Genomic DNA, 57,375 nt, shown 5'->3' with positions numbered 1-57,375 from the left:
TCGACTCCGACGCGACCGGCGGCGTCACCGTGCTGGAGACCAGCCTGATCGTCCGCGAGTCAACGGGAGAGACCCACTCATGATCTTCGGAACGCTGCCGTCGGGAGAGCCCGTCGAGCGCCACGAGCTGTCGTCGGGGCGCCTGCGCGCGGCGGTGCTCAGCTACGGCGCGATCCTGCAAACGCTTGAGGTGTCGGGCGTCAACGTGGTGCTCGGCCTCCCGACGCTCGACGACTACCTGACCCGCAGCCGCTACTTCGGCGCCGTCGTCGGCCGCTACGGCAACCGCATCGCCCGCGGCCGGTTCACCCTCGACGGCACCGAGCACACGCTGCCCGTCAACAACGGCCCCAACAGCCTGCACGGCGGCGTCGACGGCTTCGACCGCCGGGCCTGGACCGTCGCCGACGTCACCGGCTCGTCCATCACGCTCACGCTGACCAGCCCCGACGGCGACCAGGGCTACCCCGGCACGCTGACCGCCTCGGTCACCTACACGCTCGACGGCGACGCGCTCCGCCTCGACTACGCGGCCGAGACCGACGCCCCCACGGTGCTCAACCTGACCAACCACTCCTACTTCAACCTCGCGGGCGGCGGCGACGTGCTCGGCCACGTGGTGCGCATCGCCGCCGACCACTACCTGCCGGTCGACGACAGCAAGATCCCCACCGGCGAGCGGGCCCCGGTCAAGGGCACCGTCTTCGACTTCACCACGCCCCACGCGGTGGGGGAGCGGTTCGGCGGCGCGTACGACCACTGCTACGTCCTCGACGGCGGCATCACCGTGGTCGAGCCGGTCACCGGGCGCACGATGGAGGTCACGACCACCGAGCCGGGCGTGCAGTTCTACGCGGGCGGCATGCTCGACGGCGTCGCCACCCCGTTCGGCCCGCACGCCGGGCTGTGCCTGGAGACCCAGCACTTCCCCGACTCACCCAACCAGCCGGGCTTCCCCTCGACCGTGCTCCGGCCGGGCGAGCGCCACGCCTCCTCCACCACCTACGCCTTCCCCGCCTGACGCGCGGGCAGCGCCCGCAGCACGAGCAGCGCCACGTCGTCGCGCGACGGGTGGTCGGCGAAGGACTCGACCGCCTGCCGCACCCGGTCGGCCACCGCGTGCGCGCTCAGCCCCGCGCAGCCCGCCAGCAGCCGCGCCAGCCCGTCGTCGTCGTCCAGCAGCCGCAGGCCGCTGCGCCGCTCGGTCACGCCGTCGGTGACGCACAGCAGCACCTCGCCGGGCGCCAGCTCGAACGACTCCACGCTGAACCGGGCGCCGTCCTCGACGCCCAGCAGGAGCTGCGGCGTCGCCACCGTCTCGACCCGGCCGTCGGCGCGCAGCAGCAGCGGCGGCACGTGCCCGGCCGAGGCGACCGTGCACAGCGCGCCGCCGCCCGGCAGCGGCGTCAGCTCGCCACACAGCAGGCTGAGGAAGCGGCCGTCCTCGCCCTCCTCCAGCACCCGCTGGTTGAGCCGGTCGAGGATGTCGGCCACCGTGTAGTTCTCCTTGGCCAGCAGCCGCACCGCGTGCCGGGCCAGCCCCGTCACCGCGGCGGCCTCCGGCCCGCTGCCGCACACGTCGCCCAGCGCGAAGCACCAGTGGCCGGCCACCGTGAACAGGTCGTAGAAGTCGCCGCCGACGTCCGCGCCCTCCCCGGCGGGCTCGTAGACGATGGCCGACTCCAGGCCCGGCATCGGCGCCACCCGCATCGGCAGCAGGCTGCGCTGCAGCACCCGCGACGTGGTCGCCTGCCGGGTGTAGAGCATGGCCGTGTGCAGGTTGAGCGCGATCAGCCGGCACAGGTCGGCCAGCAGGTCGGCCAGCTCCAGCGGCAGCGTCGGCTCCTGGCGCCCGATCACCAGCGCACCGTGCGCGTTGCCCTGCGTCATCAGCGGGAACGACAGCACCGCCTCCTGCCCGACCGGCCAGGCCACCTCGTCCAGCGGCGTGCCGGGGATGGCCGGCAGCGACTTGCGCAGGCCGGCGTTGTGCCGTTCCTCGCTGTGCCACACGTGGGCCAGCCGCGTCATCCCGGCCAGGTCCGTCAGGTAGACCGCCGCCCAGGTGGCGATCTTCGGCACCACGAGCTGCGCGGACAGCGCCGCGATCACCTCCTCGTCGTGCACGCCCGCCAGCAGCTCGCCCGCCTCGGCCAGGAAGGCGAGCCGGCCCCGGTGCGCCCGGTCCTGCTCGGCCAGCCGCTCGCGCTGCACGGTGACCGCCACCTGGTCGGCGATGTGGCGCAGGCTGACGGTGAGGTCATGGTCGAAGCGGCCGGGCGCGGCCGAGGTCACCGCCAGGTGCCCGATCACCTCGCCCCCCGCCACCAGCGGCGCGCACGCCAGCGACCTGGCCCGCAACTGCTGGGCCAGCTCCACGTCGACCGCCAGCAGGTCCTCCAGCACCGCCGGGGCCGTGCGGTCGGGCGCGAACACGCCCGCCGCCGGCACGCCCACCACCCCCGCCGTGTCGCCCACGCCCGCCGCGACCCCCAACCGGTTGCCGCTCTCGGCGCGCAGCAGCACGTACGTGGCCTCGCCGCCGCTCGACAGGTGCACGATCTGCGCGATCGTGTCGAGCAGCTCGGCCAGCGGCCGGTCGCGGTCCAGCAGGTCCTTGATCCGCCTGCCCGCCTCCCGGCGCACCGGCGCGGGCGGCGCGGCCAGCACGAACCCGTGCTCCCAGCCCGTCACCATCCAGATCGACCGCCGGTCCTCGGCGCGCCCGCCCGTGCGCAGGTGCGACACGTACACCCGGACCGTGCGGCCGTCGCGGTGCCGCATCCGCGCCTCGCCCCGCCAGCGGCCCAGCGCCAGCGTGTCGGCCAGCGGCAGCGCGTACGGGCCGGAGCCGCGCCAGGCGACCAGGTCGGCCAGGCGCCTGCCGACGGCCTGCTCGGCGGTCCAGCCGAGCAGCGTGCGGGCGTCGGAGTTCCACGCGATGACGCGGCCGGCGGCGTCGGCGACGAGCACGGCGACGCGCAGCCGGTCGAGCCCGGCCCCCGGCGGCGGGGGAGCGGGCGCCGGGCTGTCGGACGCGCCCGCGAACTCCATGCGCACCCACACGCGCTTGGCCGTGCGGGTGTAGGTGACGCCCCAGGCGTCGGCCAGCATGCCCGCCAGCGCGAGCCCGCGGCCGTGCGTGGACATCGGCTCCGACGGCGGACGCTCGGCCAGGATCGCCCGCCCGGGGTCGTGGTCGTCGACCTCGATCTCCAGCTTGGCCGGCGCGGCGTCGGCGTCGAGCCGGCAGGTGAGCTCGATGCCGGTGCCCGCGTGCACCACGGCGTTCGTGACGAGCTCGCTGGTCAGCAGCACGGCGTCCTCGGTCAGATGGGTCAGGCGCCACTCGCCGAGCACCTGGCGAACGAACCGCCGCGCGGCTGCCGGGGCATGGGGAGTGCCGTCGAAGGAAGTGCTCGACACCTGCGTCGCGTCCACTGTGCGTCCTAGAACATCACTCGATGTGGCAGTTCGGTCACTCTCAGAGTGGCAGACTGAACGGCTCGGGAACGGCGAGTTACGAAGAAGGGTTTCGCGGGGACACCGGCGAGTCACGGTGATTTCGCCGGGGCTCCGACGTACCTTTGGCATCATGGCCACCCGTACGCCGAAAAGCGCATCGAAGGGACCGGCGAAGCGGTCGGCCCCGTCTCGCTCGACCCCCGCCAAGCGGAGCGCAGGTTCGGCGGGACGGTCCCGGGCCAAGGCTTCGACGCCGGCCCGCAAGGGCTCGATGACCCACCAGGACCCGATCAGCTGGGTCTTCACCATGATCGGCAAGCTCGTGGTCGGGCTGTGGATGCTGCTGGCCAACGGCATCGGCAGCACCGCGCGGGCGCTCGGCAAGAACGCCCGCGAGCTCGACCCGGCGCACCGGCGCGACGGCGTGGGCCTGGCCGTGCTGGCGGGCGCGATCGTGCTGGCCGCGATGACCTGGCGCGACACCGGCAGCGGCGTCTCCCAGGCGGTCAACACCGTGGTCCACGCGGTGTTCGGGTCGCTGGCGTGGGCCATGCCGCTGCTGCTCGGCCTGCTGGCCTGGCGCTACCTGCGCCACCCCGACCAGAACGCCGACACCGGCCGCATGGTGATCGGGTGGAGCGCGCTGCTCGTCGGCATCCTCGGCGTCATCCACGTCGCCAACGGCACCCCGTACCCGGCGGGCGACGCGAACAACACGATGGACAAGGTGTCGCAGGCGGGCGGCATGGTCGGCTTCATCGTGTCGGCGCCGCCGATGAGCATCCTGCCGTCGTGGATCACGATCCCGCTGCTGCTGCTCCTGTCGGGGTTCGGCGTGCTGGTGATCACGGCGACGCCGGTGCACCGCATCCCGGAGCGGCTGGCCGAGCTGCGGCACATGCTGTTCGAGCGGCAGGGCGGCGAGGGCGCCCCCGCCACGGCGCCGAAGAAGCGCGTCAAGAAGCCCGCCGCCAACCCGGAAGACCTCGTCAAGCCGTACGACACGCCCGTCATCGCGGAGAAGGACAAGCGGGGCGAGCACTCGCCGGAGATCGTGCCCGGCCTCACGGAGGAGGACGAGGAGCCGCCGGCCCCGGCCAGGAAGCAGCCCGAGCCGCCGGAGCCGACGCCCGCGCCGCGCAAGGTCGAGCAGCTCGTCCTCTCCCCGCAGGCGGGCCCCTACCACCTGCCCGACCTCAAGTTCCTCAAGCCGGGCAGCGCGCCCAAGCCGCAGACCAAGGCCAACACCGTCGTCGTCAACGCGCTGACCAGCGTGCTGGAGCAGTTCGCCATCGACGCCCAGGTGATCGGCTTCACCCGCGGCCCGACCGTGACCCGCTACGAGATCGAGCTGGGTCCGGCGGTCAAGGTCGAGAAGGTCACCGCGCTCACCAAGAACATCGCCTACGCCGTCAAGTCCGCCGACGTGCGCATCCTGTCGCCGATCCCCGGCAAGTCGGCGATCGGCGTGGAGATCCCCAACGCCGACAAGGACCTGGTGGCCCTGGGCGACGTGCTGCGCTCGCAGGTGGCGCAGGCCGACCACCACCCGATGATCGTCGGGCTCGGCAAGGACGTCGAGGGCCGCACGATCGTCGCCAACCTGGCCAAGATGCCCCACCTGCTCATCGCGGGCGCCACCGGCGCGGGCAAGTCCGTCTGCGTCAACGGCCTCATCACGTCGATCCTGATGCGGGCCACCCCGGACGAGGTGCGCATGGTGCTCGTCGACCCCAAGCGGGTCGAGCTCAGCGTGTACGAGGGCATCCCCCACCTGATCACGCCCATCATCACCAACCCGAAGAAGGCCGCCGAGGCCCTCGAATGGGTCGTGGGCGAGATGGACCGGCGCTACGACGACCTGGCCGCCAGCGGGTTCCGGCACGTCAACGAGTTCAACGAGGCCGTGCGGGCCGGCAAGCTGCAGCCGCCGCCCGGCAGCGAGCGCGTCTACCAGCCGTACCCGTACCTGCTGGTGATCGTGGACGAGCTGGCCGACCTCATGATGGTCGCGCCGCGCGACGTCGAGGACTCGATCGTGCGCATCACCCAGCTCGCCCGCGCCGCCGGCATCCACCTGGTGATCGCCACCCAGCGGCCCTCGGTCGACGTGGTCACCGGGCTCATCAAGGCCAACGTGCCGTCGCGGCTGGCGTTCGCGGTGTCGTCGCTGACCGACTCCCGCGTCATCCTCGACCAGCCGGGCGCCGACAAGCTGGTCGGCCAGGGTGACGCGCTGTTCCTGCCGATGGGGGCCAGCAAGCCGATCCGCATCCAGAACGCGTTCGTCTCGGAGAAGGAGATCGCCGAGATCGTCACGCACTGCAAGACGCAGATGCAGGTCGAATACCGCGACGACGTGGCCGCCGCGCCGGTCAAGCGGGAGATCGACGAGGAGATCGGCGACGACCTCGACCTGCTGATCCAGGCGGCCGAGCTGATCGTGACCACGCAGTTCGGCTCCACGTCGATGCTCCAGCGCAAGCTGCGCGTCGGCTTCGCCAAGGCCGGGCGGCTGATGGACCTGCTCGAAAGCCGCAACGTGGTCGGCCCGAGCGAGGGGTCGAAGGCCCGCGAGGTGCTGGTGAAACCGGATGATCTGCCCGGATTGCTAGCCGACCTGCGTGGCGAATGACCCCAATGCACGTTTCCCGGAGCGTAGCTGGTTGAATATATCTGACTACGCTCCGTTGTGGTCGGGAGGCGTTTGCGATGCAGGAACAGAGCACGGGTGCCATGTTGGCGGCCGCCAGGGAGGCGGCGGGCCTGACGGTCGCGCAGCTGAGCGCGAACACGCGCATCCGCGAAGTGATCATTCAGGCGATCGAACGGGACGACCCCGCGGAGAACGACTTCTACACCCGGGGGCACGTCAAGGCGATCGCCAAGGCGGTGGGCCTGGACCCGGAGGCGGTCGTCCACCTCTACGACCAGCAGCACGGCGGTGCGCCGCCGCCGGTCCGGGCCTCTGACGTCTTCCGGGCCGACCGCGGCGTCCGGCTGGGCGAGCGGCGCGGCCCGAGCTGGACGACCGCGCTGGGCGTGGCGCTGGCCGTGGTCGTGGTGTTCGGCGTGGTGCGGGTGATGGGCGGCGAGTCCGACCGGGTCCGCTCGGCCGGGGTCCAGCACGCCACGTCGGCGCCGAGCGTGCCGCCCAACCGGCCCTTCACCGAGGCGCCCGCCAGGCCGCCGCGCCAGGCGATGGCCATCGCCAAGGGCGACCTGGTCGTGGTCAAGGTCAAGGCCAAGCGCTCGTCCTACCTCAACGTGCACGACGCGCAGGGCCGCAAGCTCTTCTCCGGCACGCTCAAGGCGGGCGCGAGCTCGACCTGGCGGGCCGCCTCGAAGGTCAATCTGCTGCTGGCCGACGCGGGCGCGGTGTCACTGCAGGTCAACGGCAAGGAGCTGGGCCGGATCGGCGACCGGGGGGAGGTCGTGCGCCGCTCGTTCGGGCCTGGGAAGCCGCGAGCCAGGTAGCCCCTGCATCGGGTGGTGGCCAACTCCCGATACCGTAGTGTTCACCATGTCATCCCGCCGAACCGCATCGCTGATCACCCTGGGCTGCGCGCGCAACGAGGTCGACTCCGAGGAGCTCGCCGCGCGACTTGAGGCTGCCGGTTGGCAGCTCGGCGACGACGACCCCGATGTCGTCGTCGTCAACACGTGCGGCTTCATCGACTCGGCGAAGAAGGACTCCATCGACACACTGCTGGCCGCCGCGGACTCGGGGGCCAAAGTGGTCGCCGCGGGCTGCATGGCCGAGCGCTACGGCAACGAGCTCGCCGAGGCGCTGCCCGAGGCCAGTGCGGTCATCTCCTTCGACGACTACGCCGACATCGGTGGCCGCCTCGACGACGTCATCGCAGGCAGGCGGCTCGTTCCGCACTCGCCGCGCGACCGCCGCACCCTGTTGCCCATCTCACCCGTCGAGCGCGCCGGGTCCCGATCCTCCATCCCCGGCCACGGCGACCTGCCCTCCGGGGTGGCTCCCGCCAGCGGCCCCCGCGTGCTGCGCAAGCGGCTCGACGAGAGCCCGGTGGCCTCGCTCAAGCTCGCCTCCGGCTGCGACCGGCGCTGCACGTTCTGCGCCATCCCGGCCTTCCGGGGGGCGTACGTGTCCCGCGACCCCGAAGAGCTGGTGGCCGAGGCCGACTGGCTCGCCCATCGCGGCGTCCGCGAGCTCGTCCTCGTGAGCGAGAACTCCACCTCCTACGGCAAGGACCTCGGCGACCTGCGGGCGCTGGAGAAGCTGCTGCCGCGCCTGGCCGCGGTCGAGGGCGTCGACCGGGTGCGGGCGAGCTACCTGCAGCCGGCCGAGCTCCGGCCGGGGCTCATCGACGTGCTCGCCGGCACCGAGGGCGTCGCCGCCTACTTCGACCTGTCCTTCCAGCACGCCAGCGGGCCGGTGCTGCGCCGGATGCGCCGCTTCGGCGACCCCGAGCGCTTCCTCGGGCTGCTGGAGACGATCCGCGAGCGGGCCCCCGAGGCCGGTGTGCGCTCCAACTTCATCGTCGGCTTCCCCGGCGAGACGGAGGAGGAGTTCGGCGAGCTGGTCTCCTTCCTGGAGCAGGCCAGGCTCGACGTGATCGGCGTGTTCGGCTACTCCGACGAGGACGGCACCGAGGCGGCCGGCTTCGACGGCAAGCTCGACCAGGAGGTCATCGACGAGCGCGTGCGCGTGCTCACCGAGCTGGCCGAGGAGCTCACCTCCCAGCGGGCCGAGGAGCGCATCGGCACCGAGGTCGACGTGCTCATCGACGAGGACCTGGGCGACGGCGGCTATGAGGGACGGGCCGCCCACCAGGGGCCCGAGGTCGACGGTTCGGTCACGGTTCAGGGCATCGGTCTGGTCAAGGGGCAGATCGTCCGCGCGGTCGTGGTCGACGCCGAGGGCGTCGATCTCATCGCGCGGATCAAGGCCGGTCCATGACCAGGGACGAGCGCCGCGTGGTGAGCCCGTGGAACATCGCCAACGTCCTCACGGTCCTCCGGTTGGCGCTCGTCCCCTTTTTTGTGGTGTGTCTCTTCGTGCCGGGCACGGGCTGGCGGCTGGCCGCGCTGGCCGTGTTCGCGGTGGCCTCGCTCACCGACCATCTCGACGGTGAGCTGGCCCGGCGATACGGGCTCATCACCGACTTCGGCAAGATCGCCGATCCGATCGCGGACAAGGCGCTGACCGGCGCTGCGCTGGTCTGCCTGTCGATCCTGGGCGAGCTGCCGTGGTGGGTGACGATCCTGATCCTGGGCCGCGAGCTCGGCATCACGCTGCTCAGGCTGCTGCTGATCCGGCACGCGGTGATCCCGGCCAGCTATGGCGGCAAGGTCAAGACGGTCCTGCAGATCGCCGCGATCGTCCTGTACATCCTGCCGGGCGTGCCCGACCCGCTGCGCTGGGCGGTGATGGGCGCCGCCCTGGTCGTCACCGTGGGCACCGGCGCCGATTACGTGATCAGGGCGGTCAAGCTGCGCAAGGTGGCCAGGCAGGCACGCGGGGAGTGAGAGCATGGCGGACGTCGCCGAGGTCGTGGCGGAGCTGGTGCGGCAGGGGGCCACGCTGGCGGTGGCCGAGTCGCTGACCGGCGGGCTCATCGGGGCGGCGGTCACGTCCGTCCCGGGGGCGTCGCGGGTGTTCAGGGGCGGGGTGATCTCGTACGCGACCGAGCTGAAGCAGGAGCTGCTGGGGGTGCCGGCGGAGCTGCTGCGGCGGGAGGGCGCGGTGCATCCGGACGTGGCGGCGGCGATGGCGGCCGGGGCGGCCCGGGTGTGCGGGGCCCGCTACGGGCTGGCGGTGACCGGGGTGGCCGGGCCCGAGCCGCAGGACCGGCAGCCGGTCGGCACGGTCCACGTCGCGGTCAGCGGCCCCGACGGTGAAGTGTGGGGGCGCCGGTTGAGCCTTTCGGGGGAGCGGGCGCGTATCAGAGAGGGGACGGTGGACGAGGCCATCGATCTTCTGGCAAGTGTGCTGAGGGCCAATAAAGGGGAACATTCCGGATGATTACCGTGTTACGTCCCGAGCGAACATGCGAGGCACGGTCTGACGCGGTGTCGGTTGATACGGGTACGGTGGAGCTGTGAGTGATGAGCCACGAGCGGCGGCCCAGGGGCGGAGACGCCCGATGATGACGGCGAGGAGTATGTACGAAGCGAAGAAGAACAATGGGCGGCACGATCCGATCGCGCGGGGCGTGGTGAAGACATCCACGCCGGGGAGGGAGCGACAGATGATTCTGCTGCGTCAGCTGCTCGGTGATGTGCTGAGGCGGCTGCGCGTGCGGCAGGGACGCACACTTCGCGAGGTTTCCACGCTGGCGCGTGTCTCGCTCGGCTATCTGTCCGAGGTCGAGCGTGGCCAGAAAGAGGCATCCTCCGAGCTGCTCGCGTCCATCTGCGGGGCACTGGGAGTGCCGTTGTCGCAGGTGCTGCGTGAGGTTTCCGACCAGTTCGCGCTGGCGGAGCTCCAGGCTGCCCCTGTGCTCGCCGAAGCCCCCGAGCACGAGCGCATCCCCCTTGCCGATTCGGTCCCCGGGTCGATCTCCGATTCCGTCTTCCCCGAAGTCAAGGACATGGTGGCGGCCTAGCCCGGCTGGCAGCCGCCGCACCACAGGATCAGCCGCTCCTGTGACTGCGCCCCCATCTCCCCGCGGCTGATGCGGGTGCCGCATCGACGACAGGGCCTGCCCGCCCTGCCGTAGACCCAGGTCTGGTTCGCCGGACGGCGGTCACCTGTGGTCACCGTGCCCGCATGGAGTTTGTTCGCGTCGAGCAGCCGCCGCGCGAGCGTGACGACCCCCTCCAGATCCTCGACGTCCCCGACCCGGCGCCACGGCCAGATGCCGCGCAGGAAGAGCGTCTCGGCCCGATAGATGGTGCCGATGCCCGCGAGGTTGCGCTGGTCCAGCAGCGCCTCGCCGATGGTCGCGTCCGGGGTGCGGCGCAGCCGCCGCACGGCCTCGGCCGGATCCCAGTCGTCGCCCAGCAGGTCGGGCCCCAGATGGCCCACCACCCGGCTCTCCTCCGCCGTCTTCAGCAGGTCCACCATCCCCAGCCGCACGCCCACGGCCTGCCACCGGCTGTTGGCCAGCACCAGCCGCACCTGGTCGCCGCCCGCGACCCGCCGGCCCGCGGGCGCGATCTGCCAGCTTCCGTCCATCCGCAGGTGGGTGTGGACCGTCAGGCCGCCCTCCACCCGGGTCAGCAGGTGCTTGCCGCGCGAGACGGTCTCCAGCACCGTCCGGCCCGTCAGGTCGGCGGTGGCGTGGCGGGGCACCCGGAAGTCGGAGCGGGTCAGCACCTGCCCGTCGAGCGCTCCCCGCAGCCGCGCGGCCGTGCGGTAGACGGCATCTCCTTCCGGCATGCCCCCAGTCTAGTCCTTGGGATGATCTTGGACGGCTTCGGCGACCCACCCGTCCACCAGGCCGACGAGCTGGTCGAGCGCCTGCTCCACGCGCTCCCGCTCGCCCGTCGTGAGCAGGTCGGCCTGCAGTCCCGCGTAGGCGGCGTTGGCCAGCGTCGAGATGCGCACGGCGTCGGCCTCCGGCACGCCGCGCTCGCGCAGCAGGCCCGTCACGAACTCCGACCGGTCCGCCAGCAGCCTCGGCACCTGCCCCGCCAGCCGGCCGCCCGCCGCCAGGCCCTCGATCTCGTGGACCAGGCGGGCGATCGGCAGGTTCTCCTCGCGCAGCTGCCAGTCCCAGGTGGCGCGGATGATCGTGCCCACGCTGTCGGCCCCGGTCCGGCCGGGCTGGGCGCGCAGCCAGGCGCGGTGGCGCTCGTCCAGGCGTTCCATCGTGGCCGACAGCAGGGCCTCCTTGTCGGCGAAGTGGTGGGTGAGCACCCGCGTGGTCTTGCCCAGGTGCTCGGCCAGCGGGCGCATGGACAGCGTGGACAGGCCGTGGCCCGCCAGGTAGTCCACGATCTGGTCGAGCAGCTCGGCGCGGCGGGCCGGGTCGGCGGTCCTGGCCATCGGCGAATCCCCTTTGACGGCGATGGGGTGACGACTGTTACCTTATCTTGGGTAACGACTGTTACCTTTATTGAGGGGGTCTCCTCGTGTTCCGTGCGCCCGGGTGGCTGCTCGCGCTGACGTTCACCGCGTTCGCGTTCGCCACCGACGACTACGTGATCGCCGGCGTGCTGCCCGCCATCTCCGGCGGGCTCGGCGTCAGCGAGGCGGCGGGCGGGCAGCTCGTCACCGCGTTCTCGCTCGCCTTCGCGCTCACCGCGCCGGTCGCCTCCGTGGTCACCGCCTCCTGGCCGCGGCGGCGGCTCATCACCGGGGCGCTGCTGCTGTTCGTCGCCGCCAACTGGGCGTCCGCGCTGGTCAGCAGCTATCCCGTGCTCATGGGGCTGCGCGTGCTCGCCGCCGTGGCCGCCGCCGCCGTCGTGCCCGCCGCGTACGCCATCGCCGCCTCCCTCGCGCCCGAAGGCCACCAAGGGCGCTATCTGGCACTGGTCATGGGCGGGCTCACCGGGTCCCTCGTGCTCGGCGTGCCCATCGGCACCTGGGTGGGCGGGGCGTTCGGGTGGCAGGCCACATTCGTCCTCGGCGGGCTGCTCGGGCTTGCCTCCCTCGTCGCCGTCCACCGCACCCTCCCCGACGTACGCGACCTCGTACCGGCAGAAACCCACCCGACCACCGAACCCGAGCCCAAAACCCCGACCGGTCCGGACCCCGGGCCCGCCCCGGGCGATGCGACCGCCGTGGGCGACGCGACCGTCCCGGACCCCGCAGCCTCCGCGTCCGCGCCCGCGTCCGCCTTGGCGTCTGCAGGCGCCGCTGGTGCCGCGCTGGTGTCCGGGGACGCGTCCGAGTCCGGGGACGCGCCCCCTTTTGGGCCCGCGCCTGTGCCCGCCTCCGCCTCCGCCTCCGCCTCGGCATCGGCTCCCGCCTTGGGGGGCGCGTCCGCCTCCGGCTCTCCGTCCGGGTCGGCCGCTGCCCTCGCGTCTGCGGGTGTGCGGGATTCTGGGTCTGAGGGTGCGGAGGCGCCTGCGGGTGTGCGGGGTTCTTGGGGAGGGGTGTGGGGGCGGGTGCGGGCGTTGGGGCGGCCGCGGGTGCTGCTCGGGTTGCTGGGGATGGTGGCGATCGTGACCGGCAGCATGATGCTGCTGACCTACCTTGCGCCGTTCCTGCGGGATCTGGCCGGGGCGGGGCCCAGGGAGCTGGGGTGGGTGTTCGCGCTGGCGGGGGTGGCGGGGCTGGCCGGGGGGATGCTCGGCGGGCGGGCGGCAGACCGGTGGGGGCCGGAGCGGGCGCTGCTGGCGGGGATCGGCGGGTTCGCGGCGGTGATGGCGGTGTTCGTGGGGAGCTGGTTCCTGCGGCCGGTGCCACTGCTGTGGCTGCTGCCGGTGCTGCTGGTGTGGGCGGGCCTGTCGTGGTGGATCCCGCCGCCCGCGCAGACGCGCCTGCTCGCCCTGGCGGGCACGGCGGGCCCGCAGGCGCTGGCGCTGAACAGCAGTGCCGTCTACGTCGGCGTGTCGGCCGGTGGCGCGCTCGGCGGCCTGGTCCTGGAGACGTACGGCAGCGGCGTGCTGCCGGTTGTGGCCGCCGTCGTCGAGCTGGCCGCGCTGGCGCTGTTCTGGGCGGCCGCCAGGCTGGGCCGCTGACGGGGTGCCGCCGGGCGGGTCAGTCCCAGGCGGCGGGGTCGGAGGCGAGCTGGCGGACGCGGTCGGGCAGCGCCCCGGTGGCGACCTGCTCCAGCGTGACCTCCTCCAGGATGGCCCGCTCGGTGGCGCGCAGGGCGATCCACACCTGCTGGAGGGATTCGGCGGGCCCCCGGTAGCCGACGTGCTCCGGGCGTTCGCCGCGAACGTTGGCGAGCGGGCCGTCGACGGCCCTGATGACGTCGGCCAGGGAGATCTCGGCGGCGGGCCGGGCCAGGACGTAGCCGCCCTCGGGGCCGCGCTGACCACGGACGAGACCGGCGCGGCGCATCTGCAGCAGGATGTTCTCCAGGTACTTGGGCGGCATGTCCTGCTCCTTGGCGAGCTCGCCCACTGTGGTCGGGCCGGCACCGGCAGCGGCGAGTTCGGCGGCGGCGCGGAGGGCGTAGTCGACACGAGCGGAAAGGCGCATGTTCTCGATTATCCCTCCTGGTCAACACTGGTTCGCCGCAAGGTCGCCGAAAACCGGCAGTCGGACGTATCCGGGCGAGCCGGACATGCCTAGTGGCATAGGGGAGCGCGGGAGCGGGGAATGAGATCCAAGACCGCTCCTGACCACTGGAGAGGAGTGGTGAGAGCGCTAAACTTCCAGCAACCCTTTTCTATGTGACGGTGGGATTAAGCGTGGAGCGACGGCCTGGTGTGCCCAGACTTCTTCGGGAGATCAACGATCGGGCCGCGCTTGAGCTCTTGCTGGCCACCGGTCCGATGACCCGTGGCCAGATCGGCGAGCTGACCGGGCTGTCCAAGGTGACCGCCTCGCAGACGCTCGCCAGGCTGGAGGAGCGCGGGCTGGTCGAGGTGGTCGGCACCCAGGGCGGCGGGCGCGGCCCCAACGCGGCCCTCTACTCCGTGATCCCCTCCAGCGCGTACGTGGCCGGGCTGGAGATCGGCCCCGAGCTGATCTCCGCGGCCATCGCCGACATCAACGGCCGCACGGTCGCGCAGGCCGCCGTCGACCCCAACGGGCACGACGACCCGGTCGCCGCCGTGCACGAGGCCGTGATGAAGGCGTGCCGCAGCGCCAAGGTGAGCGTCGCCAAGCTGCGCGGCGTGGTCATCGGCACCCCGGGCGTGGTCGACCCGCGCAGCGGCGACGTGCGGTTCTCCTTCGACCTGCCCGGCTGGCACGAGGGCATCCACGAGGCGCTCGCGGGCGACCTCAAGCGCGAGGTGACGATCGAGAACGACGTCAACCTCGCCGCCATCGCCGAGCGTTCCGACGGCGCGGCCAAGGGGCTCGACGACTTCGTGCTGCTGTGGTCCAGCCGGGGGCTCGGCATGGCGGTCATGCTCGGCGGCAAGCTCCACCGGGGCCGCTCGGGCAGCGCGGGCGAGATCGGCTACCTGCCCGTGCCCGGCGTGCCGCTGCCCGAGGACATCCGCACCTCGCCGGGCAGGCTCCCGTCGCTGGCCGGCGGCCTGCAGTCGCTCGTCAGCGCCGAGGCGGTGACCGAGCTCGCGCGCAGCCACGGCTTCGATGCCGCCAACGCCGGCGAGTGCGTCGAGGTCGCCATCGCGGCGGGCACCGAGGGCGAGCCGCTGCTCGACGAGATCGCCCACCGGCTCGCGCTGGGCGTGGCGGCCGTGTGCGTGATCCTCGACCCGGGGCTCGTCGTCCTCGGTGGCGAGGTCGGCCACGCGGGCGGGCGCACGCTCACCTCCCGGGTGGAGGAGGCGGTCGCCAGGATCTGCCCGGTGCGGCCCCAGGTGGCCACCAGCACGGTCGAGGGCAACCAGGTGTTGCGCGGCGCCGTCCTGGCGGCCCTCGATCAGGCCCGCGAGGAGCTGTTCACGTCCTGATCAGGTGCGCGATGGCGGTGGCCGCCGCCTCGCTGCACGGGTTGGTCGCGCCGTGGGTGGCGATGTGGACGGCGCCGGGGCGTTCGTGGCCCGGGGTGCCCAGTTCGACGACGACGCTGCCCGGGCGGCGGGCGAGGATGGCGTCCACCGTCGCGGTCACCCAGGTGTGGCGGTAGGCGGTGCGGATGACGACCACCAGGAGGCGGTCCTCGGCCGCGTCCACCGCCTTGGCCAGGTCTTCGGGCTCCGGGTCGGCCAGGCGGGCGCTCGTCGTGCCGGGGAAGAGGCGGGTCAGCGGGGTGACCAGGCCCCACGGGGTGGCGCGGTCCACGGCGAGGTTGACGGGGGAGTCGAGCTCGACCACGTGGGGCGGGCCGTCGCCGGTGGGGCGCTCGTGCACGGTCACCCGCAGCGCGCGGCGGGCGGCGAGCAGGGCCGCGTTGCGCGGGGCGGACTCGGGGTAGCCCACGGCCAGCGGGAGCGCGGCGGGGAGGTGCGGCGTGACCGGCGGCTGCGGAGAGGAGGCGCCGGCGGCCGTAGGGGCGTCGGCGGGCTCGACCGGCGCTCCCGGGCCGGCGGGCGCTGCGGAGGGCTGGACGGTGGACTCCGGGGCGCTGGGCGCTGTGAGGGGCGTCTGGGGGCTCGTGAGCGGGGGCGGGGTGAGGTGGACCGCTTGGGCGTGCGGGCGCATCGGGAGGTGCGTGGCCGTCCAGTGGGTGAGGGCGCGGACGCGGGCGGCGGCCTCGGCCAGGCGCTCCTCGGGCAGGGTGCCGTCGGCGACGGCGGCCATGATGGCGTTGCGCAGCAGCCCGACGACGCCGGGCGTGGCGTTCTCGCCGCCGACGCAGATGGCGTCGGCCCCGGCCGCGAGGGCACGGACGGTGGCGCCGCCGAGGCCGTACGGGGCGGAGACGGCGGGCATCTCGATGCCGTCGGTCACGATGAGCCCGTCGAAGCCGAGCTCCTCGCGCAGCAGCTGGACCATGAGGCGGCGGCTGGTGGTGGCGGGCTCGGACTCGTCGTACGCGCGGACGAGCAGGTGGCCGGTCATGACGGCGCGCACCCCGGCGGCGATGGCGGCGCGGTAGGGGAGCAGGGCGGTGGCGGCGAGCTCCTCGCGGGAGAGGCGGACCACGGGCAGGGCGTCGTGGGAGTCGACGGAGGTGGCGCCGTGGCCGGGGAAGTGCTTGGCGCAGGCCGCGACGCCCGCTGACTGGAGGCCGGTCACCCAGGCGGTGGTGTGGCGGGCGACGAGCTCGGGGTCGGAGCCGAAGGCGCGGGTGCCGACGACGGGGTTGTCCTCGACGTCGATGTCGACGACGGGCGCGTAGTTGAGGCTGATGCCGGCGGCGGCGAGGTCGTGGCCGATGCCCTGGGCGACGGCGCGGGTGAGCGCGGGGTCGCCGGCGGCGCCGAGGGCGAGGTTGCCGGGGCGGGAGCTGCCGGTGAAGGCCTCCAGCCGGGTGACGTCGCCGCCTTCCTCGTCGAGGGCGATGACCACTTCCGGATTCTCTGCCCGAATTGCGGCGGTTAGGTCACGTATTTGACTGCTTGTCACGAGGTTGCGCGAGTACAGGGCGATGCCGCCGAGCCCCGTCGAGAGGCGTTTGCGCACCCAGTCCGGCAGGGTCGTGCCCTTGAACCCCGGCTGCAGCACGGTGTCGGCGAGCCCGGCCAGTACGGGACTCCTGACGATCGACGCGCCCATCGTGCCTCCCCTTGCGCCCGGCTCGGATCTTCGCCGGGTGGTCCTTGTCTGTGGTCGCCCCATGTGTATAGCATCAACCCCAGTCAATAAATAGGAAACTTTCCTAAGAGTTATTGAGTCAAACCTCCCAGTCAGACATCCGCGGTTAGGGGACTCGTCACCATGCAGCTGGCAGGCCGTGCCGCGGTCATGTCGAGGGGCCAGGAACGCCTGTGGTTCCTCGACCGGCTCTCCGGCGGCGACGCCTCGTACAACATCGCCGTCGCCGAGAGGCTCACGGGCGAGCTGGACGTGGCGGCGCTGGAGCGGGCGCTCACCGAGCTGACCGCCAGGCACGAGGCGCTGCGCACCGTCTTCCCCGAGGTGGACGGCGTGCCGACGGCCGTCGTACGCCCCTGCGAGCCGGTCGTCGCCGAGCGCGTCGAGGCCGCCGGGGAGAGCCTGCCCGGGCTGCTGGCCGAGCGCTCCAACCGGCCCTTCGACCTGGCCGCCGGGCCGCTGTTCCGGGTGAGCCTGCTGCGCGCCGGGCCGCGCGAGCACGTGCTGCTGATGGTGCTGCACCACATCGTGAGCGACGCCTGGTCGCTGGAGCGCATCCTGTACCCGGAGCTGTCGGCGCTCTACGCCGCGTTCGCCGCGGGCCTGCCCGCGCCGCCGCTGGAGCCGGCCGTGCCCTATTCGGAGTACGCCCGCCGCCAGCGCGAACAGGACCACGGCGCCCACCTGGAGTTCTGGCGCACCGAGCTGGCCGGGGTCCCGGCCCTGGAGCTGCCCGCCGACCGGCCCAGGCCCGCCACCCCGAGCGGCCACGGCGACCTGGTCATCCAGCGGATGCCGGTCGAGCTGTGGACCCGGGTGCGGGAGCTGGCCAGGGCGCAGCGGTGCACGCCGTTCATCGTGCTGATGGCCGCCTACCAGGCGATGCTGTCGCGGCACTCGGGCCAGGACGACTTCTGCGTGGCCACGGCCGTCGCCGGGCGCGACGAGGAGGAGTTCGAGCGGGTCTTCGGGCTGTTCATCAACACGCTGGCCGTCCGCGCCGACCTCGGCGGCGACCCGACCGTGCAGGAGCTGATCAAGCGGACGCGGCGCCGCCTGCTGAAGTCGTTCACGCACGCCGCGGTGCCGTTCGACGAGGTGGTGTCCGAGCTGCGACCGTCCCGGGGGCAGGCGCCGCTCGTCCAGACGCTGCTCAACCTGGACAACCCCGGCGAAGGGCTGAAGGAGGGCCCCGATCCGCTGCACCTGGCCGGGCTGGAGCGCACGCCGGTCGTGTCGGGGCTGGCCCCGGCCAAGTTCGACCTGGCCGTGGACGTGGTGGTGTTCGAGGAGCACTTGCAGTTCATGCTCACCTACAGCACCGACCTGTTCGAGCGCCCCACCGTGGAGCGGATGGGCGGGCACCTGCGGCGGCTGCTGGAGGAGATGACGGCGCGGCCCGAGGCCCGGCTGTCCGAGCTGCGCATGCTGCCGCCGGAGGAGCTGGCGCTGGTGCTGCCCGACCGGCTGGACGGGCTGATCGCCCGGCAGGTCGCCAGGACGCCCGCCGCCCCCGCCGTCGTCACGCCCGGCGGCGTCCTCACCTACGGCGAGCTGGCCGCACGCGCCCTCGTGCTGGCCGGTGAGCTGCGCGAGGCCGGGGTGCGGGCGGGCAACCTGGTCGCGGTCCGGCTCAAGGCGGGGCCCGACGCCATGGTGGCCGTGCTCGCCGTGCTGATGTGCGAGGCCGCGTACGTGCCCGTGGACCCCGCGCAGCCGGAGCACCGCACGCGCGCCATGCTGGCGGGCTGCGCGGCGGTGATCGGCGAGGACGGCGTGGCGCCGGTCCCGGGCGAGGTGCACGAGCCCGTCCCCGGGGACGTCCTGGACGTCACCGGCGGGGGCGCGGGCGAGCTGGTGTCCGGGCGGGTCACCGCCGACGGCGCCGCGTACGTGATCTACACGTCCGGCTCGACGGGGACGCCGAAAGGGGTGGTCGTCAGCCACCGCAGCGCCGCCCGGCTGGCCGTCTCGTTCCGCGACGCGCACGGGTTCGGGCCGGGGCAGCGGGTGCTGATGGTGCCGCCGCTGAGCTTCGACGCCTCGGTGGGCGACATCTTCCCGGCGCTGATCAGCGGGGCCGCGCTGGTGCTGCACCCCGACCCGGTCTCGCTCAGCGGGCCCGAGCTGATGCGCCTGTGCTCCGAGCTGGGCATCACCATGGTCGACACGGCCTCGGCGCTGTGGCAGCAGTGGGTGGAGGACCTGGCGGAGGCCGGGCCGGTCGACCCCGGGCCGCTGACGACGATGATGGTCGGCGGCGAGAGCGTCCCCCTCGAACGGCTGCGCACCTGGGCCCGGCTCACCGGCGGCAAGGTCGCCTTCTACAACCACTACGGCCCCACCGAGGCCACCGTCTGCGCGACCGTATGCCGCACCGTCGACGGCGGCGAGCTGGGGGAGCGCACGCACCTGCCGATCGGCGTCCCGCTGCCCCACGTGCGCGCGTACGTGCTGGACCGGCACGGCAGGCCCGCGCCCGCGGGCGTGCCCGGCGAGCTGCACCTGGGCGGCGAGTGCGTCGCCGAGGGCTACCTGGGGCGGCCCGACCTGACCGCCGAGCGCTTCCGCGACGACCCGTTCCTGCCGGGCGGCCGCATGTACGCGACCGGCGACCTGGTGCGGATGCGCGCAGACGGGACGCTGGACTTCCTCGGCCGCACCGACAGGCAGCTCAAGGTCAACGGGGTGCGGATCGAGCCCGGCGAGGTGGAGGCCGCCTGCCTGGCCCACCCGGCCGTCAGGGAGGCCGTGGTCACCGCCGTGGGCGGGCGGCTGGTCGCCTACCTGACCGGCGAACCGGTCGATCTGGCCGGGCTGCGCGGCTTCCTGGCGGGCCGGCTGCCGTCGTCGATGATCCCGGCGGCCGTGGTCACGCTGGACGCGCTGCCGCTGACGCCGCACGGCAAGGTCGACTTCCGGGCGCTGCCCGAGCCCGCCGCCGCGGCGACGCCGTACGAGAGCCCGCGCACCGGAACCGAGCGCGTGGTCGCGGCGGTGTGGGAGGAGATCCTCGGGGTGCGGGCCGGACGCCGCGACGGCTTCTTCGAGCTGGGCGGCCACTCGCTGCTCACGCCCCGGGCGGTGGCCAGGCTGGCGGAGGAGACCGGGGTCCGGGTGTCGCTGCCGGTCTTCTTCGCCTGCGCCGACCTGGCCGAGCTCGCCGCCGCCCTCGACGGGCACGCCCCGGAGGGGCCGCCCGACCTGCACGCCGAGGCGACGCTGCCGGCGGACTTCACGGTGGCGCCGGGCGGCGGCCGGGGCGAGCCGCGCCGGGTGCTGCTCACCGGGGCGACCGGGTTCCTCGGCGCGCACCTGCTCGCCGACCTGCTCAGGCACTCCGACGCCACCGTGCTCTGCCTCGTCAGGGGTGATCAGCCGCAGGAGCGGGTGCGGCGCAACCTCGCCGCGCACGGGCTGTGGCGCGACGACTTCGCCGGCCGCATCGCCTGCGAGCCAGGGGACCTCGCCGGGCCGCTGCCCGACGTCGACTGCGACCTGATCGTGCACAGCGGCGGGCAGGTCGACTTCACCCGCGCGTACCGCGCGCTCAAGGCCGCCAACGTGGACGGCACGCTCGCCCTGCTCAGGCTCGCCGCCCGCCGCGGCACGCCCGTGCACCTGATCTCGACGCTCGGCGTCCACCTGACCCCGGGCGAGCGGGTGGTGCGCGAGGGCGACCCGCTGCCCGACCCCGCCGGCCTGCACCTCGGCTACGACCAGAGCAAGTGGGTGGGCGACCGGCTCGCCACGGCGGCCCGCGAGGCCGGGCTGCCCGTGACCGTGCACCGCCCGGCGCGCATCTCCGGCGACAGCCGCACCGGGGCCGGACCCTCCGACGACTTCCTGCGCCGCCTGGTCGCCACCTGCGCGCTGCTCGGCACGGTCCCCGACGGCGAGGAGCTCGACCTGGCCCCCGTCGACCACGTCGCCGCCGCCATCGGGCACCTGGCCAGGACCGGCGCCACCGGCGACTTCCACTACCGCAACCCGCGCACGCTCGGCGCCGCCGACCTGGCGGCCGGCCTGGCCGCGCACGGCGTCCCGGTGCGGCTCGCGCCCGCCGCCGAGTGGCGCGCCGAGGTGCGGCGCAGGCTCGACGGCGGCGAGAGCCTGCCGCTCGCGCCCTTCCCCGCGTTCTTCGCCGAGTACGGCGACGACAGCACCGGCCCCACATTCGACTGCACGGCGACCGAGCGGCTGCTGGCCGAGGCGGGGCTCGTCTGCCCGCCCGCCGCCGACCTGCTCGGCGTGTACCTGCCCCACCTGATCGGAGACCGCGATGCCTAGGACGTTCCTGGCCATCTGGTCGTCCCAGCTCCTGTCGATCATCACCTCCAGCGTCACCGGGTTCGTCCTGGGCGTGTGGGTGTTCCAGAAGACCGGCTCGGCGACCCAGTTCGTCACCATCACGCTCTGCGCGGTGCTGCCCGAGGTGCTGTTCGCGCCGCTCGCCGGGTCGCTGGCCGACCGGTGGGACCGGCGGCGGATGATGCTGGCCGCCGACCTGGGGGCCGCGCTGGCCACCGGCGCGCTGGCCCTGCTGCTGACCACGGGCGAGCTCCAGGTGTGGCACATCTACGTGGTCACCGCCGTGAGCGCCGTCTTCGGCACCGCCCAGATGGCCGCCTACCACTCGATGCTGCCCAGCCTGGTGCCCAAGGAGCAGCTCGGCCGGGCCAACGGCCTCATGCAGGTGGCCGACGCCGTCCGCGTCGCCGCGCCGCTGCTCGCCGGGGCGCTGCTCGTCGGCGTCGGCCTCACCGGGGTCGTGGTGATCGACCTGGTGACGTTCCTGGCCTCGCGGATCGTGCTCCACCTGGTGCCGCTGCCGCGCGAGGCGACCCGGCCGGGGGAGGGGCGGCCCGCCGAGCCGTGGCTGCGCGACCTGGCCTTCGGGCTGCGCCACCTGCGGACCCGGCGCGGGCTCGGCTGGCTGGTCGGGCTGCTTGCCGCCTACAACCTGTTCTTCGGCATGGCCGGGGTGCTGGTGCAGCCGCTCATCCTGTCGTTCGGGTCGGCGGCGCTGCTCGGCGCGCTCATGGCCGCGGGCGGCGCGGGCCTGTTCGTCGGCGGGCTGGTGCTGAGCGCGTGGGGCGGGCCCAAGCGGCGGGTGCGCGGGCTGCTCGCCTTCGTCGCCGCCGGCGGCGTGCTGCTCATGCTGCACAGCCTGAGCCCGTCGGCGCTGCTCATCGGCCTGGTCGCGCCCGCGTTCCTGTTCACGATCCCGTTCGTGCAGGGCACCGGCATCACGCTGATCCAGCTCAAGACCGCACCGGCCGAGCTGGGCCGGGTGCTCGGCGCCGTCCGCATGCTCACCCAGGCCGCGACCGTGCTCACCTACCTGGCGGCCGGGCCGCTCGCCGACCAGGTGTTCGAGCCGATGCTCGCGCCGGGCGGCGCGCTGGCCGGCAGCCTCGGCCAGCTCATCGGCACCGGGCCCGGCCGCGGCATCGCCACGATCTTCCTGCTCACCGGGGCCGCGCTGGTCGTGCTGGCGCCCCTGGCCTACCTCCAGCCGCGCCTTCGCCGGGTGGAGACGGAACTGCCCGACGCTGAGGAGTCATCCGATGCCGCTCTATCTCGATCCTGAAGAGTTACGCATATTTCGTGACCTGAACCAAGCGCCCGGAGGGTTCATCGACCTCGTGGGCGCGATGGCGTTCCGCGCGGCGGGAACCGCGCAACGGCTCGGCGTCTTCGACGCGCTCGCCGCCGGAGCGCGCACCCCGGCGGAGCTCGCCACGAAGCTGGACGTCGCCGAGGGGCCGCTCACCGTGCTCCTCGACGCGCTCGCCGGCTTCGGGTACGTGCTCCGCGACGACGACGGTTACGCCCTGGGCCCGGCCGCCGACCCCTGGCTGGCGAACGGGCCACGCGACTGGTTCGCGCCGACGCTGGCACTGTGGCACGAGCTGATCGGCGAGTTGTGGACCGGCCTGGAGGAGTCGGTGCGCACCGGCCGGCCGCCCGAGCCGTACTACGCCTGGCTGGAACGCCGGCCCGGCACGTTGCGCACCTTCCAGGGGATGCTGGCCGGGATGGCGCGGGGCCTGGCCCCGGCCGTCGTCGCGGCGGTGCCCGGCCCGTACGGGAAGCTGCTGGACGTCGGCGGCGGCCACGCGATCTACAGCGCCGCCTTCTGCGAGGCCGCGCCCGGGACGACCGCGACCGTCGTGGACCTGCCCGGAGCCCTGGACGAGGGGCGGGCGCGGGTCGAGGAGGCCGGGCTGGCCGGGCGGATCACGCTCGTGCCCGGCGACCTGACCGTGCCCGCCGACTCCGCCGCGCTCGACAGCGCGTACGACACGGTCCTGCTGTTCAACGTCGTGCACGGGCTCGACCCGGACGGCGCCGCCGGCCTGGTCGACAGGGCGGCGCGGGCGCTGCGGCCCGGCGGGCGGCTGCTCGTGCTGGAGCCGTACAGCGACCCGCCCGCCGGCACGCAGGGCCACACGGCCGCCTTCCTCGGCGGCTTCAGCCTCAACCTGGCCGCCACCCAGGGCGGACGCCTCTACACGTTCGCCGAGGTGGCCGGCTGGGCCGAGGCGGCCGGGCTGGGCGGGATCGAGCGGCTCCCGCTCGATGCCCCCGGCTCTGACGAACTGCTCGTGGCAAGACAGGAGACGGTGTGAAGATCCTCATCGCGGGCGCCGGTCCCGCCGGCAGCCTGCTGGCCTGCTACCTGGCCAGGCGCGGCCACCGCGTCGCCGTCTACGAGCGCCGCGACGACCCCAGGCTGCGCGACGACGAGGAAGGCCGCTCGATCAACCTGGGCCTGTCCGCCCGGGGCGTGCGCGCGCTCACCGACGTCGGGCTCATGCACGAGATCTGGCCGAGCACCGTGCCCATGCGCGGACGCGCGGTGCACGCCCCCGACGGCGCCGTCACCTTCCACCCGTACGGCAGGCGCGAGGAGGAGATCCTGCACTCCGTGCGCCGCCGCGACCTCGTCGTCAGCCTCATCGGCCACGCCGAGGCACAGGGCGTCGCCTTCCACTTCGGCCACCGCGTCGTCGACCTCGACAAGGAGGCGCCCACGCTGACCGTCGAGCACGAGGACGGCCGGAGCACCGTCGAGGCCGACGCCGTGGTGGGCGCCGACGGCGCGTTCTCCGCGGTACGCACGCTGATGCACCGGGGCACGCGCGCCGACCTGCACCAGGAGTTCCTGCCCTGGGGCTACAAGGAGCTGACGATCCCCAAGGTGCCCGAGCACCACGAGGCGCTGCACGTGTGGCCCGGCGGCGACGACGGGCTCATCGTCACCCACCCCAACCTCGACGGCTCGATGACGGCCACGCTGTTCCTGCCGTTCGAGCGGTTCGAGGAGATCGACGACCCGGAGGCGTTCTTCGCCGAACGCTTCCCCGACGCGCTCGCGCTCATGCCGGACCTGGCCAAGGAGTACGCCGACCGGCCCGTGGGCCACCTAGTCTCGATCCGCACCACGCCCTGGCACGACGGCGGCAAGGTCGTCCTCATCGGCGACGCCGCACACGCCGTCTACCCGTTCTACGGGCAGGGCATGAACTCCTCCCTCGAGGACTGCACGGTCCTCGACCGATGCCTCGGACTCGGCGATACGCGTGCGGCCTTCGCCGAGTTCGAGCGGACCCGCCGGCCGCACACCGACGTCCTGGACGAGCTGTCCAGGCAGAACTTCGTCGAGCTGCGCGACCGGGTCCGCTCGCCGCTGCACCTGGCCCGCAAGCGCGCCGACCTGGTGCTCTCGGGCCTCTTCCCGGACCGCTGGGTCCCGCTCTACACGATGATCTCCCACACCACCACCCCGTACGCCGACGCGCTGGCCCGTGCCAGGCGCCAGGACGCCCTGCTGCGCTGGTCCGCCCTGGGAGCCGCCGGGCTCGCCGCGTTGTTGCTCGCCAGGAAGGTTCGCTGATGCTCACGGATCCCACCGATCCCTCCCGCGTGCTCATCGAGGTGAGCGATCTCGACGGCGGCCACGAACTGGTGCGGCGGTACGCGGAGCCGCTCGGCCACATCGTGACGTGGGCGCGCGCGTATCTGTGCCGGCCGCACCCGGAGCTCGGCAGGAAGGGACCGGTCTGCCCGTACGCGCAGACCTCGCTCGACCGCGGCACCTTCTACCTGGCCGTCTGCCCCGGGGAGCCGGACGCGGCGCAGGTCGCCGAGGTGCTCGACGGCTACCGCTCGTGGTTCCAGCGGCTGGTCGCCCCTGAGGGGGTCTCGCCGCAGTTCCGCACCATCCTGGTGCTGCTGCCGGACCTGCCCGTCGATCGCGCCCCTGCGGTGATCGACGCGGCCCAGCTCGCGCTCAAGACCCGGTACGTGGAGGCCGGGCTGATGGTCGGCGAGTTCTACCCCGGCCCGCCGCCCAAGCACGGCCTGTGGAACCCGGACTTTCTGCCGCTGGGCGCCCCGGTCCCGTTGCTGGCCGTCCGGCACATGGTGGCCTCCGACTTCCCGTTCCTCAAGGACGACCCCGCGCACGCGGCGGCCTACCTGGAACGGTTCGGCGAGCGGCCGCCCGCCCCGCTGAGGGAGGCGGTGGCGGCCGCCCGCCAGGGCTGATCAGGCGGTCAGCAGCTCCATCGCGGCCTGGGCGTTCGCCCGGGCCGCGCCGTATGTGGCGATGTAGGCGGCGCTGCCGGGACGCCACACGGGCAGCCCCATCTCGATCACGATGGTGTCGGGCCGGCCCGTGACCAGCGCGGACACCAGGGTCCGGCTCTCGGCGTAGCGGTGCGCGTCCTTGACGACGACGAGCAGCGAACGCCCCCCGGCGCGCTTGAGCAGCTCGTCGGGGCAGGCGTCGGCGGGCTTGACCCGGACGACCTCGGCGTGCGGCAGCCACGGCGACACCCCCCACGGCACGTCGCCCACGGCGATCGTCGGCGGCGTGTCCACCTCGACGACCAGCGGCACGTCCGACAGCGGCGCCGGCGCCCCGTCGAGCCGGACCGCGCGGCGGGCGGCGTCCAGGCCGACCCGGGTCAGCTCGGGCAGCGAGCCGGAGCTGTGGCCGGCCCAGGCGCGCAGCGCGGCCACGCGGGCGGCGGACCGCTCCAGCCCCTCCACGGACAGCACCCCGTCGGCGACGGCGTCCATGATCGCCGCGATGATCTTCTGGATCTCGTCGTAGCCCGGCTTGGGGCCCAGGCAGAGCAGGTCCGTCCCGGCCGCCAGCGAGGCGACGGCGCCACCGGCCAGCCCCACGCTGTCGGTGATCGCCTGCATGTCGAGCGCGTCGGTGACGACGACGCCGTCGTAGCCGAGTTCGCCCCGCAGCAGCCCGGTCAGCGCGGCCGGTGACATGGTGGCGGGCGTCTCACCGGTCAGCGCCGGGACCGCCACGTGCGCCGTCATGATCGACTTGGTGCCGGCCTGGACGGCCGCCAGGAACGGCGCCAGCTCCCTGGCCCGCAGCACCTCCAGCGGCACGTCCACGACCGGGATCGCCAGGTGCGAGTCGACCGTGGTGGCCCCGTGGCCCGGGAAGTGCTTGACGCAGGCGGCCACGCCCGTCGCCTGCAGCCCCTCGACCGCGGCCACCGTGTGCCGGGCCACCAGGTCCGGGTCCGAGCCGAACGCCCGGGTGCCGATCACCGGGTTGTCCTCGGCCGTGTTCACGTCGGCGTCCGGCGCCATGTCGAGGTTGATGCCCGCCGCGGCCAGCTCCGAGCCGATCGCCCGGTAGACCTGGCGGGTCAGGTCCACGTCGTCCACCGCGCCGAGGGCCGCGTTGCCGGGATACGGGCTGCCGACGTGGTAGGCGAGCCTCGTGACGTCGCCGCCCTCCTCGTCGAGGGAGATGACCGGCTCACCGGCGGCACGCAGCGCGGCGGTCAGCTCGCCGAGCTGGGCCGGGTCGCCGACGTTGAACCCGAAGAGTGTCACGCCGCCGAGCCCGCCCTCGAGCTCCCTCAGCACCCAGGCGGGCGCGCTCAGCCCGTCGAACGCGACGAGCAGCGTGCCCGCCGCGAGGCGGCGTAGCCCCCGATCACTCTGGCTCATGAATCCTCATCGTTGTCAGGGCAGGACATGGGTACGGCCAGCGCACGGTGGAGCGCGCTGGCCGTACCGGAACCCGCGGGAAGGGAAGGGGTCAGCCCTTGACGGCCCCGGCCACCAGGCCGGAGACCATGCGGCGCTGGACCAGCAGGAAGAAGACGATGACCGGCAGGGTCATCAACGTGGAGGTCGCCATGATGGCTCCCCAGTCGGTGCCGCGCTGCCCGAAGAAGAACTGCAGCGCCACCGGCATCGTGTAGCCGGTGCTGTCGTTCATCAGGATCAGAGCGAAGATGAGATCGTTCCACGCGGTGATGAACGAGAAGATGCTCGTCGCGACCAGGCCCGGAGCCACCAGCGGGAACAGGACCTTCCAGAACGTGGTGAACCGGCTCGCGCCGTCGATCCACGCGGCCTCCTCCAGCGACTTGGGCACCGCGGCGACGAACGTGCGCAGCATCCAGATGCCGAACGGCAGCGTGAGACCCACCTGGATGACGATCAGCCCGAGCAGCTGGTCGTACAGGCCGAGCCTGCGGACGTTCAGGAACAGCGGGATGAGCAGCGCCTCCGACGGGATCATCTGCACGACCAGCAGCGTGATCAGGAAGCTGGTGCGGCCCTTGAACCGGAAGCGGGCCACCGCGGTGGCCGCCAGCAGCGCGAACACCGAGCCGATGAGCACGGTGCCGAGCGCCACGATCGCGCTGTTGCGCATGTAGAGCCAGATGGAGTTGCCCGCCACGCCCTCCGTCAGCACCTTCTCGACGTGCTCGAAGGTGAAGTGCGTCGGGAACGGGATGAAGTCCGTGGTGAAGATCTGGTCGTTGGCCTTGAACGACGTCGAGACCATCCAGTAGACCGGGAACATCGCGAACAGGAAGACCAGGACCCCGGCGGTGTTCAGCCCGATCTTGGCGAAGCGCTTGCGCGCCAGCGGCGTCATTGGACCTCCTCCGACTTGACCATCTGCCGGGTGTAGAACGCGGTGACGATGAGCAGGATGACCGTCAGCACCACCGCGATCGCGGCGCCCTGACCCATCTTGGGCGGCGCCTTGAACGCCTCGGCGAAGGAGAAGAGCGACAGGTTGAACGCCTCACGGTTCGTCGGTCCGTTCATCAGCACGTAGAGCTGACTGAACACCTTGAAGTCCCAGATGATCGACAGGATCGTCAGGACGGCGAAGACCGGCTTGAGCAGCGGGAAGGTGATCTTCCTGAACGTGCGCCACGGCGTCGACCCGTCGACCCGGGCCGCCTCGTACAGCTCCGCCGGGATGCCGCGCAGGCCGGCCAGCACCGACACCGCCACGAACGGGAACGACGACCAGACGACGGTGAGGATCAGCACCAGGTAGACCGACCAGGCGTCGTTGAGCCACGGCTGCCCCGTCCAGTCGGCGCGGCCGAAGAGCAGGTTGGACAGCCAGTCGGGCAGCAGGTTCAGCGCCCAGTTGATGATCCCGGCCTCGGCGTCGAACAGCCAGCGCCAGATGGTGCCCTGGGCGACCGGCGGGACGGCCCACGCCGACATGATGCCGATGATCACGAAGCTGGACATGCCCTTGCTGAGCCGGTTGAGCAGGACGCCGACCGCGGTGCCGAGCACCAGCGTGAGCGTGACGGCCACGACGGCGAAGACGACCGTGTTGCGGAGCGAGGACCAGAAGATCGAGTTGCCGAAGATCTCTTCGAAGTTGCCGAACCCGACGTACTCCGGCTCGGCGGCCCCGCGGATCACCCGGAGGGTGACCTTCTGGAACGACATGATGAACATCTGGACCATCGGGTACAGCAGCAGACCCGTGATGACCAGGATGCCCGGGATGAGCAGGGCGTAGGGGACGAGCTTGGGGTTCATCCCGCTGGCCTTGCCCGGCTTGCGGGAGCTACGGCGGCGCCGCCCAGGGGCGGAGGAATTTCCTCCGCCCCTGGCGAGCGTTGACGTGTTCGTCATCGTTACTGCGCGTTCAGGATCTCTTCGAGTTCCGTGTTGGCCTTGGCGAGCGCCTCGTCGGCCGTGGCCTTGCCCTCGATGACCGAGCGGGCCGCGTTCTGCAGGACGGCCTTGGTCTCGTTGGCCTCGGTCCAGTTCGGGTCGGCCGGGAACGCCTTGGCCTTGGCGAAGGCAGCCGCGAACGGAGCCTGGGCCGGGTCACTGGCCAGCGAGGCCAGGGTGTCCGGGTAGACGGGCAGCAGGCCGCCGTCCATCGCGTAGCGGTCCGCCCACTTCTTGCTGGTGGCCAGCTTCACGAAGTCGGTGGCGAGCTCCTTGTTCTTGGCGTCGTTCCAGACGGCGATGTCGTTGCCGCCGAAGAACGCCGGGGTCTCACCGCCGGCCTTGGAGGGCAGCGGGAAGAAGGCCATCTGCTCCTCCTTCACCTTGCCCTTGCTCTCCTCCTTGATCGTGGCGATGTCCCACGACGCGGTGAGGTACATGCCGACCTTGCCGTTGGAGAACCGGGTACGGATGTCGGTCGTGTTCTGCGTGAGGCGGGACTTGCTGGACACGCCCGAGCTCACGATGCCCGTGTAGGTCTCGAAGCCGGTCTTGAAGGCGGGGTCGGTGAGCTTGCCGACCCACTTGTCGCCCTCCTTCACCGCGTACTCGCCGCCCTCGGACCAGGCCAGCGCGCCGAGGAGGTGGTTGGCGTCGGAGCCGCCGTTGAAGGCGAAGCCGTCGACGTCCTTGCCCTTCTCCTCCTGGATCTTCTTGGCGGCCGCGATGAGCTCGTCCCAGTTCTTCGGCACCTCGATCTTGAGGTCCTCGAACCAGTCCTTGCGGTACATCACCGCGCGGGTGCCCGCGCCCCACGGCATGGCGTAGACCTCGCCGTCGATGGTCTCCAGGCCGAACAGGTTCTTGGGAATGCTCGCCTGCTCACCGGAGGTGGTGATCGAGGTGACCGGCGCGAGGGCGTCCTGGCTCTGCCAGAGCGGCACCTGGTCGTTGCCGATCTCGGTCACGTCCGGGCCCTCACCGCCGGCGGCGGCGGCGGTGAACTTGTCGTTCACCTGCGGCCACGGGATCCACTCGACCTTCACCTCGGCGCCCGTGGTGGCCTTGAACTCGGCGACCAGCTCGTCGGTGTACTTCTGGGACGGCTCGTTCGGGACGCCAAGCCGCCACATGGTGAGGGTCTGCCCCGCCCACTTGGGGCCGGAGGCGCTGGCGGAGGCCGCCGGCTCGTTGGCGGCGGGCTCGGCGCCGCCGCCGCAAGCGGCCAGGCCCAGGGCCAGGGCGGCCGTGGTGACCGTGGTGGCCGTGATCTTAGAGATCCTCACTGGGATGCTCCCTTCCCGGCTAAATCGCATCGGGTCTCTGCGTCATCGGGTGCTGGGCCTGTGGTCCGCACCTGGCTGATCGTCAGTCTTGAATGGTGATAAACTAACAAGAAACTTTCTTAAAAGAAACTGGCGTTAGCGGATCGTGACGAGAGGGGAGAATGCCCGTGACACGGAACCCGGGGGTCCCGCGGCTGCTACGCCGGTTGAACGATCGGACCGCCCTGGAGCTGCTGCTCTCCGAAGGCCCCCTCACCCGCTCCGAGCTGGGTGAACGCACCGGACTCTCCAAGGTCACCGCAGGTCAGCTCCTCGCCAGACTGGAGGACCGCGGCCTCGTCGAAGTCACCGGACGCAGGGCCAGCGGACGCGGCCCCAACGCCGCCCTCTACGGCGTCGTGCCCACCAGCGCGCACGTCGCCGGACTCGAAGTCCTGCCCGACGCCATCACCGTCGGTGTGGCGGACATCACCGGCAAGGTCGTCGTCGAGGTCGTCGTCGACCCCGCCGACGGGCGCGACCCCGTCGCCACCGTCCACGCCGCCGTCCAGCGCGCCTGCGCCTCCGCCCGGATCACCCTGCCCCAGCTCAAAGCCTTCGTCATCGGCACCCGCGGCGTTGTCGACCCCGCCAACGGCGACGTGCGCTTCTCCCACGACCTCCCCTCCTGGCACGTCGGCGTCCTCGCCAGCCTCCGCCGCACCCTCGGCGCCTCCGTCACGATAGAGAACGACGTCAACCTCGTCGCACTCGCCGAACACCGCTACGGCGCCGCCGCCGGACAGGACGACTTCGTCGTCGTCTGGACCGGAATCGGCCAGGGCCTCGGCGTCATGCTCGGCGGCCGGCTGCACCGCGGCATCACCGGCGGCGCCGGCGAGATCGGCTGGCTGCCCGTCCCCGGCGAACCCCTGCCCGCCGACGTCACCCGCCCCCAATCAGGCTCCTACCAGCGGCTCGTCGGCCTCGACGCCCTCACCGGACTCGCCCAGGAACACGGGCTCACCGCCCGGCCCGGCGCCACCGGACCCGAGATCGTCAGAGCCGCCGTCGCCGGCGCCCGCACCGGCTTCCTCGCCGCCGTCGCCGCCCGCCTCGCCGTCGGCGTCGCCGCCGTCACCGTCGTCCTCGACCCCGGCCTCATCGTCCTCGCCGGCGACGTCGGCCGCGCCGGCGGCACCGAACTCGCCGCCATGGTCGAGGACGCCGTCGCCAAGGTCTGCCCCAGCCGCCCCCAGGTCGTCACCACCGGCATCACCGGCAACCCCGTGCTGCGCGGCGCCCTCGTCGCCGCCCTCGAGCAGGCCCGCGAGCAGGTCTTCTCCGACACTGTGTGAGAATTCTTGCCCATGTGGCTTCCTCCCGGTGACATCGTGCTCATCTCCGATCCGCGGGTGGCCGCCATCCCCGTCACCGACACCGGCGAACCCCTCGCCGAGGTACGCGGACGGCTGCGGCTCGACGACCGGATGGCCGACCCCGACGGCGCCTACGCCCGCCTGCGCGCCGGCCTCCTCGACCGGCTCGAGACCGCCGAACGGCGCCTGCCCGACGGCTTCCACCTGCTGATCGTCGAGGGCTACCGGCCCATCGCCGTCCAGCGGAAGATCTTCGACGACTACCGCGCCGAACTCGCCGCCCGCTTCCCCGGCCTCACCCCCGGCGAGCTCCACGCCGCCGCCAGCCGCTACGTCTCACCCGTCGACGTCGCCCCCCACACCGCCGGCGCCGCCGTCGACCTCACCCTCTGCGACCCCGACGGGGCCGAGTACGACATGGGCACCGCCGTCAACGACACCCCCGAGACCAGCGGCGGCGCCTGCTACACCGCCTCGCCCGACATCTCCGAGGACGCCCGGCGGCACCGCAAGATCCTCGCCGCCGCGCTGGAGCCCGCCGGGCTCGTCAACTACCCCACCGAGTGGTGGCACTGGTCGTACGGCGACCGCTACTGGGCGTTCGTCACCGGAGCCGGCCGGGCGTCGTACGGTCCCATCTGAACAGGCGCAACGGCAGATCCCTGCCGCCCGCCACCAGCACGCCCGCATGCGCGGCGAACGCCGTCCCGGGCACCGTCACCTCCAGCGGCTCCCACCCCTGACCCGGCACCCCGCTCCACAACCGCCTCCGGCCGTCCAGGACGAACAGCCGCCCGTTCATCGCCCCCAACCCCCGAACCCTGTCCGCAGCCCCCTCCCCGCGTGGGGCGGCGGCCCCTCCGACCGGGAGGGCGTCCCCCGGAGCCGGCCCGGCGCCGTCCCCCACCGCCGCACCGTAGGCGGTGGCGGTTTCTTCGGGAAAGGCGGTCCGGGCGGTGGCGGTCTCCTCGGGGGCGGGGGGCTGGGTGGTGGCGGCCTCCTCGGGGGAGGGCGCCTCGTCCGTGGCACGCTCCCCGTACGCGGCGGTCCCCTGGGCGGGGAGGGTGGCCCCGGGAGCCTGCCTGGCGCTGTCCCCCAATGCCCCGCCGTAGGCGGTGGTCTCCTGGGGGGTGGGGGTGGGGTGCCAGGTGGTGGTGCCGAAGGTGAGGCGCCAGAGGAGGTTCGAGGCGGTGGTGACGTAGAAGGTGCAGTCGGCGATGGCGAGGCCCGTGGCGTCGGCCGGGGCGGTGACGAGGTCGTGCCAGTGGGCGCCGTCGAAGTGGAGCAGGCGCCCGGTGCCGGTGACGCCGTAGAGGGCGACGGGCACGCCGGCGGCGGCCTCGCGGGGGGCGGCGAGGGCGCGGACGCCGGGGGTGGGCCCGACGGGCTCCCAGGGCAGGTTCTGGCCGCAGAGCTCGCGGCGCAGCAGGTCGCCGGAGGCGTCGACGGCGTAGAGGGTGCGGCCGAGCGCGGCGAGGGCGCGGATGTCGGCCTCGGGCCCGATGACCTCCCACGGGTCGCCGGCGCCGGTGGAGAGCCGGTCGATGACGTTGCGGGTGATGCGGTCGACGACGGGGTCGTGCAGGGTGTTGCCCCAGTTGACGGTGGCGGCGGTGAAGACGGTGCCGAGGCCGCTGGTGTATACGCCCATGGTCGCCATCCCGCCCTGCCCGTAGCCGGCCCAGTGGCGCAGGTCGGCGGTGGCGAGGACGACGAACGTGGGCGGGGTGCCGTCGCGGCAGGTGGCGCGCGGGACGCCGCCGATCTCCTCGAACTCGGCGGCGTCGGTCTCGTAGCCGAGGCAGCCCTGGCCGAACTTGTCGCCGTCGGTGAGCCCGGTGCCGTCGAAGACCCAGTGGGAGGCGAAGCGCGCGGTGTAGGACTCTTCGAGCATGCGCGGCATGTGCGGGCCCCAGGTGCCGGCGCCGGCGCGGAAGCTGACGCCGGTGAGGGAGTTCTCGGGGCGGCCGGCGGCCGACCATTCGACGGTGGCCAGGCGGGGGTCCTCGACGGGGTCGGAGACGGGGTCGCGGTGGCAGACCATGGTCCGTCCGCCGTCCTCCAGCCGGATCTGCCACCAGCAGGTGTTGCCGGAGAAGAACGCGACGTTGCCGCCGCGGCGGACGTACTCCTCGACGGAGTCGCGCATCCCGGCGGACCAGTATTCGTCGTGGCCGTTGACGATGAGCATCCGGTGCCGGGTCAGCAGGTCGAGCCCGTCGTGGAGGTCGAGGTTGGAGCAGTAGGCGACGTCGTACCCGGCGGGGCGCAGCCATTCGATGAGGCCCTGTTCCCAGCGTTCGGGGGGCGGGCCGCAGCCGGGCCGGTCGAAGGTGACGCGGGCGGCGCGGTCGGGCGCCTCGGTCCAGTAGACGCTCTCGCCGGGCACGCCTGCCCGGTTGTACGCCTGCCAGGTGGTGAAGGGGACGCTGAGGAGGATCGGCGCGGCCGGCACGGCTTCCCGTACGACGAAGAAGACCTCGTTGTCGGGGCATGGCGTGTCGCCGGGCAGGCCGGGCGGCCACGGCTGTTCGGGGCCGAACCGGGCGCGGTAGAGGGAGCTGGGCCAGTCGGCGCCGATCGGCAGTTCCCAGCCGGGGGCGGCGTCGCCGGTGTGGACGACGCGGCCGTCGGCCATGTCGGTGACCTCGACGGGCGCCGGTCCGGACAGGACGAACGGCAGCCGTGCGCCCTGGGGGCAGGAGGTGGCGGTGGCGTAGGCGCGGATGCCGGTGGGCGGGGTCATCGGCGGGCGGCCTCGACGAGCAGGTCCTCCAGGGCGTGCAGGTAGCGTTCGATGGCGGCGCTCGACAGGTGGCGGGTGTCGGCGGTGAGGGAGACGCCTTCTGTGGTGACGTGCACGCAGAAGCGGCAGTTGAGCTTGTCCTGGCTCATCTGCCATTCGAGCGCGGTGGCGGGCAGCGCGGCGTCGAGGTCGGCGGGGGTGCAGGCGGCGGGGCCCGGGTCGGCGAAGCGCATGTCGTTGAAGCAGCAGTTGGGGTGGACGGCGGTGCCGCGGCGGGCGCTCTCGTCGCGGACGATCCTGGCGCGGTCGGCGGGGTCGTGGTAGGCGCTGCGGTAGGCGCGCATGGCGGCGGGGGCGGCGGCGCGGAGCACGTCGGGGAAGTCGCCGTCGACGTCGAGCGTGAAGAGGCCCTCCTGGGAGAGGGTGCTGACGATGCCGAGGGTGTCGCGGCGGAACCGGTTGCCGACGATGGGCAGCATGGCGCACCGGCCGGAGCCGGAGAAGCGTCCGGCGAGCGTGGCGGTGGCGGCGAGCAGCACGGTGGAGGTGCTGGTGCGGTTGGCGAGCGCGACGGCGCGGGTGGCGAGTTGCAGGGCGGGGGAGCGGAGGAGTGCGCGCCGGATGGGCGGGTCGGCGGGGTCGCCGCTCGGCCCGGCGAACATGGTGTCGGGCATGCGGGCGTGCTCGCCGGCCCAGTGGGCGGCGGCGGCGTCGGCGACCTGCCGTCCTTGGGGGCCGGCCTGCCAGTGGGCGAGGTCGAGCGGGCGGGGCGCGGGCGGGCCGGAGACGCGGCCGCGCAGCAGCAGGGTCCGCAGGTCGCGCAGGGCCACGTCGCTGCCGAGCCCGTCGGTGGCCAGGTGGCAGAAGACGAGCACGACGTGGGTGACGGTGTCGCCGTCCAGGACGAGCGCCACGCGCAGCGGCCATTCGGCGTGGTAGTCGAACCGGGTGGCGGCCAGTTCGGCCATCACCTTGTCGGGGTCGCCGGTGGTGACCTCGACGGGCATCCGCCCGGTGGCCTCCAGCCGCTGGCCGACGGGGTCGGCGAGCAGGGTGCGCAGGGAGCCGTGCCGTTCGACGAGGGCGGTGAGCGCGACGGTGACCTCGGCGACGGTCCGCGTGCCGGGGACTTTCAGCACCCGGCCGAAGTTGAAGTAGTGGTCGTCGGGCGCGGTGCGTTCGACGGCCTCCCAGATCGCCCGCTGACCCCAGGTCAGCGGGGCGGTGCCGGAGTCGGGCGCGGAGAACCGGATCGTCATCGTCCGGCCAGGTGCCCGGCCAGCCGGTCGAGGTCGTCGAGCAGGTCGAGGCCGTCGCCGGTCAGGTCGACGGTGACCCCGAACTCGGTCTCGATGGCGTCGACGAGCCGGAGCTGGCCGATCGAGGTCAGTCCGAGCGCGGTGAGCGGCACCGTCGCCGTCAGGGCCTCGTGCTCGCTGATCGCGCCGTCGGACGACTCCGCGACGAGCGCGGCGAGCCGCTCTCTGATCATCACAGGCTCCCCCGCCGAAACTGGAAAGAATCCTAACTGTTCGAGTGTTCCACGGATCTTCCGAGTCTCGCAAGGCCGTGGAATACGGCCTTGTGTGCGTCGCCGGTGCATGCCACACTGAACGCCCACCCATAAAAAGTAAAGTTTCCTATTAGAAACGCCGATGGCTGTTCCGGGGGCCGATCGTGAGCGTTACCCTTCCCGGCCTGCTCAGGCAGCGGGCCGCAGCAGACCCCGGCCGCGTGGCGATGACCGTCCACGGCTCGGGCTCGATCACGTTCGATGAGTGGGAGACCAGATCCGACCGCGTGGCCGCCGGGCTCACCGCTCGCGGCGTGCGCCCTGGAGACCGGGTGGGGCTGGTCTTCGGAAACAGCAACTGGCTGGAGTATGCCATCGCCTTCTTAGGCGTGGCCAAGGCGGGCGCGGCGGCGGTGCCGCTGTCGGACCGCCTGGCCGCCCCCGACGTCGACGCGATGCTCGCGCACTGCGGCGCCGCCGCCGTGCTGAGACCCGGCGAACTGCCCGACGCGCCCGGCGAGGTGACACTGCCCGAGCCCGGCGCCCTGGCCCAGATCCTCTACACCTCCGGCACCACCGGCCGCCCCAAAGGCGTCAGCGCCACTCACGCCAACCTGGCTCACGGCTGCGGGGGCAGGCGACGGCCCTTCGCGCACAGCCGCCACCTCGCGCACGCCTTCCCCATCGGCACCAACGCCGGGCAGTGGATGCTCGTCAACGCCGTGGACGCCCACCCCGAAGTGGTGACGCTGCCGGTGTTCACCCCCGCCAGGTTCGCCGCGCTGATCGAGCACTACCAGGCCGGCACCGTCTTCCTCGTGCCCGCGATGGCCATCGAGATGCTCGCCGCCCGCGTCCACGAGCGGCACGACCTGTCCAGCGTGCTCCTGCTCGGCTCGGCCGCCGCGCCGCTGCCCGGCCGGGTGGCCGCCGGGCTGTCCGACGCCTTCCCGAACTCCACGATCACCAACTACTACACCTCCACCGAGGCGGCGCCCGCCCAGACCGTGATGATCTACGACCCGGAACGGCCGACGAGCGTGGGCCGGGCCGCCGCCGGGGGCGCGGTGCGGATCGCCACCGCCGAGGGCGAGCCGCTGCCGCCCGGTGTCACCGGCGAGGTGTGGATGCGCTCCCCGGCGGCCGTGCGCGCCTACTACGGCGACGCGACGGCGACCGGCGAGGTGTTCCGGGACGGCTGGGTGCGCATGGGCGACCTCGGCTACCTGGACGGCGACGGCTACCTCTACCTGGTCGACCGGGAGAGCGACGTGATCAAGTCGGGCGCGTACAAGGTGTCCACGATCCACGTCGAGGACGCCGTCTACCAGCACCCGGGCGTGACCGAGGCGGCGGCGTTCGGCGTCCCGCACCCGACGCTCGGCAAGGCGGTCGCCGTCGCCGTCGTCGGCGGCGTGGCGCACGAGGACCTGCGGATCTTCCTGAAGGGCCGGCTGGCCCCGCACGAGCTGCCCGTACGGCTCGTGACCGTCGACGTCTTGCCCCGCAATCACGGAGGCAAGGTGGACAAGCGCGCACTGCGAGAGGTTGTTCGATGACCGAGGTTTCGTACGCCCAGCACGGCATGTGGATCACGGAAAGGATGGGTGCGGGGTCCGCTTACCACATGCCGATCGTGATCCGGTTCGCCGTGCCACCGGACCGTGGCGCGCTCGCCAAGGCCGTCACCGCCGTGGTCGAGCGCCACCCGCTGCTGGGCAGCGCGTTCGAGGACCGGGGCGGCGAGCCGCACCTGGTGCCGGCCGACGTCCAGCCCGCGCTGACCGGCCAGCCCGTGGCCCTGGACCTGGAGCGCGGCCCGCTGGCCCGCTTCCAGCTCGACGGCGACACGCTGACGATCGTCGCCCACCACCTGGTGTTCGACGGCCAGTCCAAGGACGTGCTGGTGGCCGACCTGGCCGCCGCGCTCGACGGCACGATCGCCGAGCCGCTGGAACGTGCCGACCACGCCGCGCTCCAGCGCGAGCGCGTCGAGGCGCGGCTGGCCGAGGCCGGGGCGTTCTGGGCCGGGCGCTGGCGCGAGCCGGGCGAGGTCGTGGTGGCCGGTGACGTGCTGCGCTCGCGCCGCGCCGGGACCGGCGCGCTCGCCGAGTTCGACCTCGACGTGCCCGAGCTGCCTGGCCTGACCAGGTTCGAGGTGGTGGTCGCCGCGCTGCACGCGCTCCTGCGCTCCTACGGCAACGCCGACGTGGTGACCGCCGTGGACCTGTCCACCCGGACCGCCGCCGAGACCGGTCACGTCGGCCCGTACGTCAACGAGCTGCCCGTCTACTCCACGCCCTCGCCGGACGCGCCGTTCGGCGAGTTCGCCGCCGGGCTGCGGGCCGAGCTCAGGCGGGTGTACGAGGTCCGCGAGGTGCCCATCGCCCGCGCCGTGCCCGGCATCAGGCCGCACGCCGCGCTCGCCCCGATCTCCGTCAGCTACCGGCGCGGCGGGACCGCTCCCGCCGGGTGGGACGTCGACTGGCTGGCGTTCAACGGGGCGGTGCGCGGCGCGCTCCAGCTCCAGCTCCTGGACGGGCCCGGCGGCCTGTCGGCGAGCCTGCGCTACGACCCGGCCGAGCTGCGCGACCCCGGCCGGTTCGCCGCCGACCTGATCGCGGTGCTGGGCCGGGTCACGCCCGAACGCCCGCTGCGCGAGCTGGCCGCCTTCCAGGAGACCGTCACGGCGGAGGCGCAGGCGCCCGCCGCGGAACCCGCCCAGGTGGACGACGGGGGTGCCGACCTGGGCGGGGACCCGCTGATCGGGGAGATCACCGCGATCTGGGAGGAGGTGCTCAAGCTCTCGCCGATCCAGCCCGAGGACGACATCTTCGACCTGGGCGGCCACTCGCTGAGCATCACGCAGATCATCGCCCGCATGCGCAAGCGCCTCGGCGTGGAGATCGACCTGGACGACTTCTTCGACAACCCGACCGTCGCCGGCGTCGTCGAGGTGATCAGGAGGTGACCTCGCTCCTCGAACGGGCCGCCGGGCCCATCCTGGACGACGCCGACCTGTCGCTCATGCTCACGATCCGGGCCTTCGAGCTCAAGCTGCTCGACCTGTTCGGCGAGGGGCGGCTCAACGGCACCACGCACACCTGCCTCGGCCAGGAGTACGTGCCCGTGGCCCTGGAGCCGCTGCTCGGCCCGGCCGACCACGTCTTCAGCAACCACCGCGGCCACGGCCACTACCTGGCCCGCTTCCGTGACCCGCACGGCCTGCTGGCCGAGATCATGGGCCGGGAGGGCGCGATCTGCCACGGCGTGGGCGGCAGCCAGCACATCCGGCGCGAGCGCTACCTGTCCACCGGCGTGCAGGGCGAGAGCCTGCCGGTGGCCGCCGGGGTGGCGCTGCGCCTGCGGCGTGCCGAGCCGGGCGCGCTGGCCTGCGTCTACATCGGCGACGGCACGTTCGGCGAGGGCGCCGTGTACGAGGCGCTCAACCTGATCGCGCTGTGGCGGCTGCCGGTGATGGTCGTCGTCGAGCACAACGGCATCGCCCAGTCCACGCCCACGACGGCCCACATGGCGGGCACGATCGCGGGCCGGGCGGCGGCGTTCGGCATCGCGCACGAGCGCGTCGAGGGGTTCGACCTGCCCGCGATCCGGCGGCGGCTCGCCCCGCTGATCGCGCGGGTGCGCGAGGGCGTCCCGCTCGTGGTGGAGTTCGCCACGCACCGCCTGGGCCCGCACAGCAAGGGTGACGACACCAGGAGCGCGCAGGCCGTACAGGAGGCGAGGGACGCCGACTGGCTGGAGCGCTGCCGCGCGGCGCGGCCGGAGCACGTCGGCCGGCTGGAGCGGGAGGCGCGCGAGCACGTCGACGCCGTCGCCGAGGAGGTCGCGGCCCGGCCGCCGTCCAGGTGGGTGCGCGCATGAGGGTCGCGGAGAACCTGAACGCGGCGCTGCACGCGGTGATGGACCGGCAGCAGGACCTCTACCTGCTGGGCGAGGACGTCCTCGACCCGTACGGCGGCGCCTTCAAGATCACCAAGGGGCTGTCGACGGCGTTCCCCGAGCGGGTGCTGTCCACGCCGATCAGCGAGGGCGCGATCACCGGCGTGGCCGCCGGGCTGGCGCTGGCGGGCGACCGGGCGATCGTCGAGATCATGTTCGGCGACTTCGCCGCGCTGGCCTTCGACCAGCTCCTCAACTTCGCCGCCAAGTCCGTGTCCATGTACGGCGAGACGGTGCCGATGCGGATGGTGGTGCGCTGCCCGATGGGCGGCGGGCGCGGCTACGGGCCCACGCACAGCCAGAGCCTGCAGAAGCACTTCATCGGCATCCCGGGCCTGGCGCTGTACGAGATGTCGCCCTTCCACGACAACCTCGCCGTGTTCGAGGAGATGCTGGCACGCGCCGAGCCGTGCGTGCTGTTCGAGGACAAGGTGCTCTACACGCGGCAGATGCACCAGGTGGACGCGCCCTTCTCGGTCGCGGTGGCCGGCGGGGTGGCCCGGGTGTTCCTGGACGACACGCCCGACTGCGTGATCGTCGCGCCGGGCGGCGTGGCGCACCGGGTGGTGGCGGCGATGCGCTCGCTGCTCCTGGAGGACGAGATCGGCTGCACGCTGCTGGTGCCGTCGCGGCTCTACCCCTTCGACGTGGAGGTGCCCGCGGCCCGGCACGTGTTCGTGGTGGAGGAGAGCACGGCCGGCGGCACCTGGGGCGCGGAGGTCGCGCACCACGTCCACCAGCGGCACTGGGACCGGCTGGCCGGCCCGGTGACGCTCGTCCACTCCGCCGGCTCCGTCATCCCCACGGCCTCCCACCTGGAGCGCGAGGTGCTGGTGGACGAGGCCGACATCCACCGCGTGATCAGGAAGGTCGTCCGTGGCTGAGCTGCGCCTGCCCAAGCTGAACAACAACGACACCGAGTACCTGCTGGTCGAGTGGCTCGTCCCTGATGGCACGCCGGTGCACGAGGACGACGCCGTCGCCGTGGTGGAGACGTCCAAGGCGGCCGAGGAGCTGCCCGCCGACGCCACCGGCACGCTGCGCCACGCGGTCAAGCCGGGCACCTGGTGCCGCCCCGGCGAGCTGCTGGCGACGATCGGCGACGAGCCCGCCGCCGAGCCGGCGCCCGCTACCACCCCTGAGGCGAGCGCGGCGTCGCAGGCCGGGCCGCTCGTCACCGCCCCCGCGCAGGCGTTCGCCGACGAGCACGGCATCACCGCCGAGCAGCTCGCCGGGCTCGGCGTCGACGTGGTCCGGCGGGCCGACGTCGAACGCCTCCTCGACGGCCCCGCCCGCCGCGAGCTGCCCCGCGTCCAGCGGGCCGTGGCCAGGGCCGTGGAGCTGTCCCACCAGAGCATCCCGGCCGCCTACCTGGTCGTCAGGATGGACCTCGGCCCCGCGCTCAAGCGGGCCGAGGCGGCCACCCGCGAGGTGCGCAGGCCCGTCGGGCTCGCCGAGCTGTTCGTCCAGGCGGTGGCCGGGCTGCACGAGAAGCACCCGCTGTTCTTCGCCACCTACGAGGGCACCCACGCGCTGCTCTCCGACGAGCCGAACATCGGCGTCACCCTCGACGTGGGGGAGGGCCTGTACGTGCCGGTCGTGCACGACGCGGCCCGCCGCCCGCTCAAGGAGATCGCCACCGCGCTGATGAAGCACCGCCTGGCCGCCGCGTCCGGCGACTTCAAGGAGGCCGACCTGGCCGGCGCCAACTTCGTCGTCACCCTGCACACCGAGGGCGACGTCGTGCTGGCCGTGCCGTTCGTCTTCCCGGGCACCGCGTGCGCGCTGGCCGTCACCGGGCCGTCCGACGGCACCATCGCGCACATCGGGCTCGCCTACGACCACCGGCTGGTCAACGGGCGTGACGCGGCGCTGTTCATGGCCGCGCTGAAAAGCGCTATCGAAGGCTAGTTTGCCCACATACTTTTCCCGCCGACACTGCACGGGCACAAACAGTAAGGAGGCTCCTGACTTCCCCTGCGAGGTGTGGGCATGGTTCCGTTGATCGGGATCGAGGAGGAGTACCTCGTCGTCGATCCCCGCACCCGCCACGTCACTCCCCGGGCGGCCGACGTGCTGGCCGCCGCCACGGACATGCTCGACGTGGCGCACGAGATCACCCGATTCCAGGTGGAGGCCCGGACAGCGCCGTCCGCGGACCTGACCGAGCTGGGCACACAGCTGCGCGCCGCGCGCAAGGAGGTGGCCGGGGCGGCCCGCTCGTGCGGGCTGGCCGTCGTGGCCAGCGGCATCCCCGTGCTCGGCAACGTCATGCCGCCGCCGCTGACCGAGGACGCGCGCTACGAACAGGGCCGCGTCCTCTACCGCGCGTTACAGGACGAGATCAGCATCTGCGCCCTGCACGTGCACGTGGACGTGCCCGACGAGGAGCACGCCGTCTACGTGGGCAACCATCTGCGCCCCTGGCTGCCCACCCTCATCGCGCTGGCCGCCAACTCGCCGTTCTTCGTCGGCCGCGACACCGGCTACGCCTCCTGGCGGGTCATCTCGTGGGGGCGCTGGCCGGTGTCGGGCGCGCCGCCGTACTTCCCGACGTTCGCCGACTACGAGCTGGCGCTGCGGGCGCTGGCGGAGTCGGGGGCGCTGATGGACCCGAAGACGGTCTTCTGGGACGCCAGGCCCTCGCCCAAGCTGCCGACGGTCGAGGTGCGCGTCGCCGACGTGCCGCTCGACGTGAGCGACAGCCTCACCATCATCGGCCTGGTCCGCGGCCTGGTCGTCACGGCGCTGGCCGCCGTGGCGCGCGGCGACCGCGGGCTGCCCGTTCCCGGCGAGGTGCTGCGCGCCGCCTACTGGCGCGCCGCCCGCGACGGGCTCGCGGGCGACAGCCTGGACGTGCGGCACGGCACGCTCGTGCCCGCCCCGGTGCTGGTCGGCCGCCTGCTCGACCACGTACGGCACGCCCTGGCGGAGGCCGGTGACCTGCCGTTCGTCGAGGAGGGGCTGGATCGGCTGCTGCGCAAGGGGTCCGGGGCGGCGCGGCAGCGCCGGGTGCACGCCCGAGGCCACGACCTGGCGGAGGTGGTAGACGACCTCATCGAGGCCACGGTCGCCTGACCGGGGTCGGCGCAGGTCGGCGCAGTTCAGCGCAGGGCGAGCGCCATCGCGACGCCCAGCCCGAAGACGACCACGACGCCGCGCAGCACCGCCGGTGACATGAGGCGGGCCAGGCGGGTGCCCAGCAGGCCGCCCGCCAGGCTCGCCGGCGCGATGACCGCCACCGCCGCCCACTCGACCGGCCCGAACAGCGCGAACGCCACCACCGACACCGTGCAGATCGCCAGCGACAGCACCGCGCGCACGGCGTTGACCCGCTGGAGGTGGTCGTGCAGGAACATGCCGAGCACCGCCAGCAGCAGCACGCCCATGCCGCCGTTGAAGTACGCGCCGTAGCAGCCGCCGAGGAACACCCCGGCGTACACGAGCCTGCTGGGCCGCTCCCCGTCGCCGCCGCCGAACCGCTTGCGCAGCCACGGCTGGGCCAGCAGCGCCAGGCTGGCGAAGGCCACCAGCCACGGCACCAGCGCCTCGAACGTGTCGCCCGGCGTGTTCAGCAGCAGCGTGCTGCCCGCGACCGCGCCCAACACCGCCACCCCCGCCAGCCCGGCCGCCCGGCGCCGCCGCCCGCGCAGCTCGGCGCGGTAGCCGAAGGCCCCGCCGAGGTAGCCGGGCCACAGCGCCACCGCGTTCGTCACCGTGGCGGTCACCCCCGGGTAGCCGAGCGCCATCAGCGCCGGGAACGAGACCAGCGTGCCGCCTCCGGCGAGCGCGTTCACCACGCCGGCCAGCAGACCGGCCCCGGCCAGGAACAGGACGTCACCCAGCGGGATCATGCGAACTCCTTACGTGCGGATCCCGCTGCTGGGGGAAACGGGGAGAACCAATGAAAAGGACGGTCAACGGCCGACCGCGTAGCCCTGGGCGCCGCGCGGGTTCGCGCCGGCCTTCAGGAAGTCGCCGTCACGGGCCACCGCGCTGAGGCGGCCGAGCGACCACGGCCCCTGCACCTCGACCTCGTGCCCGCGCCGCCGCAGCTCCGCCACGACCGCCGGGTCCAGCCGCTCCTCCACATGCACGACCCCCGGCCGGGAGCCGCGCGGGAAGAACGAGCTGGGGAAGTGCTCGGTGTGGAACGTCGGGGCGTCGATGGCCTCCTGGAGGTTCAGGCCGCCGTGGACCAGCGCCAGGAACAGGTTGACGCTCCACTGGTCCTGCTGGTCGCCGCCCGGCGTGCCGAACGCCAGCCACGGCCTGCCGTCACGCAGCGCGAACGACGGCGACAGCGTCGTGCGCGGGCGCGCCCCCGGCCGTAGCGAGGCGGGCAGCCCCTCCTGCAGCCAGAACATCTGCGCCCGGGTGCCCAGGCCGAAGCCCAGCGACGGGATGACCGGCGAGCTCTGCAGCCAGCCGCCGCTCGGCGTGGCCGACACCATGTTGCCGTGCCGGTCGACGACGTCGACGTGGCAGGTGTCGCCGCGCACGACGCCGTCGGAGCTGACGACCTCGTCGCCGGTGTCCTCGGCCGGGACGACGAGCCTGCTCACGGTCGGCTCGCCCACCCCGGCCCGCCGCCCGGAAGCGCCGGGCGCCGGACCGGCGGCGCCGGCCGGGGGCAGCACCGGCAGCCGGGGCTCGCGCCCGCCGGGGGAGCCGGGCCGCAGCTCCAGGCTGGCGGTGTCGCCGATGAGCGCGCGCCGCCCGGCGTTGTACGGCTCGGACAGCAGGTCGGCCAGGGGCACGTCGGTGTCGCCGTACCAGGCCTCGCGGTCGGCGAAGGCCAGCTTGGCCGCCTCGGTCACGGTGTGCACGTAGTCGGCGCTCAGCACGCCCATGCCGGTCAGGTCGTACCCGGACAGCAGCGCGAGCTGCTGCAGGAACACCGGCCCCTGGCCCCACGGCCCGGTCTTGCACACGGTGTGCCCGTGGTAGTCGAAGGTGACCGGCTCCTCCACCGACGCCGACCAGGAGGCCAGGTCGTCGCCGGTGAGCAGGCCGCCGTGCCGCTCGCCGGAGGTGTCCAGCCAGGAGGTGGTGGCGCTGAACTCGGCGATCGCCTCCGCCACGAACCCCTCGTACCAGGCGCGGCGGGCGGCCTGGAGCTGGCCCTCGCGGGAGGCCGACGCGGCCTCGGCCTCGGCCACGATCCGCCGGTAGGTGGCGGCCAGCACCGGGTTGGCCAGCTTCGAGCCCGGCGCGGGCACGTCGCCGCCGGGCAGCCAGGTGGCCGCCGACGTCGTCCACTCGTCGGTGAACAGCTCCTTGACGGTGGCGATCGTGGTGGCGATCCGCTCCAGCACCGGCACCCCGCGCTCGGCGTAGTGGATCGCCGGGGCCAGCACGTCGGCCAGCTTCCAGGTGCCCCACCGCTCCAGCATGAGCATCCAGCCGCCGAACGCGCCCGGCACCGTGGCCGCGAGCAGCCCGGTACCCGGCACCACGTCCAGGCCCAGCTCGGCGAAGCGCTCCAGGGTCGCGGCTGCCGGGGCCACGCCCTGCCCGCACACGGTGGACACGCGCTGGTCGGCCTCGCTCCACAGCAGGATCGGCACCTCGCCGGCAGGCCCGTTCAGGTGCGGCTCGGCCACCTGCAGCACGAACCCGGCAGCCACCGCCGCGTCGAACGCGTTGCCGCCGCGCTCCAGCACGCCCATGCCCGTCGCGGAGGCGAGCCAGTGCGTGCTGGCCACCATGCCGAAGTCGCCCGTCAGCTCGGGCCTCGTGGTGAACAAGTGCGGTCCTTTCATGAGGCGGCGGCCGCGTCGGGGAGGCGGTCCGCCGTGACGAGGTGGCAGGCGGCCGGGTGGCCGCCCGTGCGCGGGTCGGCCAGCTCGGGCTCGCGGGTGCGGCACTCGTCGAACGCCAGCGGGCACCGGGTGTGGAAGCGGCAGCCGGACGGCGGGTCCACCGGGCTCGGCACGTCGCCGCCCAGCACGATCCGCCGCCGCTCGCGCTGCCTGACCGGGTCGGCGACCGGCGCCGCCGACAGCAGCGCCTGCGTGTACGGGTGGCGCGGCTCGGCGAACAGCCGCGCCGTCGGCCCCGACTCGACGATCCTGCCCAGGTACATCACCGCGATCCGGTCGGCCAGGAACTCCACCACCGACAGGTCGTGCGTGATGAACAGGCAGGAGAAGCCCAGCTCCCGCTGCAGATCGGTGATCAGGTTGAGCACCGACGCCTGCACCGACACGTCCAGCGCCGACACCGGCTCGTCGGCCACGACCAGCTTCGGGTTGAGGATCAGCGCGCGGGCCAGCCCGACCCGCTGCCGCTGCCCGCCCGACAGCTCGTGCGGGAACCGGGTGGCCATCTCCGGCCGCAGCCCCACCTGCTCCAGCATCTGCGCGACCCGGCGGCCCACCTCCCGCCTGGCCACCGCCTTGTGGTGGATCAGCGGCTCGCCGACGATCTGCTCGATCGTGAAGCGCGGGTTCAGCGACGAGAACGGGTCCTGGAACACCATGTGCACGTCCCGGCGCAGCGGGCGCATCGAGCGCCGCGACAGGTGCGTGATGTCGGTGCCGCTCAGGCTGATCCGGCCCGACGTGGGCTCGATCAGCCGCAGCACGCACTTGCCGACGGTGGACTTGCCGCTGCCCGACTCGCCGACCAGGCCGAGCACCTCGCCCTTGCCGATCTCCAGCGACAGGCCGTCCACCGCGCGCACCTGGCCATAGTGCATGACCAGGTCGTCGATCTTCAGTACGGGTTCGGTCATGGCTGCTCTCCAGGGTGGAAGCAGGCCGCCAGGTGGCCGGCCGCCTGCCGTACCAGAGGGGGCCTGGAGGTGGCGCAGTCGTCCTGGGCGCGCGGGCAGCGCGCCCGGAACGCGCACTCGTCCGGGTCGGACATCGGCGAGGGGACCATGCCGGGGATCTCCGCCAGCCGCCCGTCGACCGCCGCCGACGGCAGCGCCCGCATCAGTCCCAGCGTGTACGGGTGCCGGGGCCGGGCGAACAGCTCGGTCACCGGCGCCTGCTCGACGGCGCGGCCCGCGTACATGACCACGGCCCGGTCGGCGATGTCGGCGACGACACCGAGGTCGTGCGTGATCAGGATGATCGCGGTGCCGAGCCGGTCGCGCAGGTCGCGGAAGACGTCCAGGACGCCCGCCTGGATCGTCACGTCCAGCGCGGTCGTCGGCTCGTCGGCGATGAGCACGCGCGGCGAGCACGCCACCGCGATCGCGATCATCACGCGCTGCCGCATGCCGCCGGAGAGCTGGTGCGGATACTCCTTGACGCGGCGGCGCGGCGCCGGGATGCCGACGAGCTCCAGCAGCTCGACCGCGCGGTCCATCGCGGCCCGGCGCGACAGCTTCTCGTGCCTGCGCAGGACCTCGGCGATCTGGTAGCCGACCGTGAACGACGGGTTGAGCGAGGTCATCGGCTCCTGGAAGACGACGGACACGTCCTTGCCGCGCACCTTGCGCAGCTCCGGCTCGGGCAGCGTGGTCAGCTCGCGGCCGTCCAGCCTGATCGAGCCGCTGAGCTTCGTCGTGCCGGGCGGCAGCAGCCTGGGCACCGACATCGCGGTGACCGACTTGCCGCAGCCCGACTCGCCGCACAGCGCCAGGATCTCGCCCTCCTCCAGCGTGAGTGAGATGTCCCTGACCGCCTGGACCAGGCCGTCCTCGGTGTCGAAGTGCACGGCCAGGTCGGTGATCTCCAGCAGGCTCATCTGCCGCTCCTCGGGTCGAGCACGTCACGCAGCCCGTCGCCCAGCAGGTTGAAGCCGAGCGTGGCCAGCGCGATCATCACGCCGGGCCAGATGGCCAGCCAGGGCGCGACGTCCAGGTACTGCTGGGCGGTGGTGAGCATGACGCCCCACGACGGGGTCGGCGGCTGCACGCCCAGGCCCAGGAACGACAGCGTCGACTCGCCGATGATCGCCGCCGGGATCGCCACCGTGGCCTGCACGATCAGCGGGTTGGCGCAGTTCGGCAGCACGTACCGGAACAGGATGTGCCGGTCGCCCGCGCCGTCGGCGATGGCCGCGGCGACGTAGTCCATCTCGCGGATCGCCAGCACCTCGCCCCGGGTGATCCGGATGATCGCCGGAAGCTGGGAGAAACCCAGCGCGAGCACCACGCCCTTGAGCGACGGCCCGATGATCGCCGCCAGGCCGACCGCGAACACCAGGAACGGGAACGCCAGCGTCACGTCCACCAGCCGCATCACGACCGGGTCCAGCCAGCGCCGGTAGAACCCGGCCACCAGCCCGATCGGGATGCCGATCACCATCGCCAGCAGCGTCGACAGCACGCCCGCCTGGAGCGACACCTGCGCGCCGTGCGCGATCCTGGCCAGCGCGTCGCGGCCCAGGTCGTCGGTGCCCAGCGGGTGCGCGCCCGACGGCGGAGCCAGCGTCGCCGCGTAGTCCTGCGCCGACGGATCGCCCGTCACCAGCGGCCCGGCCAGCGCCAGCAGCAGGAACGCCGCCACCAGCACCAGGCCCGCCATCGGCATCGGCCGCCGCCGGAAGCGCCGCCACAGCCTGCGCCGCCGGTCGGCCCGGCCCGACCTCACGGGTACGGCCAGCGTCTCAGCCATGACCGCCTCCCGAGAGCCGGATGCGCGGGTTCAGGTAGGCGTAGGCGATGTCGACCAGCAGGTTGACCACCACGTAGCCGATCACCGTGACCAGCACCACCGCCTGGATGACCGGGTAGTTGCGGGTGAGCACCGCGTCCACGGTCAGCTTGCCGAAGCCCGGGATGACGAAGATCTGCTCCGTCACCACCGCGCCGCTGATGAGCGCGCCGAGCTGCAGGCCGAGCACGGTCACCACGGTCGTCAGGCTGTTGCGCAGCGCGTGCGCGCCCACCACCTTGGCCTCCGCCAGGCCCTTGGACCGGGCGGTGCGCACGTAGTCGGCCGACAGCGCGCCCAGCATCGCCGAGCGGGTCTGCCGCATGAGGATCGCCGCGAACCCGGTGCCCAGCACCAGCGCGGGGAGCAGCATGCGTTGCAGGTTCTGCCCCGGGTCCTCGGTGAACGGCACGTACCCCGAGGCGGGCAGCCAGCGCAGCGTCACCGCGAACAGCAGGATGCCGAGCAGCCCCAGCCAGAAGTGCGGCACCGACAGCCCGGCCAGGCCGAACCCGGTCGCCACGTAGTCGGCGAGCTTGCCGCGCCGTACCGAGGCCACGATGCCCGAGCCGACGCCCACGACGATCGCCACCAGCATGGCCAGCGCGGACAGCTCCAGCGTCACCGGCAGCCGCTCGGCGAGGATGTCGGCCACCGGGATCTGGTCCTGGGTGGACCGGCCGAGGTTGCCCGACAGCGTCTGGGCCACGTAGTCGACGTACTGGGCGGGCAGCGGCTTGTCCAGGCCGAACTCGTGCCGGATGGCCTCGACCACGGCGGGCGAGGCCTCCTCGCCGGCCATGACCACGGCCGGGTCGCCGGGCAGCGCCCTGACCCCCAGGAAGATCAGGACGCTGGCCACGAACAGCACGATCACCGCCGAGCCGCAGCGCCGAAGGATGAACCAGACCATCAGGCGACGAATCCGGCGGTGGCGAAGCGGGGCAGGCCGTCCTTGAAGTACTGGACGCCGGCGACGTTCTTGCTCATGCCCAGGTAGTACTTGTTGTGGTACAGGTACACGACGCCGCGGAGCTCGGCGGCCCGCTTCATGGCCTTGCTGTAGAGCTCGGCGCGCTCGGCGGTGTCCTGGGTGGCCGCCGCCTGCTTGATCGGCTCGTCGATGCCCGGGTCGGCCATGCCGGCGAAGTTGTTGCTGCCCTGGCTGGTGACCAGGTTCGTCAGGTTGCCGTCCGGGTCGACGCGGCCGGACCAGCCGCTCAGCATGGCCTGGAAGTCGCCGGACTTGCCCTGCTCCAGGGTGCTGACGAACTCGGCGGTCTCCACCGTGACGGCGAACCCGGCCTCCTTGGTCATCTGCTGGACGACCTGCGCGAGCCGCTGGTTGGTGGCGTCGTTGGGCGAGGTGAGCTTGACCGGGACGGGCGTCGGCACGCCGGACGCCTGCACGAGCTGCTTGGCCTTGGCCAGGTCGCGCTTGGGGCACTGCAGGTCGGGGGTGCGGTAGGCGCTGTCGACGGGCACCGGGAAGCAGTCGACCTCGTGCAGCCCGTTGTAGACGGTCTTGTTGATCTGCTCGCGGTCCAGGGCCAGCTCGAACGCCTCGCGCAGCTCGGGGCTCTTGGCCAGCGGGCTGTCGACGGGGCCGGCCTTCTCGGTGGAGCCGGTGGCGTTGCCGACGTTGATCTGCAGGCCGTAGTAGCCGAGGCCGCCGCCGGAGACGACCTTCAGGTTCGGGTCGGCCTGCACGCCCGCGACGGTGGTGGTGGCGAGCTGGTCGGCCACCTGGACGTCGCCGGACTTGAGGTTGGCGGCCCGCACGTTCGGGTCCACGATGATTTTGTATACGAGCTTGTCGAGCTTGACCTTGGCGGCGTCGTAGTAGTCCGGCGCCTTGTCCAGCACGATCTGGCTGCCCGAGGTCCGGGCGGAGAACTTGAACGGCCCGACGCACACGGGGGAGGCGCCGAAGTTGTCGCCCGCGCCGTCGAGCGCCTTCGGCGACATGATCATCCCGGCCCGGTCGGCGAGCTGCGCGGTCAGCGGCGTGAACGCGCGCTTCAGCGTGAGCTTCACGGTGGCCGCGTCGACGACCTCGACCTCGGAGATGGCCTCCAGGTCGGCCTGGCGGGAGGACTTCTCCCAGGTACGGTGCCGGTCCAGCGACTTCTTGACCGCCTCGGCGTCGAAGGGCGTGCCGTCGTTGAACTTCACGCCGTCACGCAGCTTGATCGTGACTTCCTTGCCGTCCTCGGAGACCTCCGGGAGGGCGGCGGCGAGCTGGGGGACCAGTTCGGACGCGGCGTCGATGTCGTAGAGCTTCTCGCACATGTTGGCGAAGACCTCGCGGCCGACGAGCGTGGTGGAGGTGCTCGGGTCGAGGGCGTCGGGGTCGGCGTTGAGCGCCACGTTCAGCGTGCCGCCGCTCTTCACGGCCCGGTTGTCCGCCGAGGCGTCGGCCACGGAGGGAGCAGCCGACGGACCGCTGGAACCGCCTCCGCCGCACGCTGTCAGTGCGAGGGGCAGCGCGGCGAGTGCCGCGACGATTCTGGGGGACGGTCTCATGGTGCCTCCGAGGGGAACGGGCAGTTCGGACACTGTATACAAGACCTAACATTGCAATTGCACGCTGTTAAGAGCGGTTGTTACCTGAGTGTTTTCTAATTGATTGCGTGCTTTGTCCTGTTAGCTCGCCCGACGGCCGTCAGGAACGACCGCCTGGCGGCCGCCACGTGCGCCACCGCCCTGGCCTGCGCCTCGTCCTCGTCACCCGCCGCGATCGCCTCGTACAGGCTCAGATGCTCCGACCACGAGTGCGGGCCGCGCGCCGCCGCCGTCTGGCTGAACACCCACTGCGCCCGCTGGAGCATGGGCGTCATCATCAGGTTGAGGTAGGAGTTGCCCGCCGCCTCGCCCACGGCCAGGTGGAAGGCGGTGTTGAGATCGGCCACCGCGTCCAGCCTGCCCTCGTCCACGGCCTGCCTGGCCTCCTCGAGCACCCGGCGCAACCGCTCGGCCGACGCCGTCGTGCGCTTGCGGGCCGCCAGCCGCGCCGCCAGCCCCTCGACGGCCATCCGCACGTCGAAGAGCTCGTCGCCCTCCTCGGCCGACAGCGTCGCCACGGTCGCCCCGAACCTCGGGACGACCTGGACGAATCCCTCGGCGGCCAGCACCCGGATGGACTCGCGCACCGGGTTGCGCGAGACCCCGAGCAGGGCGGCCAGCCGGTCCTCGACCAGCCGCTCGCCCTGCCCGAACTCGCCGGACATGATGCGCCGGCGAAGCTCTGCGGTGACCTCGTCGCGCAGGGTCCGGTGGGTTGCGCCGAGGGATACATCAGACATTAGGTGATTTATCGTATACAACCTTCTTCTTGTACCTGTACATGATCCCGAGCCCGGTCCCGTACATCGCCAGCCCCAGCGCGATCATCACGGCCGCCGTCGGGTAGCGCAGCCCCGGCGCCATGTGCGTGGCCAGGAACCAGCTGTGCCCGAGCTGCCCGTTGGCCACGAACACCGCCGCCAGGATGCCCTGCGGGATCAGCGGGATCGCCCCCAGCGACACACACGTGATCACCACCGCCCGCTGGACCTTCGGCATGTCGGGCAGCGCGAACGCCGACGACGCCTTTCCCTCGGCGGCAGGCCGGCGGCCGGTGCGCATCATGTGCAGCAGCTCCGGCCCCTGCGCCGCCAGCCGCCGCTCGGCCAGCGCGCCGAACCACCACAGGCACGCCGCCCCGGTCGCCACCCCCACCGCCACGCCCGGCCAGCCCCACAGCGCCGCCGCCACGCCCGCCGGCACCCCGGACGCCGCCACGAGCACCATCATCAGGTACGCCAGCCCGGTCAGCGCCCCGTCGTCCTCGCTCGTGCGCAGCGGGTTGCCGCCGCGCTTCTGCGGATCGGTGCCCGGCACCAGCGCGTACACCGACACCAGCGGCACCAGCCCCGCGCCGCCGCCGAGCAACGCCACCGACAGCGCCACGATCATCGGCCACGGGCCGCCGTTGACCGCCGTCAGCGCCACCACGAGCACCGCCGCGACCGGCGTCACCGTCACCAGCCACGCCAGCTGCCTGCCGCGCACGTCCGACGAGCCCGGCGTCATCACCGACAGCCAGAGCGCGGTGCCGTCGGCGCCGTAGAGGTTGGCCGTCATCGCCGCCGCCATCACGATGAAGATCGGCGCCGCCCACGGCAGCATCCCGGTCCACCCCAGCACCAGCGGCGCCGCCGCGAAGAACACCCCGTAGGCCAGCGCGAACGTGAGCTGATGGGTGCGCACCAGGTCCCGCGACCACGTCCGCAGCTCCTTGGCCAGCACCGCGTCCAGGGCCGTGGCCGCCCGCATCGGCCTGCGGCCCCGCGTCGACGCCCGCTCCGCCCCGGCCCGCCTCGACAGCAGCGCCGCCCACGCGCCCAGCAGCAGCGCGATCAGCACCGCCATCGCCGCCAGCGCCAGATAGTCGCCCTGGACGGCCAGCACCCCCCACCCGGACGGCAGGTAACGCACGATCGGCGGGATGCCCTCGGCCTGCCCGAGCGCGACCGCGAACACCCAGCCCTGCCCCAGGAACGCCAGGATCGCCCCGTTGACCAGCCCCGCGCCGATCGCCCCCACGCGCGAGCGCAACGCGATGCCCAGCACCCCCACCGCGACCCGCGACAGCAGCACGAACACGGCCAGTTGCAGCACCACCGCCGGCACCGCCACCAGCGCCGGCCCGGCCCCCTCCCGGACGCCGAGCACCACCAGCCCCGTCAGGGCCAGCAGGCTGACCGCCGGCGCCACCCCGACGAACGCCGACACCAGCAGCCCCGCCGCCAGCCGGTGCGGCGGCAGCCCCAGCAGCGAGAAGAACTCCGGCCGCAGCGTCTCGTCACCGCCGCCGGAGAAGACCGGGCCGATGATCCAGCCCAGCATCCACACCGCGAACGCGGCCGCCAGCCAGTCACCGTCGAGGAACGCCAGATAGATCGTGCCGGCCGCGAGCAGCGCGCCCACCGAACCCGCCGAGACCGCCATCGTCCCCCGCTGGCCGGTCAGCGAATGGCGCAGGATCGCCACCTTCATCCGCACCAGCGTCACCGCTACAGCCACGACAGCCCCTTCGTGCCGGTGGTGGCCGAGCCGACCAGCTCCACGAACCTGTCCTCCAGCGTCGCGTCGCCGCGCACCTCCTTGAGCGGCCCGGCCGCCGCCACCCGGCCCCCGTCGATCACCGCCACGTGGTCGCACAGCTGCTCCACCAGCGCCATCACGTGACTGGACAGCACGATCGAGCCGCCGCTCGCCACGAACCCGCGCAGGATCGTCTTGATCGTCGCCGCCGACACCGGGTCCACCGCCTCGAACGGCTCGTCCAGCACCAGCAGCTTCGGCCCGTGCAGCAGCGCCGTCGCCAGGCCGATCTTCTTGCGCATGCCCGTCGAGTACTCGACCACGAGCGTCTTCTCCGCCCCGTCGAGCTCCAGCACCGACAGCAGCTCCTCGGCCCGCGCCGCCACCACGTCCTTCTCCAGCCCGCGCAGCAGCCCCAGATAGGTGAGCACCTCCCGCCCGGTCAGCCGCTCCGGCATGGCCAGGCCGTCGGGCAGTACCCCCACCAGCCGTTTCGCCCCCGACGGGTCCGCCCACACGTCCGCGCCGAAGATCCGCGCGCTCCCGCCGTCGGGCCGGAGTAACCCCACCGCCATCGAGAGCGTGGTGGTCTTTCCCGCGCCGTTCTGCCCGACGAGCCCGTAGAACGATCCCTGCGGAACCGTCAGCTCGACGTGATCCACCGCGACCTTCTCGCCGAACGACTTCGTCAGACCGGCGATGTCCAGCGCCGCTGTCATGGCTGCCTCCTCGTGGCACGCGTGAAAAGGGTGACGAACTCGCGCGCGAGCCCGTCCAGATCGAGCTCCGGATCGTGAAGCAGGCGCGCCGGCACCGCGTCCACGGCGCCGCGGATCGCGATCGCCATGCTCCGCGAGTCGAAGTCGCGGAACTCCCCGGTCGACTTGCCCCACTCGAGCAGCCTGACCACGTCGTCGATCGCCGTCTCGTGCTGCTCCGCGTACGGGCCCGGCCCGCGATCGTCCTCGCCCCGGTTGTACGTGACGATCTCCACCAGCGCCAGCAGCGGCTTGCGGTGCAGGCGCATGAAGTCGAGATTGCTCTCGAAGTAGACCCGCAGCATGTCCGTGGCCGTGGGCTGCGCCAGGATGCGCGGCACCATCAGGTCCGTCGCCACCTTGGCGACCGAGTTCACGACCGCCTCCAGAAGCTGCCGCTTGCCGCCGAAGTGGTAGGAGATCACGCCGGTGCTGATGCCCGCCCGCTGGGCGATCCTCGCCATCGACGCCCGCGCGTACCCCTCCGAGGCGAGCACGTCGATCGCGCACTCGATGATCTGCGCCCGCCGTGCTTCCTCGATGAACGACCGGCCTTCTGACGGCACGGTCAAAACTTTAAACGGCCGTTCAGATTCTGGGAAGCCGCGGGATTTCCCGCCCTAGGGGAGCGACGACTCGATCAGCAGCCGGTGCGACTCCAGCAGACCCTCAGGAAGATCGTCCGGAGCGCACCAGCGGGCCTCCAGGATCTCCAGCGAGTTCAGCCGCAGCGTCCCCCCGCCCACGTAACGGGCCGCGTAGGCGATCTCGACCCGGAGCCGGAACCCGCTGCCCACCCGCACCACCTCGCCGACCTTCACCTCCAGGCCGGTCTCCTCCATGACCTCGCGGACCACCGTCTGCTCGAACGTCTCGCCCCGCTTCGCCCCGCCCGTCGGCAGACCCCACTGCCGCCCCTCCGGCCAGAACCGGTGCCGCAGCAGCAGCACGTTCCCGTCGGGGTCACGCACCACGCCGGTCACCCCGACGACGAACTTGGCCTGCGACAGATAGAGCAGCCGCCACTGCACCGGCCCGCTGATGCGACGCCAGAGCCCGGCCATCAGCTTCTTCACCGGCGTCCTCCTGACCACGTCCCGTTACGAGCAGCGTAGCGATCACGGACGCCGCGCGACGGCCATGTACGTTTCATCCGTCCACGCCCGGGCGGTCCCCGGTCACCCCAGGTCATCGACCCTGAGGCCGTCCACCACGGCACCACCCGGCCCCCGAGCGCTGGCCGGACGGCCGCCCCGCCGGTACCGTCCGGCCGGGCGCGCCGCATGCCCGCCGCGCCCCGGTCCCGGAGAACCCCCCGGACCCCGGACGAAGCCCCGCCTCTGGAGCCCGCATGCCAGCACGACGCTGGGCAGCCCCCGCCCTGCTCGCCCTGTCCCTGCTCGCCCCCTTCACCCCGGTCACCCCGGCCGCCGCGGCCGAGACCGCCCCTCCACCCCTGGAAGAGATCCGCGCGACCACCACCCAGGTCGCCTTCGGGCTGCGCCGCCCCACCGCCATCGCCGCCCCCGACGACGGGACCGGCCGGCTCCTCATCACCGAGAAACGCGGCACCGTACGCGTCTACCACCCGGACACCGGCCTCGCCCAGACCCCGATCATCGACATCACCGCCTCCGTCGACGAATCCGGCAACGAACGCGGCCTGCTCGGCATCGCCCTCGCCCCCGACTTCCCCCAGAGCCAGGACCTGTACCTCGCCTACACCGCGCTCCCCGACGGCGCCGTCACCCTCGCCCGCTACCGGCTCGACGACGCCCGCCTCGAACCCCTCCTCGCCCAGGAGCACGCCGAACACAGCAACCACAACGGCGGCCAGCTCACCTTCGGCACCGACGGCCACCTCTACTGGAGCATCGGCGACGGCGGCGGCGCCGGCGACCCCTTCGACTCCGGGCAGCGCCTCGACACCCTCCTCGGCAAGATCCTCCGCATCGACGTCAGCCGGACCTGCGGCGACCTGCCCTACTGCGTCCCCGACGACAACCCCTTCACCGGCGTCCCGGGCGCCCGGCCCGAGATCTGGATGTACGGGGGCCGCAACCCCTGGCGCTTCTCCGTCGACCACGCGGACGGCTCCCTGTGGATCGCCGACGTCGGCCAGGGCCGCTGGGAGGAGATCAACCACGTCAAACCCGGGCACCAGGCCGGCGCCAACCTCGGCTGGTCCTGCTACGAGGGCCTCGAAGTCTTCGACGAGACCCAGTGCCGCCCCGACGCCCAGTACACCCAGCCGATCTTCACCTACTCGCCCTACACCGGCGGCTGCGCCGTCATCGGCGGCCAGGTCTACCGCGGCCGCCAGTACGCCGACCTCGTCGGCGGCACCTACATCGCCACCGACTACTGCTCCTCCACCGTGTGGGCCCTGCGCGAGGACGGCGCCGGCGGCTACGACCAGGCCGAGATCGGCGAGATGCCCACCCAGGTCACCGCCTTCGGCAGCACCCCCCAAGGCGAGCTCTACGTCGTCAACGACCTCCCCGGCGGCCTGCACCGCGTCTCCTTCGCACGCGCACGGCCCACCTGCTCCATCAAGCCCGTCACCCAGGTCTGGGGCACCGGCATGACCGTCGACCTCACCATCACCAACCTCGCCGACACCCCGGTCGACGGCTGGACCCTCACCTTCCCCCTCACCCCCGGCCAGAAGATCATTTCCGACTGGAACACCACCCTCACCCAGGGCGGCGACATCGTCCAAGCGGTCAACGCCCCGCACAACCGCACCATCGCCCCCGGCGCCGCCGTCACCCTGGGCTACCTGGCCGGCCACACCGGCGACCCCACCCTCCCCACCCGCTTCACCCTCAACAACACCCCCTGCACAATCACCCCCTAACCCCCACGAAGTCCGGCCCCCCGGCCCAACGGAGTCCCGCACCCCGAGCCCAACGAAGGCCCCTCACCCCACCGGCGCCCGGCCCCCGAGCCCCGGGCGCCGGTGAGGCCCCCACGTCCGGGCGTGCCGCCATGTCTGGGCGTGCCGCCATGTCCGGGCGCGCCGCTACCTCGGGGTGCGCCGCCACCTTGGGGTGCGCCGCCACGTCGGGCCATGCCGCCACCCCCGGCGTGCCACCACCCCCGGGCGCGCCGTCACCAGGCGCGTCGCCACGTTCGGACGTGCCACCACCGCCCCGGGCGTGCGCGGTCTCCAGCCGTGCCACCCGTGCGGGCGTGCCGCGACCTCGGCGTGCCATCGCCACCAGGCGCGCCCCACCTTCGGGCACGCCCCGACCTCCGGACATACCGCCCTCCGGGGGCGTGCCCACCACCCCGCCGCCTGCCCCCACTACCTTGCGTGCCGCAACCCCGCGGGTCCCGTCACCTATGCGCCGCCCCCAGTGAGCGGCCGCCACCC

Annotated in this window: 48 protein-coding genes (1 of these 48 only partly in view); 24 read left to right on the top strand and 24 right to left on the bottom strand. The window is 72.9% G+C overall.

What is annotated here, in order from left to right; genetic code table 11:
- A protein-coding gene (locus tag AB0J53_RS23045) for a LacI family DNA-binding transcriptional regulator (RefSeq protein ID WP_364175508.1) crosses the window boundary here: on the top strand, positions 1-83 show its final stretch. 889 nt of this gene lie to the left of the window's left edge; only the last 83 of its 972 coding nucleotides appear in the window; the start codon falls outside the window, past its left edge; the stop codon is at positions 81-83.
- Positions 80-1,021, top strand: coding sequence for an aldose epimerase family protein (locus AB0J53_RS23040; RefSeq protein ID WP_364175506.1), 942 nt, complete (start codon positions 80-82; stop codon positions 1,019-1,021). The genes AB0J53_RS23045 and AB0J53_RS23040 overlap by 4 nt, the downstream gene beginning before the upstream one ends.
- Here the strand turns inward: AB0J53_RS23040 and AB0J53_RS23035 are convergent.
- On the bottom strand, positions 1,003-3,441 hold the full coding sequence (locus tag AB0J53_RS23035; protein ID WP_364175503.1) for a SpoIIE family protein phosphatase: 2,439 nt from the start codon (positions 3,439-3,441) through the stop codon (positions 1,003-1,005). The genes AB0J53_RS23040 and AB0J53_RS23035 overlap by 19 nt on opposite strands.
- Positions 3,442-3,595: 154 nt before the next feature.
- On the opposite strand from AB0J53_RS23035, the gene AB0J53_RS23030 reads away from it, so the two are divergent.
- From AB0J53_RS23030 to AB0J53_RS23005, 6 genes are all read left to right on the top strand, one after another.
- A complete protein-coding gene (locus AB0J53_RS23030; protein WP_364175500.1) occupies positions 3,596-6,100 on the top strand; it encodes a DNA translocase FtsK 4TM domain-containing protein in 2,505 nt (834 codons plus the stop codon).
- Positions 6,101-6,177: 77 nt separating this feature from the next.
- Positions 6,178-6,942 (top strand): helix-turn-helix domain-containing protein, encoded by a 765-nt coding sequence (locus AB0J53_RS23025; RefSeq protein WP_219503330.1) that lies wholly within the window; start codon positions 6,178-6,180, stop codon positions 6,940-6,942.
- A 46-nt stretch (positions 6,943-6,988) separates the two neighbouring features.
- Positions 6,989-8,395: a 30S ribosomal protein S12 methylthiotransferase RimO gene (rimO, locus tag AB0J53_RS23020; protein WP_364175496.1), complete on the top strand. Its 1,407-nt coding sequence runs from the start codon at positions 6,989-6,991 to the stop codon at positions 8,393-8,395.
- Complete coding sequence (gene pgsA / locus AB0J53_RS23015) at positions 8,392-8,964, top strand: CDP-diacylglycerol--glycerol-3-phosphate 3-phosphatidyltransferase (RefSeq protein WP_219503325.1); 573 nt, start codon at positions 8,392-8,394, stop codon at positions 8,962-8,964. The genes rimO and pgsA overlap by 4 nt, the downstream gene beginning before the upstream one ends.
- A 4-nt stretch (positions 8,965-8,968) precedes the next feature.
- Complete coding sequence (locus tag AB0J53_RS23010; protein WP_364175491.1) at positions 8,969-9,460, top strand: nicotinamide-nucleotide amidohydrolase family protein; 492 nt, start codon at positions 8,969-8,971, stop codon at positions 9,458-9,460.
- A gap of 226 nt (positions 9,461-9,686) precedes the next feature.
- Entirely contained in the window at positions 9,687-10,043 is a 357-nt protein-coding gene (locus AB0J53_RS23005; RefSeq protein ID WP_219503598.1) for a helix-turn-helix transcriptional regulator, read from the top strand.
- On the opposite strand, the gene AB0J53_RS23000 is transcribed toward AB0J53_RS23005, so the two are convergent.
- Both AB0J53_RS23000 and AB0J53_RS22995 read right to left on the bottom strand, forming a co-directional pair.
- Positions 10,040-10,819: a DNA-formamidopyrimidine glycosylase family protein gene (locus tag AB0J53_RS23000; RefSeq protein ID WP_364175488.1), complete on the bottom strand. Its 780-nt coding sequence runs from the start codon at positions 10,817-10,819 to the stop codon at positions 10,040-10,042. The two genes, AB0J53_RS23005 and AB0J53_RS23000, sit on opposite strands and share 4 nt — an antisense overlap.
- Before the next feature lie 9 nt (positions 10,820-10,828).
- A complete protein-coding gene (locus AB0J53_RS22995) occupies positions 10,829-11,428 on the bottom strand; it encodes a TetR/AcrR family transcriptional regulator (RefSeq protein ID WP_364175485.1) in 600 nt (199 codons plus the stop codon).
- Between the two features lie 86 nt (positions 11,429-11,514).
- Here AB0J53_RS22995 and AB0J53_RS22990 point away from each other — a divergent pair, with 86 nt between their 5' ends.
- Positions 11,515-13,068, top strand: coding sequence for an MFS transporter (locus tag AB0J53_RS22990; protein WP_364175482.1), 1,554 nt, complete (start codon positions 11,515-11,517; stop codon positions 13,066-13,068).
- A 19-nt stretch (positions 13,069-13,087) separates the two neighbouring features.
- Here the strand turns inward: AB0J53_RS22990 and AB0J53_RS22985 are convergent, their stop codons facing one another.
- Positions 13,088-13,537 (bottom strand): Rrf2 family transcriptional regulator, encoded by a 450-nt coding sequence (locus AB0J53_RS22985; protein WP_219503311.1) that lies wholly within the window; start codon positions 13,535-13,537, stop codon positions 13,088-13,090.
- A gap of 212 nt (positions 13,538-13,749) precedes the next feature.
- On the opposite strand from AB0J53_RS22985, the gene AB0J53_RS22980 reads away from it, so the two are divergent.
- Positions 13,750-14,928 carry an ROK family transcriptional regulator gene (locus AB0J53_RS22980; RefSeq protein WP_364175479.1) on the top strand — a complete coding sequence of 393 codons (1,179 nt, stop codon included), beginning with the start codon at positions 13,750-13,752 and terminating at the stop codon, positions 14,926-14,928.
- Here the strand turns inward: AB0J53_RS22980 and AB0J53_RS22975 are convergent.
- Positions 14,918-16,636 (bottom strand): glycoside hydrolase family 3 N-terminal domain-containing protein, encoded by a 1,719-nt coding sequence (locus tag AB0J53_RS22975; RefSeq protein WP_364175476.1) that lies wholly within the window; start codon positions 16,634-16,636, stop codon positions 14,918-14,920. The genes AB0J53_RS22980 and AB0J53_RS22975 overlap by 11 nt on opposite strands.
- Before the next feature lie 162 nt (positions 16,637-16,798).
- On the opposite strand from AB0J53_RS22975, the gene AB0J53_RS22970 reads away from it, so the two are divergent.
- From AB0J53_RS22970 to AB0J53_RS22950, 5 genes are read left to right on the top strand one after another with little or no spacing between them, the layout of a single operon-like run.
- Positions 16,799-20,965 (top strand): amino acid adenylation domain-containing protein, encoded by a 4,167-nt coding sequence (locus AB0J53_RS22970; protein WP_364175473.1) that lies wholly within the window; start codon positions 16,799-16,801, stop codon positions 20,963-20,965.
- Positions 20,958-22,268, top strand: coding sequence for an MFS transporter (locus AB0J53_RS22965; RefSeq protein WP_357585242.1), 1,311 nt, complete (start codon positions 20,958-20,960; stop codon positions 22,266-22,268). Before AB0J53_RS22970 ends, AB0J53_RS22965 begins: the two co-directional genes overlap by 8 nt.
- Positions 22,246-23,310, top strand: coding sequence for a class I SAM-dependent methyltransferase (locus tag AB0J53_RS22960; RefSeq protein WP_364175470.1), 1,065 nt, complete (start codon positions 22,246-22,248; stop codon positions 23,308-23,310). The genes AB0J53_RS22965 and AB0J53_RS22960 overlap by 23 nt, the downstream gene beginning before the upstream one ends.
- Entirely contained in the window at positions 23,307-24,578 is a 1,272-nt protein-coding gene (locus AB0J53_RS22955; protein ID WP_219503295.1) for an NAD(P)/FAD-dependent oxidoreductase, read from the top strand. Before AB0J53_RS22960 ends, AB0J53_RS22955 begins: the two co-directional genes overlap by 4 nt.
- A complete protein-coding gene (locus tag AB0J53_RS22950; protein ID WP_364175466.1) occupies positions 24,578-25,231 on the top strand; it encodes a DUF6875 domain-containing protein in 654 nt (217 codons plus the stop codon). The genes AB0J53_RS22955 and AB0J53_RS22950 overlap by 1 nt, the downstream gene beginning before the upstream one ends.
- Here the strand turns inward: AB0J53_RS22950 and AB0J53_RS22945 are convergent, their stop codons facing one another.
- The 4 genes from AB0J53_RS22945 to AB0J53_RS22930 all read right to left on the bottom strand — a co-directional run bounded on the left by AB0J53_RS22945 (position 25,232) and on the right by AB0J53_RS22930 (position 29,958).
- The gene (locus AB0J53_RS22945; RefSeq protein WP_219503290.1) at positions 25,232-26,674 is read right to left on the bottom strand and encodes a glycoside hydrolase family 3 protein; all 1,443 of its coding nucleotides are present in this window, start codon (positions 26,672-26,674) and stop codon (positions 25,232-25,234) included.
- A 91-nt stretch (positions 26,675-26,765) separates the two neighbouring features.
- The gene (locus tag AB0J53_RS22940) at positions 26,766-27,617 is read right to left on the bottom strand and encodes a carbohydrate ABC transporter permease (protein ID WP_364175463.1); all 852 of its coding nucleotides are present in this window, start codon (positions 27,615-27,617) and stop codon (positions 26,766-26,768) included.
- A complete protein-coding gene (locus AB0J53_RS22935; RefSeq protein WP_364175460.1) occupies positions 27,614-28,630 on the bottom strand; it encodes a sugar ABC transporter permease in 1,017 nt (338 codons plus the stop codon). Before AB0J53_RS22935 ends, AB0J53_RS22940 begins: the two co-directional genes overlap by 4 nt.
- Positions 28,631-28,632: 2 nt before the next feature.
- Complete coding sequence (locus AB0J53_RS22930; RefSeq protein WP_364175457.1) at positions 28,633-29,958, bottom strand: extracellular solute-binding protein; 1,326 nt, start codon at positions 29,956-29,958, stop codon at positions 28,633-28,635.
- 167 nt (positions 29,959-30,125) lie between these two features.
- On the opposite strand from AB0J53_RS22930, the gene AB0J53_RS22925 reads away from it, so the two are divergent.
- Entirely contained in the window at positions 30,126-31,295 is a 1,170-nt protein-coding gene (locus AB0J53_RS22925; RefSeq protein ID WP_219503272.1) for an ROK family transcriptional regulator, read from the top strand.
- 12 nt (positions 31,296-31,307) lie between these two features.
- The gene (locus tag AB0J53_RS22920; protein WP_219503269.1) at positions 31,308-31,958 is read left to right on the top strand and encodes a M15 family metallopeptidase; all 651 of its coding nucleotides are present in this window, start codon (positions 31,308-31,310) and stop codon (positions 31,956-31,958) included.
- Here the strand turns inward: AB0J53_RS22920 and AB0J53_RS22915 are convergent.
- From AB0J53_RS22915 to AB0J53_RS22905, 3 genes are read right to left on the bottom strand one after another with little or no spacing between them, the layout of a single operon-like run.
- Positions 31,921-34,062, bottom strand: a complete 2,142-nt coding sequence (locus AB0J53_RS22915; RefSeq protein ID WP_364175452.1) for a N,N-dimethylformamidase beta subunit family domain-containing protein — start codon at positions 34,060-34,062, stop codon at positions 31,921-31,923. The two genes, AB0J53_RS22920 and AB0J53_RS22915, sit on opposite strands and share 38 nt — an antisense overlap.
- Entirely contained in the window at positions 34,059-35,321 is a 1,263-nt protein-coding gene (locus tag AB0J53_RS22910; RefSeq protein ID WP_364175449.1) for a condensation domain-containing protein, read from the bottom strand. The genes AB0J53_RS22915 and AB0J53_RS22910 overlap by 4 nt, the downstream gene beginning before the upstream one ends.
- Entirely contained in the window at positions 35,318-35,554 is a 237-nt protein-coding gene (locus AB0J53_RS22905; protein WP_246644443.1) for an acyl carrier protein, read from the bottom strand. The genes AB0J53_RS22910 and AB0J53_RS22905 overlap by 4 nt, the downstream gene beginning before the upstream one ends.
- A 185-nt stretch (positions 35,555-35,739) precedes the next feature.
- On the opposite strand from AB0J53_RS22905, the gene AB0J53_RS22900 reads away from it, so the two are divergent.
- From AB0J53_RS22900 to AB0J53_RS22875, 6 genes are all read left to right on the top strand, one after another.
- Positions 35,740-37,134, top strand: a complete 1,395-nt coding sequence (locus AB0J53_RS22900; RefSeq protein ID WP_357585234.1) for an AMP-binding protein — start codon at positions 35,740-35,742, stop codon at positions 37,132-37,134.
- 68 nt (positions 37,135-37,202) lie between these two features.
- Positions 37,203-38,546: a phosphopantetheine-binding protein gene (locus AB0J53_RS22895; protein ID WP_364175445.1), complete on the top strand. Its 1,344-nt coding sequence runs from the start codon at positions 37,203-37,205 to the stop codon at positions 38,544-38,546.
- Positions 38,543-39,460, top strand: coding sequence for a thiamine pyrophosphate-dependent dehydrogenase E1 component subunit alpha (locus AB0J53_RS22890; RefSeq protein ID WP_364175442.1), 918 nt, complete (start codon positions 38,543-38,545; stop codon positions 39,458-39,460). The genes AB0J53_RS22895 and AB0J53_RS22890 overlap by 4 nt, the downstream gene beginning before the upstream one ends.
- Positions 39,457-40,422: a transketolase C-terminal domain-containing protein gene (locus AB0J53_RS22885; RefSeq protein WP_364175439.1), complete on the top strand. Its 966-nt coding sequence runs from the start codon at positions 39,457-39,459 to the stop codon at positions 40,420-40,422. Before AB0J53_RS22890 ends, AB0J53_RS22885 begins: the two co-directional genes overlap by 4 nt.
- Complete coding sequence (locus tag AB0J53_RS22880; protein ID WP_364175436.1) at positions 40,415-41,449, top strand: 2-oxo acid dehydrogenase subunit E2; 1,035 nt, start codon at positions 40,415-40,417, stop codon at positions 41,447-41,449. Before AB0J53_RS22885 ends, AB0J53_RS22880 begins: the two co-directional genes overlap by 8 nt.
- Positions 41,450-41,530: 81 nt before the next feature.
- Positions 41,531-42,616 (top strand): glutamate--cysteine ligase, encoded by a 1,086-nt coding sequence (locus AB0J53_RS22875; protein ID WP_219503252.1) that lies wholly within the window; start codon positions 41,531-41,533, stop codon positions 42,614-42,616.
- 26 nt (positions 42,617-42,642) lie between these two features.
- Here the strand turns inward: AB0J53_RS22875 and AB0J53_RS22870 are convergent, their stop codons facing one another.
- The 12 genes from AB0J53_RS22870 to AB0J53_RS22815 form a co-directional block, all read right to left on the bottom strand.
- Positions 42,643-43,392 carry a sulfite exporter TauE/SafE family protein gene (locus AB0J53_RS22870; RefSeq protein ID WP_364175434.1) on the bottom strand — a complete coding sequence of 250 codons (750 nt, stop codon included), beginning with the start codon at positions 43,390-43,392 and terminating at the stop codon, positions 42,643-42,645.
- A 63-nt stretch (positions 43,393-43,455) separates the two neighbouring features.
- Positions 43,456-45,303 (bottom strand): gamma-glutamyltransferase family protein, encoded by a 1,848-nt coding sequence (locus AB0J53_RS22865; RefSeq protein ID WP_364175432.1) that lies wholly within the window; start codon positions 45,301-45,303, stop codon positions 43,456-43,458.
- A complete protein-coding gene (locus tag AB0J53_RS22860) occupies positions 45,300-46,277 on the bottom strand; it encodes an oligopeptide/dipeptide ABC transporter ATP-binding protein (RefSeq protein ID WP_364175430.1) in 978 nt (325 codons plus the stop codon). Before AB0J53_RS22860 ends, AB0J53_RS22865 begins: the two co-directional genes overlap by 4 nt.
- A complete protein-coding gene (locus tag AB0J53_RS22855) occupies positions 46,274-47,239 on the bottom strand; it encodes an ABC transporter ATP-binding protein (RefSeq protein ID WP_364175427.1) in 966 nt (321 codons plus the stop codon). The genes AB0J53_RS22860 and AB0J53_RS22855 overlap by 4 nt, the downstream gene beginning before the upstream one ends.
- A complete protein-coding gene (locus AB0J53_RS22850) occupies positions 47,236-48,111 on the bottom strand; it encodes an ABC transporter permease (RefSeq protein WP_219503245.1) in 876 nt (291 codons plus the stop codon). The genes AB0J53_RS22855 and AB0J53_RS22850 overlap by 4 nt, the downstream gene beginning before the upstream one ends.
- Entirely contained in the window at positions 48,104-49,063 is a 960-nt protein-coding gene (locus AB0J53_RS22845) for an ABC transporter permease (protein WP_219503243.1), read from the bottom strand. The genes AB0J53_RS22850 and AB0J53_RS22845 overlap by 8 nt, the downstream gene beginning before the upstream one ends.
- Positions 49,063-50,574, bottom strand: coding sequence for an ABC transporter substrate-binding protein (locus AB0J53_RS22840; RefSeq protein WP_219503240.1), 1,512 nt, complete (start codon positions 50,572-50,574; stop codon positions 49,063-49,065). The genes AB0J53_RS22845 and AB0J53_RS22840 overlap by 1 nt, the downstream gene beginning before the upstream one ends.
- Before the next feature lie 197 nt (positions 50,575-50,771).
- Positions 50,772-51,455 (bottom strand): GntR family transcriptional regulator, encoded by a 684-nt coding sequence (locus AB0J53_RS22835; protein WP_219503237.1) that lies wholly within the window; start codon positions 51,453-51,455, stop codon positions 50,772-50,774.
- Positions 51,448-53,217, bottom strand: a complete 1,770-nt coding sequence (locus tag AB0J53_RS22830; protein ID WP_364175422.1) for a hypothetical protein — start codon at positions 53,215-53,217, stop codon at positions 51,448-51,450. Before AB0J53_RS22830 ends, AB0J53_RS22835 begins: the two co-directional genes overlap by 8 nt.
- Positions 53,208-53,957 (bottom strand): ABC transporter ATP-binding protein, encoded by a 750-nt coding sequence (locus tag AB0J53_RS22825; protein ID WP_219503230.1) that lies wholly within the window; start codon positions 53,955-53,957, stop codon positions 53,208-53,210. Before AB0J53_RS22825 ends, AB0J53_RS22830 begins: the two co-directional genes overlap by 10 nt.
- Positions 53,954-54,562, bottom strand: coding sequence for a TetR/AcrR family transcriptional regulator (locus AB0J53_RS22820; RefSeq protein ID WP_364175419.1), 609 nt, complete (start codon positions 54,560-54,562; stop codon positions 53,954-53,956). Before AB0J53_RS22820 ends, AB0J53_RS22825 begins: the two co-directional genes overlap by 4 nt.
- A gap of 54 nt (positions 54,563-54,616) precedes the next feature.
- Positions 54,617-55,072: an NUDIX domain-containing protein gene (locus AB0J53_RS22815; protein ID WP_364175416.1), complete on the bottom strand. Its 456-nt coding sequence runs from the start codon at positions 55,070-55,072 to the stop codon at positions 54,617-54,619.
- A 275-nt stretch (positions 55,073-55,347) separates the two neighbouring features.
- On the opposite strand from AB0J53_RS22815, the gene AB0J53_RS22810 reads away from it, so the two are divergent.
- Positions 55,348-56,856, top strand: a complete 1,509-nt coding sequence (locus AB0J53_RS22810; protein ID WP_364175413.1) for a PQQ-dependent sugar dehydrogenase — start codon at positions 55,348-55,350, stop codon at positions 56,854-56,856.
- Positions 56,857-57,375: the final 519 nt, after the last annotated feature.

Source organism: Nonomuraea sp. NPDC049725, from assembly GCF_040674795.1.
GTDB classification, from domain to species: Bacteria; Actinomycetota; Actinomycetes; order Streptosporangiales; family Streptosporangiaceae; genus Nonomuraea; species Nonomuraea ceibae.
Note: the sequence above shows the minus strand (reverse complement) of the source record. Positions and strands in the feature narration are given on the sequence as shown.

Bases quoted from the DNA above. Each gene is read 5' to 3' on its own strand.
- AB0J53_RS22860 (WP_364175430.1), bottom strand. From the start codon at position 46,277: ATGACCGAACCCGTACTGAAGATCGACGACCTGGTCATGCACTATGGC.
- pgsA (WP_219503325.1), top strand. From the start codon at position 8,392: ATGACCAGGGACGAGCGCCGCGTGGTGAGCCCGTGGAACATCGCCAAC.
- AB0J53_RS23040 (WP_364175506.1), top strand. From the start codon at position 80: ATGATCTTCGGAACGCTGCCGTCGGGAGAGCCCGTCGAGCGCCACGAG.
- AB0J53_RS22970 (WP_364175473.1), top strand. From the start codon at position 16,799: ATGCAGCTGGCAGGCCGTGCCGCGGTCATGTCGAGGGGCCAGGAACGC.
- AB0J53_RS22945 (WP_219503290.1), bottom strand. From the start codon at position 26,674: ATGAGCCAGAGTGATCGGGGGCTACGCCGCCTCGCGGCGGGCACGCTG.
- AB0J53_RS22915 (WP_364175452.1), bottom strand. From the start codon at position 34,062: ATGACCCCGCCCACCGGCATCCGCGCCTACGCCACCGCCACCTCCTGC.
- AB0J53_RS23025 (WP_219503330.1), top strand. From the start codon at position 6,178: ATGCAGGAACAGAGCACGGGTGCCATGTTGGCGGCCGCCAGGGAGGCG.
- AB0J53_RS22975 (WP_364175476.1), bottom strand. From the start codon at position 16,636: ATGGGCGCGTCGATCGTCAGGAGTCCCGTACTGGCCGGGCTCGCCGAC.
- AB0J53_RS22940 (WP_364175463.1), bottom strand. From the start codon at position 27,617: ATGACGCCGCTGGCGCGCAAGCGCTTCGCCAAGATCGGGCTGAACACC.
- AB0J53_RS22960 (WP_364175470.1), top strand. From the start codon at position 22,246: ATGCCGCTCTATCTCGATCCTGAAGAGTTACGCATATTTCGTGACCTG.
- AB0J53_RS22905 (WP_246644443.1), bottom strand. From the start codon at position 35,554: ATGATCAGAGAGCGGCTCGCCGCGCTCGTCGCGGAGTCGTCCGACGGC.
- AB0J53_RS22865 (WP_364175432.1), bottom strand. From the start codon at position 45,303: ATGAAAGGACCGCACTTGTTCACCACGAGGCCCGAGCTGACGGGCGAC.
- AB0J53_RS22895 (WP_364175445.1), top strand. From the start codon at position 37,203: ATGCCGATCGTGATCCGGTTCGCCGTGCCACCGGACCGTGGCGCGCTC.
- AB0J53_RS22965 (WP_357585242.1), top strand. From the start codon at position 20,958: ATGCCTAGGACGTTCCTGGCCATCTGGTCGTCCCAGCTCCTGTCGATC.
- AB0J53_RS22985 (WP_219503311.1), bottom strand. From the start codon at position 13,537: ATGCGCCTTTCCGCTCGTGTCGACTACGCCCTCCGCGCCGCCGCCGAA.
- AB0J53_RS23030 (WP_364175500.1), top strand. From the start codon at position 3,596: ATGGCCACCCGTACGCCGAAAAGCGCATCGAAGGGACCGGCGAAGCGG.
- AB0J53_RS22825 (WP_219503230.1), bottom strand. From the start codon at position 53,957: ATGACAGCGGCGCTGGACATCGCCGGTCTGACGAAGTCGTTCGGCGAG.
- AB0J53_RS22875 (WP_219503252.1), top strand. From the start codon at position 41,531: ATGGTTCCGTTGATCGGGATCGAGGAGGAGTACCTCGTCGTCGATCCC.
- AB0J53_RS23010 (WP_364175491.1), top strand. From the start codon at position 8,969: ATGGCGGACGTCGCCGAGGTCGTGGCGGAGCTGGTGCGGCAGGGGGCC.
- AB0J53_RS22950 (WP_364175466.1), top strand. From the start codon at position 24,578: ATGCTCACGGATCCCACCGATCCCTCCCGCGTGCTCATCGAGGTGAGC.
- AB0J53_RS22910 (WP_364175449.1), bottom strand. From the start codon at position 35,321: ATGACGATCCGGTTCTCCGCGCCCGACTCCGGCACCGCCCCGCTGACC.
- AB0J53_RS22855 (WP_364175427.1), bottom strand. From the start codon at position 47,239: ATGAGCCTGCTGGAGATCACCGACCTGGCCGTGCACTTCGACACCGAG.
- AB0J53_RS23005 (WP_219503598.1), top strand. From the start codon at position 9,687: ATGATTCTGCTGCGTCAGCTGCTCGGTGATGTGCTGAGGCGGCTGCGC.
- AB0J53_RS22870 (WP_364175434.1), bottom strand. From the start codon at position 43,392: ATGATCCCGCTGGGTGACGTCCTGTTCCTGGCCGGGGCCGGTCTGCTG.
- AB0J53_RS22885 (WP_364175439.1), top strand. From the start codon at position 39,457: ATGAGGGTCGCGGAGAACCTGAACGCGGCGCTGCACGCGGTGATGGAC.
- AB0J53_RS22835 (WP_219503237.1), bottom strand. From the start codon at position 51,455: ATGTCTGATGTATCCCTCGGCGCAACCCACCGGACCCTGCGCGACGAG.
- AB0J53_RS22935 (WP_364175460.1), bottom strand. From the start codon at position 28,630: ATGACGAACACGTCAACGCTCGCCAGGGGCGGAGGAAATTCCTCCGCC.
- AB0J53_RS22810 (WP_364175413.1), top strand. From the start codon at position 55,348: ATGCCAGCACGACGCTGGGCAGCCCCCGCCCTGCTCGCCCTGTCCCTG.
- rimO (WP_364175496.1), top strand. From the start codon at position 6,989: ATGTCATCCCGCCGAACCGCATCGCTGATCACCCTGGGCTGCGCGCGC.
- AB0J53_RS22845 (WP_219503243.1), bottom strand. From the start codon at position 49,063: ATGGTCTGGTTCATCCTTCGGCGCTGCGGCTCGGCGGTGATCGTGCTG.
- AB0J53_RS22995 (WP_364175485.1), bottom strand. From the start codon at position 11,428: ATGGCCAGGACCGCCGACCCGGCCCGCCGCGCCGAGCTGCTCGACCAG.
- AB0J53_RS22920 (WP_219503269.1), top strand. From the start codon at position 31,308: ATGTGGCTTCCTCCCGGTGACATCGTGCTCATCTCCGATCCGCGGGTG.
- AB0J53_RS22850 (WP_219503245.1), bottom strand. From the start codon at position 48,111: ATGGCTGAGACGCTGGCCGTACCCGTGAGGTCGGGCCGGGCCGACCGG.
- AB0J53_RS23000 (WP_364175488.1), bottom strand. From the start codon at position 10,819: ATGCCGGAAGGAGATGCCGTCTACCGCACGGCCGCGCGGCTGCGGGGA.